Source organism: Demequina silvatica (genome assembly GCF_000971215.1).
Lineage (GTDB): Bacteria > Actinomycetota > Actinomycetes > Actinomycetales > Demequinaceae > Demequina > Demequina silvatica.
This window is the reverse complement of record NZ_BBMA01000006.1, coordinates 171,018-226,346: the sequence shown is the minus strand read 5'-3', so window position 1 is coordinate 226,346 and position 55,329 is coordinate 171,018. Positions and strand designations below refer to the sequence as shown.

At 72.5% G+C, this 55,329-nt stretch carries 53 protein-coding genes and 1 tRNA gene; 38 read left to right on the top strand and 16 right to left on the bottom strand.

From position 1 onward, the window contains the following. Positions 1-6 precede the first annotated feature (6 nt). Both AOM05_RS10215 and AOM05_RS10210 read right to left on the bottom strand, forming a co-directional pair. Complete coding sequence (locus tag AOM05_RS10215; protein ID WP_062521877.1) at positions 7-978, bottom strand: NUDIX hydrolase; 972 nt, start codon at positions 976-978, stop codon at positions 7-9. Continuing rightward, positions 975-3,215 (bottom strand): RNA degradosome polyphosphate kinase, encoded by a 2,241-nt coding sequence (locus AOM05_RS10210; RefSeq protein ID WP_062521875.1) that lies wholly within the window; start codon positions 3,213-3,215, stop codon positions 975-977. The genes AOM05_RS10215 and AOM05_RS10210 overlap by 4 nt, the downstream gene beginning before the upstream one ends. A 100-nt stretch (positions 3,216-3,315) precedes the next feature. Between AOM05_RS10210 and AOM05_RS10205 the strand changes: the two genes are divergently transcribed. Genes AOM05_RS10205 through AOM05_RS10195 form a run of 3 tightly spaced genes read left to right on the top strand, consistent with a single transcriptional unit; the run spans position 3,316 to position 6,340 of the window. Beyond that, a complete protein-coding gene (locus AOM05_RS10205) occupies positions 3,316-3,774 on the top strand; it encodes a GbsR/MarR family transcriptional regulator (RefSeq protein WP_228373271.1) in 459 nt (152 codons plus the stop codon). Continuing rightward, positions 3,771-4,685 carry an ABC transporter ATP-binding protein gene (locus tag AOM05_RS10200; RefSeq protein WP_062521871.1) on the top strand — a complete coding sequence of 305 codons (915 nt, stop codon included), beginning with the start codon at positions 3,771-3,773 and terminating at the stop codon, positions 4,683-4,685. Before AOM05_RS10205 ends, AOM05_RS10200 begins: the two co-directional genes overlap by 4 nt. Further along, a complete protein-coding gene (locus tag AOM05_RS10195) occupies positions 4,685-6,340 on the top strand; it encodes an efflux permease Rv1217c-related protein (protein ID WP_062521869.1) in 1,656 nt (551 codons plus the stop codon). The genes AOM05_RS10200 and AOM05_RS10195 overlap by 1 nt, the downstream gene beginning before the upstream one ends. Positions 6,341-6,485: 145 nt before the next feature. On the opposite strand, the gene AOM05_RS10190 is transcribed toward AOM05_RS10195, so the two are convergent. Continuing rightward, the gene (locus tag AOM05_RS10190; protein ID WP_062521867.1) at positions 6,486-6,944 is read right to left on the bottom strand and encodes a GNAT family N-acetyltransferase; all 459 of its coding nucleotides are present in this window, start codon (positions 6,942-6,944) and stop codon (positions 6,486-6,488) included. A 52-nt stretch (positions 6,945-6,996) separates the two neighbouring features. On the opposite strand from AOM05_RS10190, the gene AOM05_RS10185 reads away from it, so the two are divergent. From AOM05_RS10185 to AOM05_RS10165, 5 genes are all read left to right on the top strand, one after another. Then, the gene (locus AOM05_RS10185) at positions 6,997-7,737 is read left to right on the top strand and encodes a phosphatase PAP2 family protein (protein WP_062521865.1); all 741 of its coding nucleotides are present in this window, start codon (positions 6,997-6,999) and stop codon (positions 7,735-7,737) included. Positions 7,738-8,265: 528 nt separating this feature from the next. Then, the gene (locus tag AOM05_RS10180) at positions 8,266-9,930 is read left to right on the top strand and encodes an ABC transporter substrate-binding protein (protein ID WP_062521863.1); all 1,665 of its coding nucleotides are present in this window, start codon (positions 8,266-8,268) and stop codon (positions 9,928-9,930) included. 86 nt (positions 9,931-10,016) lie between these two features. Further along, positions 10,017-11,105: an ABC transporter permease gene (locus AOM05_RS10175; protein ID WP_062521861.1), complete on the top strand. Its 1,089-nt coding sequence runs from the start codon at positions 10,017-10,019 to the stop codon at positions 11,103-11,105. Positions 11,106-11,107: 2 nt separating this feature from the next. Next, positions 11,108-12,124 (top strand): ABC transporter permease, encoded by a 1,017-nt coding sequence (locus AOM05_RS10170; protein WP_062521859.1) that lies wholly within the window; start codon positions 11,108-11,110, stop codon positions 12,122-12,124. Continuing rightward, entirely contained in the window at positions 12,121-13,827 is a 1,707-nt protein-coding gene (locus tag AOM05_RS10165; protein WP_062521858.1) for a dipeptide ABC transporter ATP-binding protein, read from the top strand. Before AOM05_RS10170 ends, AOM05_RS10165 begins: the two co-directional genes overlap by 4 nt. A gap of 210 nt (positions 13,828-14,037) precedes the next feature. On the opposite strand, the gene AOM05_RS10160 is transcribed toward AOM05_RS10165, so the two are convergent. Then, positions 14,038-14,436 carry a cupredoxin domain-containing protein gene (locus tag AOM05_RS10160; RefSeq protein WP_062521855.1) on the bottom strand — a complete coding sequence of 133 codons (399 nt, stop codon included), beginning with the start codon at positions 14,434-14,436 and terminating at the stop codon, positions 14,038-14,040. 109 nt (positions 14,437-14,545) lie between these two features. After that, entirely contained in the window at positions 14,546-16,534 is a 1,989-nt protein-coding gene (acs, locus tag AOM05_RS10155; protein WP_062521853.1) for an acetate--CoA ligase, read from the bottom strand. Between the two features lie 140 nt (positions 16,535-16,674). Between acs and AOM05_RS10150 the strand changes: the two genes are divergently transcribed. Further along, positions 16,675-16,947, top strand: a complete 273-nt coding sequence (locus AOM05_RS10150) for a hypothetical protein (RefSeq protein ID WP_062521851.1) — start codon at positions 16,675-16,677, stop codon at positions 16,945-16,947. A gap of 11 nt (positions 16,948-16,958) precedes the next feature. Here the strand turns inward: AOM05_RS10150 and AOM05_RS10145 are convergent, their stop codons facing one another. From AOM05_RS10145 to AOM05_RS10140, 3 genes are all read right to left on the bottom strand, one after another. Next, the gene (locus AOM05_RS10145; RefSeq protein ID WP_062521848.1) at positions 16,959-17,918 is read right to left on the bottom strand and encodes a hypothetical protein; all 960 of its coding nucleotides are present in this window, start codon (positions 17,916-17,918) and stop codon (positions 16,959-16,961) included. 151 nt (positions 17,919-18,069) lie between these two features. Further along, entirely contained in the window at positions 18,070-18,222 is a 153-nt protein-coding gene (locus AOM05_RS14280; protein WP_156165151.1) for a hypothetical protein, read from the bottom strand. An 81-nt stretch (positions 18,223-18,303) separates the two neighbouring features. Next, positions 18,304-19,113 carry an HAD family hydrolase gene (locus tag AOM05_RS10140; protein WP_062521846.1) on the bottom strand — a complete coding sequence of 270 codons (810 nt, stop codon included), beginning with the start codon at positions 19,111-19,113 and terminating at the stop codon, positions 18,304-18,306. 142 nt (positions 19,114-19,255) lie between these two features. On the opposite strand from AOM05_RS10140, the gene AOM05_RS10135 reads away from it, so the two are divergent. Both AOM05_RS10135 and AOM05_RS10130 read left to right on the top strand, forming a co-directional pair. Beyond that, positions 19,256-20,254 carry a TadA family conjugal transfer-associated ATPase gene (locus AOM05_RS10135; RefSeq protein WP_062521844.1) on the top strand — a complete coding sequence of 333 codons (999 nt, stop codon included), beginning with the start codon at positions 19,256-19,258 and terminating at the stop codon, positions 20,252-20,254. Next, entirely contained in the window at positions 20,251-21,111 is an 861-nt protein-coding gene (locus AOM05_RS10130; protein ID WP_062521842.1) for a hypothetical protein, read from the top strand. Before AOM05_RS10135 ends, AOM05_RS10130 begins: the two co-directional genes overlap by 4 nt. Positions 21,112-21,115: 4 nt before the next feature. On the opposite strand, the gene AOM05_RS10125 is transcribed toward AOM05_RS10130, so the two are convergent. Further along, positions 21,116-22,420 carry an ion channel protein gene (locus tag AOM05_RS10125; RefSeq protein WP_082097442.1) on the bottom strand — a complete coding sequence of 435 codons (1,305 nt, stop codon included), beginning with the start codon at positions 22,418-22,420 and terminating at the stop codon, positions 21,116-21,118. A gap of 180 nt (positions 22,421-22,600) precedes the next feature. On the opposite strand from AOM05_RS10125, the gene AOM05_RS14620 reads away from it, so the two are divergent. Genes AOM05_RS14620 through AOM05_RS10115 form a run of 3 tightly spaced genes read left to right on the top strand, consistent with a single transcriptional unit; the run spans position 22,601 to position 23,504 of the window. Further along, positions 22,601-22,762: a DUF4244 domain-containing protein gene (locus tag AOM05_RS14620; protein ID WP_228373260.1), complete on the top strand. Its 162-nt coding sequence runs from the start codon at positions 22,601-22,603 to the stop codon at positions 22,760-22,762. Between the two features lie 23 nt (positions 22,763-22,785). Continuing rightward, positions 22,786-23,085, top strand: a complete 300-nt coding sequence (locus AOM05_RS10120; protein ID WP_062521840.1) for a hypothetical protein — start codon at positions 22,786-22,788, stop codon at positions 23,083-23,085. Positions 23,086-23,087: 2 nt separating this feature from the next. Continuing rightward, positions 23,088-23,504: a TadE-like protein gene (locus tag AOM05_RS10115; protein ID WP_156165150.1), complete on the top strand. Its 417-nt coding sequence runs from the start codon at positions 23,088-23,090 to the stop codon at positions 23,502-23,504. 168 nt (positions 23,505-23,672) lie between these two features. Here AOM05_RS10115 and AOM05_RS14275 read toward each other — a convergent pair whose 3' ends face one another. After that, entirely contained in the window at positions 23,673-25,514 is a 1,842-nt protein-coding gene (locus AOM05_RS14275; RefSeq protein WP_062521836.1) for a hypothetical protein, read from the bottom strand. Position 25,515: 1 nt separating this feature from the next. Next, positions 25,516-26,064: a sigma-70 family RNA polymerase sigma factor gene (locus AOM05_RS10105; RefSeq protein WP_062521833.1), complete on the bottom strand. Its 549-nt coding sequence runs from the start codon at positions 26,062-26,064 to the stop codon at positions 25,516-25,518. 155 nt (positions 26,065-26,219) lie between these two features. Here AOM05_RS10105 and AOM05_RS10100 point away from each other — a divergent pair, with 155 nt between their 5' ends. From AOM05_RS10100 to AOM05_RS10080, 5 genes are all read left to right on the top strand, one after another. Beyond that, positions 26,220-28,598, top strand: a complete 2,379-nt coding sequence (locus tag AOM05_RS10100; protein WP_082097440.1) for a sodium-translocating pyrophosphatase — start codon at positions 26,220-26,222, stop codon at positions 28,596-28,598. Between the two features lie 234 nt (positions 28,599-28,832). Further along, on the top strand, positions 28,833-29,252 hold the full coding sequence (locus tag AOM05_RS10095) for a hypothetical protein (RefSeq protein WP_062521831.1): 420 nt from the start codon (positions 28,833-28,835) through the stop codon (positions 29,250-29,252). A gap of 73 nt (positions 29,253-29,325) precedes the next feature. Then, on the top strand, positions 29,326-30,792 hold the full coding sequence (locus AOM05_RS10090; RefSeq protein ID WP_062521829.1) for an MFS transporter: 1,467 nt from the start codon (positions 29,326-29,328) through the stop codon (positions 30,790-30,792). Further along, on the top strand, positions 30,789-32,147 hold the full coding sequence (locus tag AOM05_RS10085) for a M20/M25/M40 family metallo-hydrolase (RefSeq protein ID WP_062521826.1): 1,359 nt from the start codon (positions 30,789-30,791) through the stop codon (positions 32,145-32,147). The genes AOM05_RS10090 and AOM05_RS10085 overlap by 4 nt, the downstream gene beginning before the upstream one ends. Further along, positions 32,147-32,674, top strand: a complete 528-nt coding sequence (locus AOM05_RS10080) for a GNAT family N-acetyltransferase (protein ID WP_062521825.1) — start codon at positions 32,147-32,149, stop codon at positions 32,672-32,674. The genes AOM05_RS10085 and AOM05_RS10080 overlap by 1 nt, the downstream gene beginning before the upstream one ends. 13 nt (positions 32,675-32,687) lie before the next feature. Here AOM05_RS10080 and AOM05_RS10075 read toward each other — a convergent pair whose 3' ends face one another. Next, positions 32,688-33,149 (bottom strand): hypothetical protein, encoded by a 462-nt coding sequence (locus AOM05_RS10075; RefSeq protein ID WP_062521823.1) that lies wholly within the window; start codon positions 33,147-33,149, stop codon positions 32,688-32,690. A 61-nt stretch (positions 33,150-33,210) separates the two neighbouring features. On the opposite strand from AOM05_RS10075, the gene AOM05_RS10070 reads away from it, so the two are divergent. Beyond that, positions 33,211-34,728 carry a DUF7059 domain-containing protein gene (locus AOM05_RS10070; RefSeq protein WP_062521821.1) on the top strand — a complete coding sequence of 506 codons (1,518 nt, stop codon included), beginning with the start codon at positions 33,211-33,213 and terminating at the stop codon, positions 34,726-34,728. Positions 34,729-35,282: 554 nt separating this feature from the next. Next, positions 35,283-36,008, top strand: coding sequence for an anaerobic ribonucleoside-triphosphate reductase activating protein (locus AOM05_RS10065; RefSeq protein WP_062521819.1), 726 nt, complete (start codon positions 35,283-35,285; stop codon positions 36,006-36,008). Between the two features lie 249 nt (positions 36,009-36,257). Here AOM05_RS10065 and AOM05_RS10060 read toward each other — a convergent pair whose 3' ends face one another. After that, a complete protein-coding gene (locus AOM05_RS10060) occupies positions 36,258-37,112 on the bottom strand; it encodes an inositol monophosphatase family protein (RefSeq protein ID WP_062521817.1) in 855 nt (284 codons plus the stop codon). Positions 37,113-37,290: 178 nt separating this feature from the next. Here AOM05_RS10060 and topA point away from each other — a divergent pair, with 178 nt between their 5' ends. The 8 genes from topA (at position 37,291) to AOM05_RS10020 (ending at position 44,620) form a co-directional block, all read left to right on the top strand. Then, positions 37,291-39,939, top strand: a complete 2,649-nt coding sequence (gene topA, locus AOM05_RS10055; protein ID WP_062521815.1) for a type I DNA topoisomerase — start codon at positions 37,291-37,293, stop codon at positions 39,937-39,939. 3 nt (positions 39,940-39,942) lie between these two features. Continuing rightward, complete coding sequence (locus AOM05_RS10050) at positions 39,943-40,161, top strand: hypothetical protein (protein ID WP_062521813.1); 219 nt, start codon at positions 39,943-39,945, stop codon at positions 40,159-40,161. A 66-nt stretch (positions 40,162-40,227) separates the two neighbouring features. Beyond that, positions 40,228-40,692 carry a sigma-70 region 4 domain-containing protein gene (locus AOM05_RS10045; RefSeq protein ID WP_062521811.1) on the top strand — a complete coding sequence of 155 codons (465 nt, stop codon included), beginning with the start codon at positions 40,228-40,230 and terminating at the stop codon, positions 40,690-40,692. Between the two features lie 164 nt (positions 40,693-40,856). Continuing rightward, the gene (locus tag AOM05_RS10040) at positions 40,857-41,519 is read left to right on the top strand and encodes an ankyrin repeat domain-containing protein (protein ID WP_062521809.1); all 663 of its coding nucleotides are present in this window, start codon (positions 40,857-40,859) and stop codon (positions 41,517-41,519) included. Between the two features lie 39 nt (positions 41,520-41,558). After that, entirely contained in the window at positions 41,559-42,095 is a 537-nt protein-coding gene (locus AOM05_RS10035; protein ID WP_062521807.1) for an RNA polymerase sigma factor, read from the top strand. After that, on the top strand, positions 42,095-42,895 hold the full coding sequence (locus AOM05_RS10030; RefSeq protein WP_062521805.1) for an ankyrin repeat domain-containing protein: 801 nt from the start codon (positions 42,095-42,097) through the stop codon (positions 42,893-42,895). Before AOM05_RS10035 ends, AOM05_RS10030 begins: the two co-directional genes overlap by 1 nt. Next, positions 42,892-43,590, top strand: a complete 699-nt coding sequence (locus tag AOM05_RS10025; RefSeq protein ID WP_082097438.1) for an ankyrin repeat domain-containing protein — start codon at positions 42,892-42,894, stop codon at positions 43,588-43,590. Before AOM05_RS10030 ends, AOM05_RS10025 begins: the two co-directional genes overlap by 4 nt. 34 nt (positions 43,591-43,624) lie before the next feature. Next, on the top strand, positions 43,625-44,620 hold the full coding sequence (locus AOM05_RS10020; RefSeq protein ID WP_062521802.1) for a Gfo/Idh/MocA family protein: 996 nt from the start codon (positions 43,625-43,627) through the stop codon (positions 44,618-44,620). Positions 44,621-44,689: 69 nt separating this feature from the next. Here AOM05_RS10020 and AOM05_RS10015 read toward each other — a convergent pair whose 3' ends face one another. Then, positions 44,690-45,247: a hypothetical protein gene (locus AOM05_RS10015; RefSeq protein ID WP_156165148.1), complete on the bottom strand. Its 558-nt coding sequence runs from the start codon at positions 45,245-45,247 to the stop codon at positions 44,690-44,692. On the opposite strand from AOM05_RS10015, the gene AOM05_RS14270 reads away from it, so the two are divergent. The 7 genes from AOM05_RS14270 to AOM05_RS09985 all read left to right on the top strand — a co-directional run bounded on the left by AOM05_RS14270 (position 45,240) and on the right by AOM05_RS09985 (position 50,624). After that, positions 45,240-45,617 carry a hypothetical protein gene (locus tag AOM05_RS14270; protein WP_156165147.1) on the top strand — a complete coding sequence of 126 codons (378 nt, stop codon included), beginning with the start codon at positions 45,240-45,242 and terminating at the stop codon, positions 45,615-45,617. The two genes, AOM05_RS10015 and AOM05_RS14270, sit on opposite strands and share 8 nt — an antisense overlap. A gap of 72 nt (positions 45,618-45,689) precedes the next feature. Next, positions 45,690-46,343 carry a dTMP kinase gene (gene tmk, locus AOM05_RS10010; RefSeq protein ID WP_062521800.1) on the top strand — a complete coding sequence of 218 codons (654 nt, stop codon included), beginning with the start codon at positions 45,690-45,692 and terminating at the stop codon, positions 46,341-46,343. Then, positions 46,340-47,488, top strand: coding sequence for a DNA polymerase III subunit delta' (locus tag AOM05_RS10005; RefSeq protein WP_062522028.1), 1,149 nt, complete (start codon positions 46,340-46,342; stop codon positions 47,486-47,488). Before tmk ends, AOM05_RS10005 begins: the two co-directional genes overlap by 4 nt. 9 nt (positions 47,489-47,497) lie before the next feature. Continuing rightward, the gene (locus AOM05_RS10000; protein WP_062521798.1) at positions 47,498-49,033 is read left to right on the top strand and encodes an alpha/beta hydrolase; all 1,536 of its coding nucleotides are present in this window, start codon (positions 47,498-47,500) and stop codon (positions 49,031-49,033) included. A 70-nt stretch (positions 49,034-49,103) separates the two neighbouring features. Further along, positions 49,104-49,176 (top strand) — tRNA-Thr (locus tag AOM05_RS09995). A gap of 180 nt (positions 49,177-49,356) precedes the next feature. Then, complete coding sequence (locus AOM05_RS09990) at positions 49,357-49,923, top strand: manganese efflux pump MntP (protein ID WP_062521796.1); 567 nt, start codon at positions 49,357-49,359, stop codon at positions 49,921-49,923. Between the two features lie 215 nt (positions 49,924-50,138). Further along, positions 50,139-50,624: a hypothetical protein gene (locus AOM05_RS09985; RefSeq protein WP_062521794.1), complete on the top strand. Its 486-nt coding sequence runs from the start codon at positions 50,139-50,141 to the stop codon at positions 50,622-50,624. 116 nt (positions 50,625-50,740) lie between these two features. Here the strand turns inward: AOM05_RS09985 and AOM05_RS09980 are convergent, their stop codons facing one another. Continuing rightward, on the bottom strand, positions 50,741-51,556 hold the full coding sequence (locus tag AOM05_RS09980; protein ID WP_062521792.1) for a M15 family metallopeptidase: 816 nt from the start codon (positions 51,554-51,556) through the stop codon (positions 50,741-50,743). 298 nt (positions 51,557-51,854) lie between these two features. On the opposite strand from AOM05_RS09980, the gene AOM05_RS09975 reads away from it, so the two are divergent. Together AOM05_RS09975 and AOM05_RS09970 are read left to right on the top strand one after the other, a co-directional pair. Next, entirely contained in the window at positions 51,855-52,406 is a 552-nt protein-coding gene (locus tag AOM05_RS09975; protein ID WP_062521789.1) for a PadR family transcriptional regulator, read from the top strand. 38 nt (positions 52,407-52,444) lie between these two features. Continuing rightward, complete coding sequence (locus AOM05_RS09970) at positions 52,445-54,127, top strand: ABC1 kinase family protein (protein WP_062521786.1); 1,683 nt, start codon at positions 52,445-52,447, stop codon at positions 54,125-54,127. Positions 54,128-54,136: 9 nt separating this feature from the next. Here the strand turns inward: AOM05_RS09970 and AOM05_RS09965 are convergent, their stop codons facing one another. Beyond that, complete coding sequence (locus AOM05_RS09965) at positions 54,137-55,222, bottom strand: LacI family DNA-binding transcriptional regulator (protein WP_062521785.1); 1,086 nt, start codon at positions 55,220-55,222, stop codon at positions 54,137-54,139. Between the last annotated feature and the right edge of the window lie 107 nt (positions 55,223-55,329).

Genomic DNA, 55,329 nt, shown 5'->3' with positions numbered 1-55,329 from the left:
TACGGGCTACACGTGCACGCGCAGCAGGTGGGTCTCCACCGCGACCACCACCGGGCCCGACTCCCAGTCCGCGACGTGCGCGACCAGCACGCCGCCCGCGGGCAGGTACGGGTTGGAGCGGGGCAGCGCGCCGCGCGTGTAGGGCCGCACGGCCGCGCGCAGCATCTCGATGATGGTCGGCAGCGTGGGCCGGTGGACGCACACGGCCCGCGGCGACCGCTTGCGCAGCAGAGCGGTGAAGGTCTTGGCCGTGTCGAGCGGCTTCGCGGCATGCCCGGGCTCCGTGAGGGGCTCGTGGGTGCGCACCTCGACGCCGATCGCCTCCGCGTACGGCGCCACCGTGTCGAGGCAGCGTCGTGCCGGTGAGGACTCCACTTTGGTGATCCCGAAGCAGGCGATCAGCGGCACCAGGTCGCGCGCCCGTGCGCGCCCGTTCGTGGTGAGCGGGCGCTGCTGGTCCGACCGGTGCCACGCGGCCCTCCGCCGCGCCCGTGCGTGCCGGACCACCATGAACGGCCGCGAGTCCAGCCGGTCGGCGGCATACGCGTCGACGAGCGCGTCGAGCGGGCGGAGGTCGTCCGGGAAGGTGATCATCTTGTGCGCCTCGGCCACGGACAGCCAGCGCAGGCGGTCGATCTCGTTCTTCGACGCCGGCTTGTAGGTGGGCCGCGCCTGCAGCGCGTGCGAGCCGGCGGACGCGACCTGCGCCGCCCAGTACTTCACCACCTTCTGCTTCTCCCCGATGGGGTAGCGGATGGTGGGCAGCGGCTGGCCCAGCACCACCTGCTTGCCGGTCTCCTCGGCCACCTCGCGCACCGCGCACTCGGGCAGGGACTCGCCCGGGTCGAGCTTGCCCTTGGGCCACGACCAGTCGTTGTACCGGGGGCGATGCACGGCGAGCACCTGGAGCTCGCCGTCCCGGACGCGCCACACCAGCGCACCGGCGGCAACGACGGTGCCCTCCGGGTGGTGGCTCACTTGCCCTTGGCCCTCCGCTTGGGCTGGCGGCGGATGTACGTCTCCTGCAGGTCGCGCAGCCGCGCGCCCTCGCCGTCGGTGACGCCGTGGCTCCACGTTCCGTCCTCGTGCAGCTCCCAGCCGGCCACGCGGTCGCTCATCGCCATGTCGATGTTCTCGACCAGCAGCGCCGCCTGCGTCGGGTCAGTCACCGTGATGAGCGCCTCGATGCGGCGGTCCAGGTTGCGGTGCATGAGGTCCGCGGAGCCGATGAACACCTCCGGGTCGCCGTCGTTCGCGAACGCGTAGATGCGGGAGTGCTCGAGGAACCGGCCCAGGATGGACCGCACCCGGATGGTCTCCGAGAACCCGGGCACGCCCGGCCGCAGCGCGCAGATGCCGCGCACGTTGACGTCGACCTTGACGCCGGCGCGCGACGCCTCGTACAGCGCGTCGATGGTCTTCTCGTCGACGATCGAGTTGACCTTGATCTTGACCCACGCCTCCTTGCCCGCCGCGGCGTTGCGCGCCTCGTTGCGGATGCGCTCGATCAGGCCCGCGCGCACCCCGACGGGCGCGACCAGCAGGCGGCGGAACTTCGACTTGGGCGCGTAGCCCGACAGCTGGTTGAACAGCTTGGTGAGGTCGGCGCCCACGTCGGGGTTCTTGGTCAGCAGGCCGTAGTCCTCGTACAGGCGCGCGGTCTTGGGGTGGTAGTTGCCGGTGCCGATGTGGCTGTAGCGCTGCAGGCCGTCGTCCTCCTGGCGCACCACCAGCGACAGCTTGCAGTGCGTCTTGAGTCCTACGAGGCCGTACACCACGTGCACGCCGGCCTGCTCGAGCTTGCGCGCCCAGGAGATGTTCCGCTTCTCGTCGAAGCGCGCCTTGATCTCCACCAGCGCGAGCACCTGCTTGCCCGCGTGCGCCGCCTCGATGAGCGAGTCGACGATGGGCGAGTCGCCCGATGTCCGGTACAGCGTCTGCTTGATCGCGAGCACCTTGGGGTCCGCCGCGGCCTGCGCGAGGAACGCCTGCACGGACGTCGAGAAGGAGTCGTACGGGTGGTGCAGCAGCACGTCGGCCCGCGTGATCGCCTCGAACACGTTCTGCTCGTCGGCCGTCTCGACCGGCGCGAGCTTGTGGTGCGTGGTGGGTCGGAACGGCGCGAACTGCAGCGACGGCCGGTCCAGGTCCGCGATCACGTTGAGGCCCGTGAGGTCCAGCGGCGCGGGCAGGTGGAACACGTCGTTGTCCGTGATGCCGAGCTCGCGCACCAGCAGCTCGCGGATCTTGGTGGGGAGGTCGTCGGCGACCTCGAGCCGCACCGCGGGTCCGAACCGGCGGCGCAGCAGCTCCTTCTCCATCGCCTTGAGGAGGTTCTCCGCGTCGTCCTCCTCGACCTCGACGTCCTCGTTGCGCGTGACGCGGAAGGTGTAGTGGTCCACCACCTCCATGCCGGGGAACAGGTAGTCCAGGTGGGCGCCGATCACGTCCTCGAGCGGCACGAACGAGCGCGGCTCGTCCGAGAGGGACGATGCGTCGGTCACCTGCCCCACGTGGCCCGCCGCGTCGACGGACAGGAAGCGGGGGAGCGTCTCGGGCACCTTGACGCGGGCGAAGTAGTCCTTGCCGGTGTCGGGGTCGCGGATCTCGATCGCGAGGTTGAGCGAGAGGCCCGAGATGTAGGGGAACGGGTGGGCGGGGTCGACGGCGAGCGGCGTGAGCACCGGGAAGATGTCGGAGCGGAACAGCTTGCGCAGCCGCTCCTGCTCGGGGTCCTCGAGGTCGTCGTAGCGCACCAGCTGGATGCCCTCGAGCGCGAGGGCGGGCCGCACCTGGTCCTCGAAGCACTCGGCGTGGCGGTCCATGAGCTCGTGAGCGCGCTCGATGATCGCCTCGATCTGGCGGGTCGCGCTCATGCCCGTCGCGGACGGCACCGCGAAGCCGGCGGCGATGCGGCGCTTGAGGCCGGCCACGCGCACCATGAAGAACTCGTCGAGGTTGGACGCGAAGATCGCGAGGAAGCGGGCGCGCTCGAGCAGCGGCGTCTGCGGGTCCTCCGCGAGCTCGAGCACACGCTCGTTGAACGCGAGCCAGGACAGCTCACGGTCGAGGAACCGGTCGTCGGGAAGCGGCGACGGCGCCTCGTCGTCCTCCTCGAACTCGACGGTCGGGACGGGGTACGTCTCCTCCGAATCCGCAGGTGCGGGCGCGGACGGCGGGGCGGGTGCGTCGTTGATGTCGAGGCTCTCGGGCATGGGGCCATGCTTCCACGCGCGCCGGGCGCTCGCTACCCCCGCGCCGCCCCGCCCCCGCTTGCCCGCTTCAGTGAGTTCAGGTGATACTGAAATCGTGTCGATGAACGATGCGCAGCACCAGTACGTGGACAAGGTCGCCACGTTCTTCACCATGTTCGGGTCGGCGCGCGCATGGGCGGAGATCCTGGGCTGGCTGATGATCTGCGAGCCCGCGGAGCGCACCCAGGCGCAGATCGCCGAGGACCTGGGGCTGAGCGCCGGCACCGTGTCCACCCAGCTGCGCGCGCACGTCCAGCTGGGCATGGTCGAGCAGGTCCGGGTCCGCGGGGACCGCACGCAGCGCTACCGCCTACGCCCGGGTGCGTGGTTCGAGGTGATGTCCTCCGAGCTCGGGCGCATCCACGCGATGGGCGACATCGCGCGCGCCGCCGGACCGGTGCTCCCCCGGGACCGCCCCGAGCGCGTCACGGAGCTCGCCGACCTGGCCGACTTCTTCGCGCGCGAGTGGCCGCCGCTGCTCGAGCGCATGCAAGCGAACCTCACGAAGGGACCGTCATGACCGCCACCCCCGCCATCGAGACCGTCGCGCTCACCAAGAGGTTCGGCGACCTCGCCGCCGTGCAGGACGTGTCGCTCACCATCGAGCGCGGCGAGATCTTCGGCTTCCTCGGCCCCAACGGGGCCGGGAAGTCCACCACCATCCGGTGCCTCCTCGATCTCATCCGTCCCTCGGAAGGCGAGTGCCGCATCGTCGGGCTGGACTCGCGGCGCGACGCCGTGGAGATCCGCCGCCACCTGGGCTTCCTGCCCTCGGACCTGGCGCTGTACCCGAACCTCACCGGTCGCGAGACGCTGCAGTTCCTCGCGAACCTGCGCGGCGGCGTCGACTGGGCGTGGGTGGACACCCTCGCGGACCGCTTCGACGCGGACCTGTCCAAGAAGGTCGGCGAGCTGTCGAGCGGCAACCGCCAGAAGGTGGGGCTGATCCAGGCGTTCATGAACCGTCCCGAGGTGGTCATCCTCGACGAGCCGATCACCGGCCTCGACCCGCTGGTCCAGCTCGAGTTCCACACGCTCATGCGGGAGCACGTGGCGGAGGGCAGCACGGTGTTCCTCTCCAGCCACACCCTGTCCGAGGTCGAGCGCGTCGCGGACCGCGTGGGCTTCATCCGCCGCGGCCACCTCATCGCGGTCGAGCGGATGAGCGAGCTCATGGACAAGGCGCTGCGCCGGGTCACGCTCGAGTTCGCCTCGCCCGTCCCCGCGGGCGCGTTCGACGGCGTCGAGGGCGTCCACGGGGTCGTGGCGGAGGGCGCCCGCGTCACCGCGCAGTACGAGGGCTCGATGGGCCCGCTGCTACGCGTGGCCACCGCGCACGACGTGCTCTCGCTCGAGTCCTCCTCGGTCGACCTCGACGAGATCTTCCTCGAGTTCTACCGCGACGAGGTCGCGGAGGCGGAGGTGGTGTGATGCTCCGGACGCTCTACCTCAAGACCATCCGCGACCGCGCGGTCGGGGCGCTCATAGGCGTCTCCTCGCTGTGGTTCGTCGCGGTGTTCGGCATGTGGGCCTACGCGGGCCTGGGCGACGACGCGGTGTCCTTCTTCGACGAGATGCCGGCCTTCTACACGGACCTCGTGGGCATCACCGGCGACGCCGGCACCGCGGGCCTCATGCTCAGCATGATGTTCAACTTCATCGGCCCGTTCGTGGTCGCCGGCATCGCGATCTCGATGGGCGCCGCCGCGCTCGCGGGCGAGGAGGGCGACGGCACCATGAACGTCCTCACCACCGCGCCCCGCTCGCGCACCCGCCTGCTCGCCTCGAAGGGGCTCGCCGCTCTCACCATCGCGGTCGCCGTCAACCTGGCCGCCTGGGCGGGCTACGCGCTGTCGATCGTCGCGTTCGGGGAGTCCACCGAGGCGGTCAACATCGGCGCCGCCACCCTCCACGTCACCGCGGTCGCCGTGCTCTACGGCGCCGTCGCCTTCGCGCTCGGCGCCGCGACGGGGCACCAGCGCATCGCCTCGGGCGCGGCCACCGGCTTCCTGGTGGTGTCCTTCTTCGCGTCGGGGCTGCTGCCCATGATCGAGGGCTGGGAGGACTGGGCGAAGATCTTCCCCTGGTACTACATCAAGGGCGCCGCGCCGCTGGCGAACGGCACCGACTGGGCGCAGGTGGGCGTGCTCACCGCGATCTCCGCAGCGCTCGTCCTGGTCGGCTGGGTCCTCTACCTGCGCCGCGACCTGCTCGCGGGGGAGAGGTCCATCGCGCTGGTCGCCCGCCTCACCGAGGACGCGCGCGTCGCCAAGGCGCTCGAGCTGCTGCGCGGGACCTCCAGCACGCGCGGGATCGTGGGCAAGGCGCTCAGCGAGAGCCGCGCCATCCTCACCATCGCGGGCGGCGGCATCTTCGTCATGACGGTGATCATGGGGCCGCTGTTCACGCTGATGTCCGACTTCATCGGCGAGTTCGCCGGCGCGTTCCCCGACAAGGTCATGGCCATGGTGGGCTTCGCCGACTACTCCCGGCCCGAGGGCTGGTACCACGGCGAGATGCTGTCCATCACGGTGCCCATCGCGGTCGCGGTCGCTGCCATCTCCGCCGGCGGCGCGCTCGCGGGCGAGGAGCGCCGCCGCACCATCGCGGTGCTGCTGGGCTCGCCGCTGTCGCGCGCGCAGGTGGCGTGGCGACGCGCGATCGCGACCCTCGTGGTCGCGCTGGTGATCGCGGTCGCCGTGACGGCGGGCATCGCGCTCGGCAACTGGATCGCCGGGCTCGGGATGAGCTACGCGAACATCGCGGCGACCGGCGTGCTGGTGTGGGGCCTCGGCGCCGTCCTGGGCGGTGCGGCGTTCCTGGCCGGCGGGCTCACCGGCGTGCCGCGCATCGCGACGGGTGCGGGCACCGGGGTCGCGGTGATCGGGTGGGCGCTGACCGCCTTCGCCGCGGTGAACGATGCGCTGGTCCCCCTCGCGCACCTCTCGCCCTTCTACTACTACACGTGGGAGTTCCCGCTCGACAACGGCCTGTACTGGTACCAGCCCGTGGTGCTCTTCGGCGCGGCGGCGGCTCTGTTCGCGGCAGGGGTCGCGGGTTACGTGAGGCGCGACCTCAAGGGGTGAGCACGCGCGGCCTGCCAGCGCGTCGACTGCCGATGACAGATGTGACGCGATGGTCCTCGTGTGAAGGATGTGAACGCCTCACGAGTCGATCTCCGACACTCCTGTCACAAACGTCATTGGAAGTCATCGCGCTGCTGGGCTGGGGTCACACCACGCGCGTGTAGAACCGCGAGAACGGGTCGAGCGTGTAGCTCCCGAACGGGCCGCACTCCGTGAACCCGGCGCGCTCGTAGAGACGGTGCGCGGCGGAGAAGTACTCGCCCGTCCCCGTCTCGAGGCTCACGCGCGCGACCCCGCGCTGCCGCGCGACGCCGAGCAGCTCCTCCACCACCGCGGCGGCGACGCCCCGGCCGCGCGCCGCGGTCGCGGTGCGCATCGACTTGAGCTCCGCGTGACCCTCGCCCAGATCGGCCAGCGCGCCCACGCCCAGCAGGACCCCTGCATCGTCCCTCGCGGCCACGAACGTCACGTGCGGCGCCCGCAGCCGCTCGACGTCGAGCGCGTGCACCGAGCACGCGGGCGACGTGGCGTGCATGTCCGCCAGGTGCTCGGTGAGGAGCTCGACCACGTCGGGGGTGGCGGGGTCGGTTGCGGAGATGTGCATGGCGTCATCGTGCCATCCCGGGATCCGGCCCGGACATGCCTAGGGTGGCCTGATGACTCAGCGGATGCGTGCGCGGGACGTCGCCTCGGCCGTGTGGCCGGGCCTGATCCTGGTGGTGCTCGGCGTCGCCGGGTTCGTCGGGCTGCTCGACTGGGTGGTCGAGCAGGAGGACCTGTACCTGGTCGACCAGCCGCTGCTCGAGTGGCTGGCCGCCAACCGCAGCCCCGGTCTCACCACGTTCTTCACCGCGGTCACCAACTTGTTCGGGCCGTTCCTGCTGCCCCTGGTGGTGACCGTGATCGCGCTGCTGTGGTGGCGCCTGTCCGGCCGCTGGTGGGAGCCGGCGGTGCTGGTGGGCGCGATGGTGCTGTCGACGGGGCTGTCCGTGGTCCTCAAGGCGACCGTGGGCCGCTCGCGCCCCGGCCAGGAGTTCATGTCGATCCCGGGCGGCGAGACGTCGGGCTCGTTCCCGTCGGGCCACACCATCGGCGCCGCGACGCTGGTGCTGGTGGTCGGCTACCTGCTGTGGCACGAGGACGCGGAGGCCTCCTGGGCGCTGGCCGGCTGGACGGTGCTGGCGTTCGGCATCATCGGGCTCGTGGGAGCGAGCCGCATGTATCTGGGCTACCACTTCCTCACGGACGTGCTCGCGGGCGTGTGCGCCGCGGTGGTGGTGCTGGGCCTGGTGGTCGCGGTCGAGCGCTGGCACGACCTCTGGCTCGAGCGCCGCGACCCGCCCGAGCGGCCGCGGCCGCTGTCCGAGGAGGACGATGCGCCGGTCGACTGGGCCTGAGGGCTCGGGGGCCGCGCGTCGCAGGTGACGCGCCTCCCGCGTGAGAGGGGCCCGAAGACGAAGGTGCCCCGGGGGGTCGGCTGCGCTGGGGGGCACCGCGGCCGTCCCGCCCCGGGGACGTCTTCGGCGATCCGGGCGGTGATCCGGCCCGTCGCCGTTGAACAGCATAGGGCTCCCCGAGGTACGCGTCCATCACTTCCGGCGCCGTTTTTCGCCACGTTGGCCACTTTTTCGCCAATTGGGAGAGGGGCCCTCACTTCACAGGGATGACGACGTTTGGGAGCGGTCCCAGACGGGGCGAATCGGACATCTGATCCACCCGTTCCTGTCGGTCGTCTCACCATTCGGACCTCGGCGTCCACCTTCGTAACGATTCGGTCACGCTAGACGGGACGGAAGCGGCGAAATGTTGCAGGGCTGTAAATAAACCCGGCACGCCCGCTCGGATTGAGGCACGTGGTGCTAGGAATTCATCCCACGGCCGCAGCGATACCTCGCAGGCCGTTGGACCTCAGGAAGGAAGTACCGATGCCGTACCCGTCCAACCTCCGTCGCGCGGCCTTCATGGCCGGCATCGCAGCATCCGCGCTCACCCTCGCGGCCTGCTCCGGCGGCGACTCCGAGTCCGACTCCAGCGCCCCCGCGGGCGAGGTCGAGACCGCCGAGTCGATCATCGTCGGCACCACCGACAAGATCACCACCATCGACCCCGCCGGCTCGTACGACAACGGCTCGTTCGCGGTGATGAACCAGGTGTACCCGTTCCTGCTCAACACGCCGTACGGCAGCCCCGACGTCGAGCCCGACATCGCGGAGTCCGCCGAGTTCACCGGCCCCACCGAGTACACCGTGGTCCTCAAGCCGGGCCTCACGTTCGCGAACGGCCACGACCTCACGTCCTCCGACGTGAAGTTCACCTTCGACCGCATGCTCTCGATCTTCGCGTCGGGCGCGGACGACGGCAACGGCCCCGGCTCGCTGCTGTACAACCTCGACTCGGTCGAGGCCGTGGACGACGTCACGGTCGTGTTCCACCTGAAGTCCGAGAACGACCAGGTGTTCCCGCAGATCCTGTCCTCGCCCGCCGGGCCGATCGTCGACGAGGAGGTCTTCGCCGCCGACGCGCTGACCCCGGACGCCGACATCGTCGCGGGCAACGCGTTCGCCGGTCAGTACGTCATCACCGACTACGACCAGAACAACCTCCTCAGCTACGAGGTCAACGCGGACTACCAGGGCCTCCTGGGCGCCGCGATCACGCCGATCGTGGACGTGAAGTACTACGCCGAGGAGTCGAACCTAAAGCTCGACATCCAGCAGGGCAACATCGACGTCGCGTTCCGCTCGCTGTCCGCGACCGACGTCGCCGACCTGCGCGAGGACGAGAACGTCAACGTCGTCGACGGCCCCGGCGGCGAGATCCGCTACATCGTCTTCAACTTCGACACCATGCCGTACGGCGCCACCACGGCCGAGGCCGACGAGGCGAAGTCGCTGGCCGTGCGCCAGGCGGTGGCGGACATCGTGGACCGTCAGGAGATCGCGGACCAGGTCTACCAGGGCACCTTCACCCCGCTGTACTCCTACGTCCCGGCGGGCCTCACCGGCGCCACCGAGTCGCTCAAGGAGCTCTACGGCGACGGCGCGGGCGCGCCCGACCTCGACAAGGCCGCGGCCACGCTCGAGGAGGCCGGCGTGGAGACCCCCGTCGCGCTCAGCCTGCAGTACAACCCGGACCACTACGGCTCGGGCTCGGCCGACGAGTACGCGCTGGTCAAGGACCAGCTCGAGGCCAGCGGCCTGTTCACCGTCGACCTCCAGTCGACCGAGTGGGTCCAGTACTCGAAGGACCGCACCTCGGACGTGTACCCGGCCTACCAGCTCGGCTGGTTCCCGGACTACTCGGACGCGGATAACTACCTCACGCCGTTCTTCCTCACGGAGAACTTCCTGGGCAACCACTACTCGAACCCCACCGTGGACGAGCTGATCCTCGCCCAGGCCACCACCGCCGACCCGGCGGAGCGCGCCGGGATCATCGAGGAGATCCAGGACACCGTGGCCGCGGACCTGTCCACCCTGCCGCTGCTGCAGGGCGCCCAGGTCGCGGTGACCGGCACCACGGTCACCGGCGCCGAGGACACCCTCGACGCTTCGTTCAAGTTCCGCTACGCGGCCCTCGCCAAGGGCTGAACCTCTCGGGCGTGGGGAGGGCCGTCCGGCCCTCCCCACGCCCCTGGGCGTTCCCTCGGGCCGCTCGCGGCCAGTCTGGACCTCGCATGACCACCACCTCGGACGCTCCCGCGGCCAGGGCGGGCGCACCCCGCGCCTGGGCGAAGAAGCCCGGCGGGTCGCTCGGACGCTACATCGCCGTCCGCGCCCTGCTCATCGTCCCCACCGTCTTCATCCTCGTCACCACCGTCTTCGTGCTGATGCGCCTCACGGGCGACCCGATCACCGCCGCTCAGGGCGGCCGGCTCCCCGCCGACCAGCTCGCCGAACGGATCCATGAGGCGGGCTACGACCGCCCCATCCTGGTGCAGTACCTCGACTACCTCGGCGGCGTGTTCAGCGGCGACTTCGGCACCACGCTGTCCGACCGGCGCGAGGTCACCGAGGTGATCGCCACGTTCGGCGCCGCGACGCTCGAGCTCGCGTTCTACGCGCTGATCGTCGCGTTCCTGGTGGGCATCCCGCTCGGCCGCCTCGCCGCGTTCCACCGCGACCGCTGGCCCGACGCGATCTTCCGCGTGGGCGGCATCCTCGCCTACGCGACGCCGGTGTTCTTCGCGGGACTGCTCCTCAAGCTGATCTTCTCCGTGTGGCTCGACGTCCTGCCCGTCGCGGGACGCGCGGACACCCGCACCGAGCTCACGCTGTCCCGCGGGGACGGCGCGACCGGCATCTACCTCATCGACGCCATCAGGACCGGCGACCCCGCGGTGCTCGGCAACGTCCTCCAGCACGCGATCCTGCCCGCCGTCACGCTCGGCCTGCTCACCGCCGGCGTGTTCCTGCGGGTGGTGCGCACCAACGTGATCTCGACGTTCGGTGCAGGCTACGTCGACGCGGCCCGCTCGCGCGGCGTCTCCGAGCGCCGCCTGCTGCGCAAGCACGCCTACCGGCCCGCGCTCATCCCCATCGTCACCGTGGTGGGCCTCCAGATCGCGCTGCTGCTCGGCGGCGCGGTCCTCACGGAGACCACCTTCGAGTGGAAGGGCCTGGGCTTCCAGCTGTCGCAGTACCTGCAGGCCCGCGACTTCGTGGCGGTCCAGGGCATCGTGGTGGTGCTCGCCGTGATCGTCGCCGTGACCAACTTCATCGTCGACATCATCGCGGCGCTCCTCGACCCGAGGGTGAGGTACTGACCATGACCACCCCCGCCACCGCATCGTCCCGCCGCCCGCTGTGGGCGCGCGTGCCCGTGGTCTCCCACCTGCGCCAGTCCGTGGGTCTGCAGCGCGGCATGCTGGTCGTGGGCCTCGTGCTCACGGGCCTGTTCCTGCTCACCGCGCTGCTCGCGCCCGTCCTCGCGCCCTACGGCTTCGCGCAGCTGCGCGGGCCCGACGGCGCGTTCGGCGCGACCCAGCCGCCGTCCGCCGAGCACCTGCTCGGCACCACCCAGGGCGGCTTCGACGTCCTGTCCCGCCTCATCTGGGGCTCCCGCACCGCGCTGCTCGTGATCGTGGTCGCGGTGGTCGCGTCGATCCTCATCGGCGTCGCGCTGGGCCTGGTCGCCGGGTACTTCGGCGGCTGGCTCGACCGGGTCCTCGTGGTGATCGCCGACGCGATCTACGCGTTCCCGTCGCTGCTGCTCGCGATCGTCCTCGCGATCGTCATCAGCGGCGGGCAGTCCTCGATGTGGGGCGGCATCCTCGCCGCGGCGCTGTCGATCACTGTGATCTTCATCCCGCAGTACCTGCGCGTCACGCGCGCCGAGGTGATCCGCGTCAAGTCCGAGGCGTTCGTCGAGTCCGCCCGCGTGGTGGGCGCGAGCCACGTCCGCATCATGACGCGCCACGTGCTGCGCAACTCGACCCGCACGCTGCCGCTCATCCTCACGCTCAACGCGTCCGAGGCGATCCTCACGCTCGCGGGCCTGGGCTTCCTGGGCTTCGGCATCGAGCCCACCGCCGCCGCCGAGTGGGGCTACGACCTCAACAAGGCCGTCGCCGACGTCTCCAGCGGCGTGTGGTGGACGGCCGTGTTCCCCGGCACCGCGATCGTGCTGGTGGTACTGGGCCTCACGCTCGTGGGCGAGAGCCTCAACGACCTGTCCGACCCGCGCCTGCGCAAGCGCGCCGCGGGAGAGGAGCCCGCGGAGGAGCTGCTCGACCCCGGCGTCGATCCCGCGCCCGCCGTCGTCTCGAAGGAGACCGTCGCATGACCGAGATCGTCGACATCCGCGACCTCGCGGTGACCTTCGCCACCGACCACGGCCCCGTCCGCGCCGTCGACGGCGTCTCGCTCGCCGTCCATCCGGGCGAGGTGCTCGCCGTGGTCGGCGAGTCCGGCTCCGGCAAGACCGTCACCGCGAAGTCCATCCTGGGCCTCCTGCCCGAGACCGCGACGGTCCGCGGCGCCGTGGTGGTCCGCGGGAGGGACGATGCGGCGGCCGGGGGCGGCGCGTCCGCCGGGGGCGGCGACGTGGTCCCCATGTCCGCGTCCCGGCTCCGTCAGCTGCGCGGCCGCGACGCCGCGATGGTGTTCCAGGAGCCCTCGACGTCGCTCAACCCCGTCTTCACCGTCGGGTGGCAGATCGCCGAGGGCCTGCGCGCGCACGGCAGGCTGTCCAAGCAGGAGGCGCGCGACAAGGCGATCGACATCATGCGCCGCGTCGGGATCCCCGACCCCGAGACGCGCGTCGACCACTACCCGCACCAGTTCTCGGGAGGCCAGAAGCAGCGCATCGTGATCGCGCAGGCGCTGGCGCTCGACCCCGGCGTGATCGTCGCCGACGAGCCGACCACCGCGCTCGACGTCACCGTGCAGGCCGAGATCCTCGACCTGCTGCGCCGCTGCCGCGACGAGTTCGGCGCCGCGATCGTCCTCATCACCCACAACATGGGCGTGGTCGCGGACCTGGCCGACCGCGTCGCGGTGATGTACCAGGGCAAGCTGGTCGAGCAGGCGCCGGTCCGCGAGCTGTTCGCGAACCCGCAGGAGCCGTACACGCGGCAGCTGCTCGCGGCGGTGCCGCGGATCGGCGAGGGCCTCGCCCGCGCCGAGGAGCGCGCCTCCCGTCGCCCGGCCGGCTGGGAGGACCAGGCGCCGGTGGTCGCGGCCCGCGACCTGCGCATCGTCTATCCGGGGCGCTTCCGACAGCCCGACTTCGTGGCCGTCGACGGGGTGTCCTTCGCGATCCGGCCCGGGGAGGTGCTGGGCCTGGTGGGCGAGTCCGGCTCGGGCAAGACCACGATCGGGCGCGCGATGGCGGGCCTCACGCGGGTCTCCGGCGGATCCTTCGAGGTGCTCGGCGTGGAGATGGCGGGCGCGCGCGAGCGCGACATCCGCCCCATCCGGCCGCGCATCGGGTTCGTGTTCCAGGACCCGGCGACCAGCTTCAACCCGCTGCTCACCATCGCGCAGTGCGTGGCGGAGCCGCTGGTGGTGAACGGGCGCTTCGGGTCCGCGGAGGACGCCCGGGCGCGCGTCGACGAGCTGCTCGAGGCGGTCCAGCTGCCCGCCTCGTACGGCGACCGCTACCCGCATGAGCTGTCGGGCGGCCAGCGTCAGCGCGCCTCGCTCGCGCGGGCGCTCGCGCTCGACCCCGAGCTGCTCATCGCCGACGAGCCGACCTCCGCGCTCGACGTCTCCGTCCAGGCGCGCGTGCTCGACCTGTTCGACGAGCTCCACCGCGAGCTGGGCTTCGCGGCGCTGTTCATCAGCCACGACCTCGCGGTGGTGGACATGCTCGCGGACCGGATCGCGGTGCTGCACCGCGGGCGGCTGGTGGAGGAGGGGACGGGTGCTGAGGTGCTCGGGGCGCCTTCGGATGCGTATACGCAGCGGCTGCTCGCGTCCCTGCCGGTGCCGGACCCGGTGGAGCAGGCGGAGCGGCGGGCGCAGTGGGAGGCGTTGAGGGGCTGAGGTGCGGGGCGGGGTGCAGGATCGCGCCGTGCAGCCCTCGCGCCACCGTCGCGCCACCCTCGCGCTGCGGGACACTCACCGTGCTTTCTTGTCGGGCTGTGCTTCGGGCGGGACATGCGGCCCGGGGCGGCTGTCCCGCAGCGCGCATCGAAGCCCGAGAAAGCGCGGTGGCCGTCCCGCGGGGCGCGCGGGCCACCACGGCGCCCGCGGTCAGGTAACCGTGATCGTCAGCACCATCCCGAGCGCGCGGTGGTTGCCCACCGAGCAGTAAAGCGTGTAGCTCCCCGGCTCGAGGTCGACCGTGAAGCGGTCCGTCTCGCCGGGCCCGATCACCGCGGTTGCGCCGCCGGGATCGCCGTCGAGCACCAGGTCGTGGGACATCTCGCCGTCGTTGGTGAGCTCGAACGTGATCGAGCCCGCGTCGATCTCCGTCGCGGAGGCGGTGTAGCCGTACTCGACCGCGCTCACCTCGACCACGGTCGCGTCCGCCGGTTGGGGCGACGTGACCGACGGGGCGTCGGTGTCCGAGCCGCCGCAGCCCGCGAGGGCGAGCGCGACCGCCGCCACCACCGCCGCGCCCCGGAGCGCCCGGGTCGTCGCACCGCGCATGAGGACCTCCCCTCATGTCACGTTACGCCGGGCGCCCCGCCCGCGCAGGGGCGGGCAGCGGAGGAGTGGGCAGCGCAGGGGCGGGCGGCGCAGGGGGCGCGGGCCGGGATCAGTCCGCGCGCCCGGCCTCCAGCCCGCCGCGGATCGCCTCCATGACCGTCGGGTCCGCGAGCGTGGTGACGTCGCCGGTCGGACGGTTCTCCGCGACGTCGCGCAGCAGGCGGCGCATGATCTTGCCGGACCGCGTCTTGGGCACCTCCGACACCACCAGGATGGTGCGCGGCTTCGCGAGCGAACCGATCTGCCGGCGCACGTGCTCGCGCAGCGCGGCGGCCACCTCGGACCCCTCGGACGGGACCCCATGGGCATCCTCGCGCACGATCACGAACGCGACCACCGCCTGCCCGGTCACCTCGTCCGAGGCGCCCACCACGGCCGCCTCCGCGACCCACGGGTGCGACACCAGCGAGTGCTCGATCTCGGTGGTGGTGAGGCGGTGGCCGGACACGTTCATGACGTCGTCGACGCGGCCGAGCAGCCACAGGTCGCCGTCGACGTCCTTCTTGGCACCGTCGCCCGCGAAGTACATCCCGTCGAAGTGGTTCCAGTAGGTGGAGACGTACCGGTGGCGGTTGCCCCAGATGCCCCGCAGCATCGAGGGCCAGGGTTCCGTGATGACCAGGTACCCGCCCTCGCCGTTCGCGACCGGACGCCCCGCATCGTCCACCACGTCGATCGACACACCCGGCATCGGGGTCATCGCGGACCCCGGCTTGGTGGCCGTGACGCCCGGCAGCGGGGAGATCATGATCGACCCGGTCTCGGTCTGCCACCACGTGTCCACGATCGGGCAGCGGTCCCCGCCGATCACCCGGCGGTACCACATCCATGCCTCCGGGTTGATGGGTTCGCCCACCGAGCCGAGCAGCCGCAGCGAGCTGAGGTCGTACTGGTGGGGGATCGCCTCGCCCCACTTCATGAAGGTGCGGATCGCGGTGGGTGCCGTGTACAGGATGGTGACCTTGTACTCCTCGACGATCTCCCACCAGCGCCCCTCGTGCGGGGTGTTGGGGGTGCCCTCGTAGAGCACCTGCGTCGCGCCGTTGATCATCGGCCCGTACACGATGTACGAGTGCCCGGTGATCCAGCCCACGTCCGCGGTGCACCAGTAGACGTCGGTCTCGGGCTTGAGGTCGAACACCAGCCGGTGCGACTGCGCCGCGCCGGTGAGGTAGCCGCCGGTCGAGTGCCACAGGCCCTTCGGGGTGCCCGTGGTGCCGGACGTGTAGAGGATGAACAGCGGATGCTCGGCCTCGACCCAGACCGGTTCGTGCGAGGCCGGCTGCGGGTCGACCACGTCATGCCACCAGACGTCACGGCCCTCGGTCCACGCGGTCTCCTGCCCGGTGCGCCTCACCACGAGGACGTGCTCCACCGAGGCCGCCGGTCCCTGCTCGGGGTGCCCGGCCAGCGCATCGTCCACCAGAGGCTTGAGCGCAAGGTGCGCGCCGCGGCGGTTGCCGCCGTCGGCCGTGATGACCAGCTTGGCCTCCGCGTCGTCGATCCGCTGGCGCAGGCTGTCCGCGCTGAAGCCGCCGAACACCACCGAGTGGATCGCGCCCACGCGTGCGCACGCGAGCATCGCGACTACGGCCTCGGGGATCTGCGGGAGGTAGATCGCGACGCGGTCGCCCTTGCCGACGCCCAGGCTCGCAAGGCCGTTCGCGGCCTGCTGGACGCGCGCGTGGATGTCGGCGTAGGTGAGGGTCTGGGTGTCGCCGGGCTCGCCGACGAAGTGGAAGGCGATCCGGTCCCCGCGGCCCTCGCGGACGTGCCGGTCGACGGCGTTGTCGCACGCGTTGAGCGTGCCGTCGTGGAACCAGCGCGCGACGGGCGCGTCGGACCAGTCGAGGATCTCGGTGAAGGGGACCTTCCAGGCGAGCCGCTGGGCGGCCTCGCGCCAGTACTCCAGCCGGTCGACGCCGGCCTTCTTGTACTCGTACGCGGTCGCGTTCGCGTGCGCGGCGAAGCTCGCGAGGGGCCGGAAGGACCGGGTCTCGGTGTGCAGGTTCTCGAGGGTATGGGCGACGTTGTCCATGCGCGCCACCCTAGGACCAAGGTCCCAGGGCTGGGAAGGCTTTGTTAGACGGCCTGGTATTCGATCGGTTGCGCGTGTCGCAAGGGACGATGCGCCGGTTTCCCCGCGCGCTCGCGTCCAGTCCGTGCGAGCCTGGGGCGATGAGCGCAGAAGGCTTCGACTACCGGACCCGCACCAACGGCGAGGTGCACATCTTCCACCACGGGAAGCTCGCGAAGATGCTCAAGGACGAGCCCGCGCAGTCCTTCCTGTCCTCCGTCAAGGACGGCGACGCACAAGCGGTCATGGCCGCCGCGGTGGGCAACGACGGGCAGGGCGGCGGGGTCCACGGATCCGCGCAGGGACCGGGTGCGCACCTGCACGGCAACGGCTCCGCGCACTCGCCTCAGCAGTTCCGCCGCAAGTCCGGCTGAGGCGGGCGCCGCTACTCGACCGTGAACTCGGCAGCGAGGGAGAACGCCACCGCCGGCGGCACGTCCGCGATGTACTCGACCGGGACGTCGCGCTCGAGCACCTCGGCGAGCACGTCCTCGGGGACATCGCAGCTGCGCTGGAGCAGGTTGCCGTCCGCGTCGACCTGGTCGGTGCAGTGCTCCTGCACGCGCGGGTCGTCGTAGAGGTCGGTGTAGCCGGCGTTGTACTGGAGGCCCGAGAGCCCGGTGATGCCCTCCTCGGCGAGCACGCGCGCGCTCGCGGCGGGCGCGCCCAGGATGATCGGCGACCACTGGTACACGCGGTAGGTCCCCGCGGGCAGCGACTCGTGGGCGGCGTAGAACTCGGCCGCCTCGGCCTGCTTCGCGGCGATCTGCTCCTCGGTCGCGGTGGACCAGTCGAAGCCCTGCCAGATGGCGTTGAGCTCGTCCGAGACGTCGCACAGCAGCGCCGCTGTGATCGACAGGTTGTTCTGCGTGAGCGTGGTCTCGCCCGGCGTCGCGACAAAGTACTCCGGGACGAACTCGCCGCCCCAGTCCGGGGTGACCACCACATCGTCCCTGGTCACGATCACGTTGCCCTCGGACGCGAGGAAGCCCAGGCCGGCCGTCTCGGTGGTGTAGCCGGGGATGACGGTGACGGTGTCGACGCCGTCGACCTCGCTCAGCGACGCGTCGACCACGGGCAGCACGCCGTTCGCGTCGGCGCCGTCGGGCGTCCACGTCTCGCCGCACGCGGGCGGGTCGAACAGGTCGTTGCCGGACGCGACCACCTCGGACAGGCGGAACGTCAGCGGCACCGTCTCCCCGCTGGCCGTCTCGGACGTGACCGGGTTCGGCAGCGGGGTGCCCGCGACCTGCGACGCCTTCCACGCCTTCACGCCGAACCATCCGGCGGCGGCGGAGCCCACCGCGATGATCAGCGCGGCGAGGGCGAGAAGGATCTTGCGCAAGTGACGTCCTCGAGAAGGGTGTGCTCAGCCCACCGGCGACGCGAGGGGGCTGTGGCGAGGATACGTCATCGAAGGGACGATTCGGACTCGCCTCGCCCGCGTGCGCGGGCCCGATTCGGCCTCGTGTGACGTACTGCACACGAGGCGGGTTTCAGGACGATGCGGCGGTCGCCGTCGCGGTCGGCGTGGGGCTGTCCGCAGGGTCGCCGTCGCCGTCGCGGGCGTTGTCCCACAGGTAGCCGGCGCCGAAGCCTAGTGCGAGCCCGAGCACGCCCACGAGCGCCGCGACCAGAGCCTTGTTCATCGTTGTCTTCCCCCCGCCGTGACACGACCTCCGCGCCTCGGCGAGAACACACTAACGCAGTCACGGGCGCCCGAAATCGGGTCAGATGTCCTGGTCCGAGCCCTGTCCGCGGCGCGCGGCGAGCGAGATGATCCACACGGCCGCGACGGCGGCCAGCGCGATCGAGGCGACGATCGCCGGGCGTGTGCCGGCGGGGGAACGCAGCCCCACGGGCTTGCGGAACACCAGGACGCCCCAGCCGTGACGGCGCGCGGCACGGCGCATCGCGCGGTCGGGGTTGACCGCGAAGCCGTGGCCCACCTCGTCGAGCATGGGGGCGTCGGTGATGGAGTCCGAGTAGGCGTAGCTGGTGGGGAGGTCGTAGCCCAGCCGGTCGGCGAGCTCGCGGATCGCCTCCGCCTTCGCGGGACCGTACGCGTAGAACGAGATCTCCCCGGTGAAGCGGCCGTCCTCGACCTCCATGCGCGACGCGACCACGGCGTCCGCGCCCAGCAGCCGCGCGATCGGCTCGACCACCTGCAGCGCGGACGCGCTCACGATCACCACGTCGCGCCCGTTGGCCTGGTGGCGCCGGATGAGGTCGAGCGCCTCCTGGTAGACGATCGGGTCGATGTGCTCGTGCAGCGTCTCCGCCACGATCTCGTCGACCTGGGCGACGTCCCAGCCCGCGATGAGCTCGCTGAGCGCGTCGCGCAGGCGTGACGTCTGACGCTCGTCCGCGCCGCCCACCTCGAACAGGAACTGCGCGAACGCGGTGCGCAGCGCCTTGGAGCGCGTGAGCAGCCCGCCCTCGAAGAACGAGCGCGAGAACGCCATGGACGAGGACCTCGCGATGATGGTCTTGTCCAGGTCGAAGAACGCCGCGCTCTGCCGCGGACCCGCTGCCGCCATGACGTCAGCGTAGCCGCCGCCCCCGACATCCCCGCCCGGCCCCGCGCGGTGCCGATGTCCCCGGGACCGGGCGACCCGCGCATCGTCCACAGGCGCGCCGCCGGGCCTGGCGCGCGGCCCCGGTCGCGGCGACGCTCGTGGGGTGACCGACCTCCCTGCGGGACCCCTCGCGCCCCTGCTCGCGCTGCCCGGCGTGACGGACGTCATGATGCAGGCGCCCGGCGTCGCCTGGGTGGACCGCGGGCGCGGGATCGAGCGCCATGCCGTCGACCTCGCGACGGCGGAGGACGTGCGCGCGCTCGCGGTCGCCCTGGCTGCCTCGGCTGGCAGGCGGTTGGACGATGCCGCGCCCACCGTCGACGCCCGGCTCGCCGACGGCACGCGGCTCCATGCGGTCCTGCCCCCGATCGCGGACGGGTGCGCCGCGATCTCCCTGCGGCGGATCCGCGCGACGCCGTTCGCGCTCGAGGACCTGGTCGCGGGCGGGATGCTGTCGCACGATCTGGCAGAGATGCTCGCCGCCCTGGTGCGCGCCCGCGTGCCGCTGCTGGTGTCCGGCGGGACGGGCGCGGGCAAGACCACGCTGCTCGCCTCTCTGCTGACGGCCGCGGATCCGGGCGAGAGGATCGTGCTGGTGGAGGAGGCGGGCGAGCTCGCGCTCGGGCACCCGCACGTGGTGCGGCTGGTCGAGCGGCGTCCCAACGTCGAGGGCGCGGGCGGCGTGCCGCTCGAGCGGCTGGTGCGGGAGGCGCTGCGGATGCGGCCCGACCGGATCGTGCTCGGGGAGTGCCGCGGCGCGGAGCTGCGGGAGGTCCTCGCGGCCGCCAACACGGGTCATCGCGGCGCGCTCACCACCGTGCACGCGAACTCGGCGCGCGACGTGCCCGCGCGGCTGGAGGCGCTCGCGGTGCTCGCCGGGATGTCGCCGGCCCAGCTGGCGGCGCAGGCCGCGGCGGCGTTCGCGGTGGTGGTGCACGTCGAGCGTGCGGCGGCGGGACGGCGGGTGCGGGAGGTCGCACGGCTCAGGGCCGACTCTGGCAGCCTCGCGACGGTCACCGCGATCGAGCGCGACGACGCCGGCGAGCGGTACGGGCCCGCGTGGCCCGGGCTGCGCGCGCTCGCGGAGGGGGTGGCGGCGTGAGCGAGGGGTGGGACCAGTCGCTCCCGCGGGTGGTGGGGCTGCTGCGCGCGGGCCTGCCCGCCGGCGAGGCATGGGCGCGCGCCGGGGTTCAGGTGCCCGCGCGGCCGGCGGGCACGCTGGAGCGGGCCGTCGCGGCCGCGGACGCCCTCGCGCTGCGCACCGGGGCGCCGCTGGCCTCGATGCTGCTTGCCATCGCGGAGGCCGCCGCCGACGCGCGCGAGGCGGACGCGCTGCGCCGCGCGGCCCTCGCCGGACCCCGGCTGAGCGCGCGGGTGCTGATGTGGCTGCCGCTCGCCGGCCTCGCGCTCGGCGCGCTCGTCGACCCGCGCACCATCCGCGTCCTCGCGTTGACGCCGCTCGGATGGGCGCTGCTCGCGATCGGGGGCTCGCTCACGTGGGCCGGCCGCGCATGGACCGTGCGGATCGTGACGCGCGCCGGCGCCGCCGGAGGGGAGGCCGATGCGGTGGTCGCCGGAGCGGCCCTGGTCGCCGCGGCCTTGGAGGCGGGGGCGTCAGTGCCGGGCGCTCTCCGGGCGGTCGGGGAGGCGCTCGAGGAGCCGGGCCTCGCGGCGCTCGCGGACGGGATGGAGGGCGCGGACCCGCCGTGGGACGGCGTCGCGCGCGCCGTGCTGCCGGCGGTGAGCGCCGGGGCGAGCCCGGCGGCGTCGCTCGAGGCGGTGTCCCGGGCGGCCGCGCGACGGGCGCGCACCGAGGCCGCCGTCGCGGCCGGGGAGCTGGGCGTCCGGGTCGCGTTGCCGCTCGCGCTGTGCCTGCTGCCGGCGTTCCTCGCGGTGGGGCTCGCGCCGCTGCTGGTCGCCGTCGTGGGCGGCAGCGTGCTGGCGGGCGGAGCGCCCTGAGCGGTCAGCCGGCCGCCGGCGGGGCGGGGGGCGCGGGGGGCGCGGCGGATCCCGCGGCCGCGTGCGCCGGCTCCTCGTGGACCAGCATGTGCGGCGCGCGCGTGAGCACCAGCCACACGGGCAGCACCGCGATGGACAGGACGGGCAGCACGGTGATCGAGCCGGAGATGAGCACGCCGGCGAACAGCGCGAGCCAGCCGTCGCGGCCCACCGCGAACACCACGCCGAGCACGCCGGCCGCGACCGCGAGGGTGATCGGCACGTCGGGCACCAGCGCGTGGGCGAACAGGCCGAGCGCCACGCCCGTGAACATGGCGGGGAAGATGCGGCCGCCGCGGAAGCCCGCGGCGCCGGAGACCACGATCGCGACCAGCTTCACCAGCACGATGAGCGCGAGGCCGGCGACCGAGTAGTCCTGCCAGGTCGCGAGGATCTCGGCCGTCTGGTCGGCGCCCTTGCCGGTGGTGATCTGACCGCCGATCAGCACCAGCACCGCGAGGAGCGCGCCGCCCGCGGTGACGTACAGCATCGGGTGACCCAGGCGGCGGAACATGCGGTGCGCGGGCGTGAACGCTGCGGCGGCGGCCGCGCCCAGTGCCGCGCCGGCCACGCCGATGACGGAGGCGGAGAGCAGGTCGATCCACTGCACCGAGTAGTCGGGCAGGCCCATGTCCCACGACGCGCCGCCGAGCAGGTGGTAGACCGCCGCGCCCGCGCCGGCCGCGACCAGCGGGGCGAACAGCCTGTCCCACAGCTGGCCCGGCGCGGACCCGCCGAGCACGCCGGTGAGCACCAGCGCCGCCGCGACCGGGGTGCCGAGCATCGCGCCCAGCATCGCCGCCGTCGAGATCATGAGGATGAGCGGCACCGGCACCTGCGGGAGGAACCTCCGGTAGGCGATCACGGTGAGGCCTGTCGCGATCATGATGATCGGCCCCTCCGGGCCCAGGCTGACGCCGCCCGCGAGTCCCAGGATGAGCGCGACCGCGACGCCGGGGAGCGTGCGTAGCGGCAGGGGCGGCGAGACCAGCTCGACCGTCGCGGTGTCGTGGCCGCCGTGTCCCGGAGCCTTCCACAGCGTGAGGCCCACGAGCGCGCCCGTGAGGATGAGGATGAGCGCGGCCCACCAGCGTGCCTCGCCGTCGACGCCGAGCGCGTCGGGCAGCCACTCCCACCACACGTGGTGCAGCTGGTGCGCGATCGCGTCGACGCCGAACAGCACCAGCGCGGACCCGACGCCCACGATCGCCGCGGGGACGGCGGACTTCGCCAGCAGCGCGGGGCTGGGGCTCTGCGCGACGTCGTTCATGGTCCCCCTCGAAGCGTGTGCCAGGGCGTTGACCGCCCTCCGCACACTCTAGGCCGCGCGGGTGCGCGGCCGATGTCCACGGGCCCTCGCGTCCCCGTCCCTCCCCACAGATCCGGGGGGCGGCCTGGCCGCCGCGCCCGGTTCTGCGGAGCGTGGAGAGCACCGGAGAAGGGAGTGGGAATGAAGAGGGATCTGCACAACGACGAGGGGATGGCCACGGTCGAGTACGCGCTCGTGACGGTGGCCGCGGCGGGCTTCGCCGGCCTCCTCGTGGTGATCCTCAAGTCGGACGAGGTGCGCGGGCTGCTCATGGGCATCCTGCGCGGGGCGCTCGGCACATGAGGGCGCGCGGCGATCGCGGGTCCGTGACGGTCGAGCTCGCGCTCGCCCTCCCGGCCGCGGTCGCCGTGCTCGCCGCGACGCTCTCCGCCGTCCAAGCGGCGGCGGTCGGGGTCGCGGTGCCCGCCGCCGCGGTGGCCGGGGCGCGGGAGGCGGTGATCGCGGGTGACGAGGCCGGGATCGCGGCGGCGACCCGCGCCGCCGGCTCCGGCGCAGCGGTGGGCGTCGGGCGGGCGGACGGCTGGGTCGAGGTGACGGTGACGGTGGATCGGGGGTGGCCATGGGGCGCGACGTCCGCGAGCGCGGCCCTGCCCGCGCAGGGGTGACGATGCGCGGGCCGGGTGGCGACACCGGCGCGGGCTCGGTGGTGGCGATCGGGGTCGCGCTGGCGGCGTTGGTCGCGGTGCTCGCGCTCGCGGTGGCGGCCGGCGCGGTGGCGTCTCACGCCCGGGCTCAGGCGGCCGCGGACGTCGCGGCGCTCGCCGGCGCCGTCGAGGCGCGCGGGGCGCTGGCACGCGCGTCGCCCGTCGACGTCGCTGCGGCGTGCACGGTGGCGCGAGTCGCGGCGGTCCGGGCCGGGGGTGCGCTCGTCGCGTGCGGCGCGGACGCGCGCGGCGACGTGACGGTGACCGTGGAGGTCGAGGGGAGGAGCGCCTCCGCGAGAGCCGGGAGGGAGGTGCCGGCGGCGGCCCGAGCTGAGGGGGGTCGGACCGCCGCCGACTTTTTCCTGAGAGCGGACGGCTGAGGGATCGTGCCGCTGTCAGGAAATCTATCCGCGACCGCCGGTGGCGAACGCGTAAGCCGATTCAATACGTCTTATCGGCATGATTTCCATAACAGCGTGGCGCGTGTTGGGGTGCTTGTGCGTGATTTGTGACAAAGCCCACATCGTTTACCTGCGCTGTCGGGCGGGTCAGCGGACGGTGATGGTCCCCAGCGAGGTCCACACCTGGAAGTCGACCATGTCGTAGGCGCCGTCCGCAGGCGGCATCGCGGCGTCGCTGCCGCCTGCGGTGGCCTCGCCGAGCTCGCCCTCGCGCGAGGTTCCGCCGCCGAGCGTGCCCGTCTCGGGCGCCACCAGCGAGGGGCCGTCGGTCGCGTCGTCGAGCGTGCCGCGCAGGTCGCCCAGGGAGCCCGAGGAACCCTCGGTGCCCTCCGCGCCGTCGCCGGTCCACATGACGTCGCCGCCCACGGTGAGGTAGTGCATGGCGAGCAGCGTGTAGGTGCCCGGCTCGACCTCGGCCTGGCCCGCGTTGTCCCAGCAGCCGTTCACGTCCCGCCACAGAAGCTCCGTGGAGACCGTCGCGCCCCGCTCGAGCCCGCCCTCCGGGTAGGGGTACGGCGCGATGGTCATCTCGGCGGCGCCGGCAGCGCCCTCCGCGGCCTTGTCCTCGGCGATCGCGGGCTCCGCCACGCCGCCGTAGGCCACCACGCCCTGCAGGTGCGGATCCACGGGGTACGCCTCCGCGACCACGCGGCCGTCGCGCACCAGCGCGAGCTGCAGGCTGCCTGCGTCCCAGAACTCGTCGAGGTCCCACGCGGACGCGTTGGTGACGCGGCTCGACACCGCGGGGTTGCCGTCGACCACCCAGCCGTAGCTCACGTCGATCGAGGCGGGGGCGTCGACCGCGACGTCCATCAGCCCCATCGCGGAGGACCGCGACGGGAACGCGCCGTCTCCCTCCCACGCGCACCCGAACCATCCCGAGCGGAGGTCGCCCGTCGAGTCGCCGGACACCAGCCACCGCTGCGTCCCCGCCGCCATGTCCCATGCCCCGGCCAGGCCGTCACGGTAGAGGTCCCGCGCGGTGTCGGTGTCGAGCGCAGCCGGATTCACGGTGGGCTTCGCGTCGGACGGCGTGCCGTCGGGCTTGGGCTCGACTGGCTCGTCGGGCTCGATGGTCGGGTCCGTGGGCGGGTCCGTGGTCCCCAGGTACGCGCCGAACGGGTCGTCGACGGCGTCGCCGGTCACGGTGAACGCCGCGGGCTCGGACACGGCCCGCGCGCCCGCGCTCGACGCGACAGCGGAGCCGTCCTCCGCGACCTCGGGCGCCTGCCACAGCTCGACGGAGGAGACCACCGAGTACTCCCCGGCGGGCAGCGGCTCGCCGTCCCAGCAGTTCACCACCGGCACGGACACGGCGGTGGCGGGCTGCTCGCCCTCGACCAGGTCGATCGCGACCGGACCCTCGGAGCTCACGGCACCGCCGGGCAGGCCGTCGGCGCTGCCGACCCCCACCACGATCCCGTCCCACAGCACCACCACGTCGGTGGAGAAGCCCTCGTAGGCGCCCGGGACCAGCACCGTCGCGGTCACGGTGCCGGTGAGCTCGGCGGGAGCGTCCGCCCCCGCGACCACGGACTCGTCGAGCGCGGTCGCGAGCGACACGGGCGCCCGCACGTCGCTCAGGTCCGGCAGGGTGTCGCCGCACAGGCCCCACGCGATCGAGGAGGCAGCCGCGCCGCCCCCGGCGGCCATCTCGCCGTCGCCCCGCGCGTCCCCGGCCGAATCCTCGGCGACGGCCGCGGACTCCTCAGCCCCCGCATCGTCCGCCGAGGAGAAGGTGCCGGCGCCCGTGACGCCCGACACGCCGAACCCGACCACCACCACCATCCCGCCCGCGAGCACGCCGGTCGCGCCGGTGCGCAGGCCGCGCTGCGTCGCGGCGCGGCGCGCGGCCCGACCCGTGTCCACCGCGAGCCCGTCGAGGGGTGCACGGTCGGCGGCGCCCCGCAGGGCATCCGAGAGCTTCATGTCAGTCGCCTTCCATCCGTCGGCGGGTGGGCACGTCGTGCCGGTCCTCCGCCGTGTCGTCGTCGAGGGGGCCCAGCAGCAGCTCGAGCCGCCCCAGGCCGTCGTGCAGGTACCGCTTCACGGACCCGGGCGCGAGGCCCAGGTGGCGCGCGATGTCCGGCACCGTGAGGTCGTCGAAGAAGCGCAGCACCACGCACGCCCGCTCCCGCGGCGCGAGCGTCGCGAGGGCCTCGAGCACGTCCGCGCCCGCCTCGACCCCGGCGAGCGGATCCACCGCCGCCGGCGCGGGCCGGAACAGGTGCTCGACGCGGCGCCAGCGCTGGTCGCGCCGGTAGCCGTCGATGTACACGGACGTGATCGCGCGGCGCACGTAGGCCTCCGCCTTCACCGCCGTGAGGCCTGGCCGGGGACGCGAGAACGTCCGCACCAGCGCGTCCTGCACCAGGTCCTGCGCCATCGCGCCGTCGCCGCACACCACGTACGCGTACCCGAGCAGCGCGCGCTCGCGGTCGCGCACCAGCTGCGCCATGATCTCCCGCCACTCGCTCATCGCCCCACCTCACCGTCGATGCAATGGTGACGAGCACCGTCGCAGAAACGTTGGGGCAGGTCTCGACGGCTCGCCGACCTTGTCCCCTAGAGTGGCCTGGTACCCCTTGCGGGCGTGACAACGGAGTCGCGTCGGGGAGACGTCGAGGAGGACGTATGCGTGCCGCAGTCACCGCCGTGGAGGTGAGCTCCGGAAGCGCGGCCATCGTGGTCGTGATCGGGGTCATCGCCGGCGTATCCCTGGTCGCCGCCTGGTTCCTGCGCCGCAACGTGCTGCAGGCGCCCGCGGGCACGGACGCCATGAACGACATCGCGACCGCCGTCCAGGAGGGCGCCTCCGCGTACCTCAGCCGGCAGCTGCGCACGCTCGCGCTGTTCGCGGCGCTCGTGTTCGCGCTGCTGTTCCTGCTGCCGGGCGATGCCGGGGTGCGGGTGGGCCGGTCGCTGTTCTTCCTGCTGGGCGCGGGCTGCTCGGCGACCATCGGCTACATGGGCATGTGGCTCGCGGTGCGCGCCAACGTGCGTGTCGCGTCCGCGTCGACGCGCTCGGGCGGTCGCGCCGAGGGCGCCCGCATCGCGTTCCGCACCGGCGGCGCGGTGGGCATGTCCGTGGTCGGCATGGGCCTGGGCGGCGCGGCGGCCGTGGTGTTCCTGTATCGGGACGATGCGGCGGCCGTGCTGGAGGGCTTCGGCTTCGGGGCCGCGCTGCTCGCCATGTTCATGCGGGTCGGCGGCGGCATCTTCACCAAGGCCGCGGACGTAGGCGCCGACCTCGTCGGCAAGGTCGAGAAGCACATCCCGGAGGACGACCCCCGCAACGCGGCCACCATCGCCGACAACGTCGGCGACAACGTGGGCGACTGCGCCGGCATGGCCGCGGACCTGTTCGAGTCCTACGCCGTGACCCTGGTCGCCGCGCTGATCCTGGGCAAGGCGGCGTTCGGCGAGCAGGGGCTTGTGTTCCCCCTCATCGTCACCGCGATCGGCGCGCTGGTCGCGGCGCTCGGCGTGGCGATCACCAAGATCCGCGGCTCGGAGCCGGGGCTCAAGGCCATCAACCGCGGCTTCTACACCTCGGCCGCCGTCGGCGCCGTGCTCGCGGCGATCGCCGCCTTCGTCTACCTGCCCTCGTCGTTCTCCGACCTCAACGGCGCGTCCCTGGCCGACGAGACCGGCGACCCGCGCATCGTCTCCACCGTCGCGGTGTTCGTCGGGATCGGGCTCGCGGGGCTCATCCTGTGGATCACCGGCTACTTCACCGACACCGCGAAGCGGCCCACGCGTCGGGTCGCCCGCACCTCCCTCACGGGCGCCGCGACCGTGGTGCTCGCGGGAATCGGCGTGGGCCTCGAGTCCGCCGTCTACACGGCGACCGTCATCGCGGGCGCCGTGGTGGTGCTGTTCGCCGTCGCGGGCGGGTCCGTGACGCTCTCGCTGTTCCTGGTGGCGCTCGCGGGCTGCGGACTGCTCACCACGGTGGGTGTGATCGTGGCGATGGACACGTTCGGGCCGGTGTCCGACAACGCGCAGGGCATCGCCGAGATGTCGGGCGAGGTCGACGACGAGGCCGCGAAGACCCTCACCGACCTGGACGCGGTGGGCAACACCACGAAGGCCATCACCAAGGGCATCGCGATCGCGACGGCGGTGCTGGCCGCGACCGCGCTGTTCGGCAGCTACTCCGACGCCGTCGCGAAGGCGCTCGGCGATGCGGCGGCGACCGCCGCATCGTTCTCCTACGAGATCATCCACCCGCTCACCCTGGTCGGCGTGATCATCGGCGGCGCGACGGTGTTCCTGTTCTCCGGGCTCGCGATCGACGCGGTGACCCGCGCCGCCGGCGCGATCGTGTTCGAGGTGCGTCGCCAGTTCCGCGAGATGCCCGGCATCATGAACGGCACCCAGCGGCCCGAGTACGGGCGGGTGGTGGACATCTGCACCCGGGACTCGCTGCGCGAGCTCGCGACGCCGGGACTGCTGGCCGCGATGGCGCCCATCTTCGTGGGCTTCGCGCTCGGCGTCGGGGCGCTCGCGGGCTTCCTCGCCGGCGCGATCGGCACCGGCGTGCTCATGGCCGTGTTCCTCGCGAACTCGGGCGGCTCGTGGGACAACGCGAAGAAGATCGTCGAGGACGGCTACTGGGGCGGCAAGAACTCGCCCGCGCACGAGGCGACCGTGATCGGCGACACCATCGGCGACCCGTTCAAGGACACGGCCGGCCCGGCGATCAACCCGCTCATCAAGGTGATGAACCTGGTGGCGCTGCTGATCGCTCCCGCGGTGGTGCTGCTCACCTACGGCGAGTCGGCGAACCCGTGGATGCGGGCGCTGATCGCCGGCATCGCGGGCGTGGTCGCCGTGGTCGCAGTCGGGCTGGCCTCGCGCCGGGCCCACGCGGGCGGGATCGCCAGCGAGGCGGACTCCGCCGCCGAGGACGAGGGGCACGGTCCGGGTGCCGACTCCGAGTCCACCTCCGTTCCCACCGACACCCACGAGACCCCCGCGGCCACGCCCGCGGGCGGGGAGCAGCGCTAAGGGTCAAGCGCGCCCCCGAGCAGCGCGGCGCCTGTCGTTTGCCCCCCGGCTGACAGGCGCCGCGCTTGGCTCTGTGCGGTCCCCGGGGCGGCGCGCAGGCGCGCGCACGGCCCGTGCGCTCCCACCTCTCGCTGATACGTTGGTGCAGGATTTGAGCCGGAAACCAGCACGGGCGTATCAAGGGAGCGGAGCGCGATGGGACGGCAGGTCGAAGCCCACCGTGATGCGGGCGGTGTGAGCAAGCGCGGACGCGAGATCGCGACTGGCATCGCGGCGTACGCGCTCGCGATAGCCGGGCTTGTGGCGCTGGTCCAGTTGGGCTCCCCCTGGTGGGTCGTGCTCCCGATCGCATTCCTGGCATGGACCGCGACGGACATCTTCGCCCGCCCGCTGATCCTCCCCGAGAGGACCCCCGATCCGCCCGCGCGCGACGCCGGCGATCTCATGGTGACGGTCACCGACTGGGGTCCGCGCCGGATCGACGTGCTCAAGGCCGTGCGCGCGGAGGACGGCGGGGCGCGCGAGCTGAGCGTGCTGTCCGACGTCATGCACCGCGGCGACGCGCTGATCGTTCGCACCGGCCTGTCGGAGGCGGCGGCGCACGATGTCGTGGCTCTGCTCGAACGCCAAGGCGCGACGGTGACCGTCCGGTAGCGACGGTCCACGCGCGCCCCGCGGGGCGGCGCGCCGCAACACCGGCGACACACACCTCTGGAACCATTCCCGCATGGCACGCACGAGCACCATGAGCACCAGGCTGGCCGGGGGAGTGGTGGGCGCCCTGGTCGTGGTCGAGGGCACCTCCGGGGTCCTCCAGGGCTACTACACCCCGCTCCTCACCGACATCGCCCGGCACCTGGGTATCCACGATGCGGACGTCAACTGGTTCGAGGCCGCGCAGCTCCTGTTGAGCGCCATCGTGGTGCCGGTGCTCGCGCGCCTGGGCGACATGATCGGCCACCGCAAGGTCCTCATCGGCTCGCTCGTGGTCACCGCGGTGGCGTCCTGGGCCCTCGCGTTCGCGCCGAGCTTCCCGCTGTTCGTGCTGGCGTGGGCCATCCAGGGCTTCTATGTGGTCTGGCTGCCTCTCAACGTCGCGATCATCCACTCGCGCGCACGTGACCGCGAGGACGGTGCCGCGCTGACCCGCCGGGGCGCCGGCATCATCGTCGCCGCGCTGCAGGCGGGCGCCATCATCGGCGCGCTCGCGGCCGGCCAACTGGGCGGCATCCTCCCGCTGTGGGCAGCGCTGTGCGTCCCCGCCGCGCTCGTCACCGTCGCGCTCGCGGTGGTCATCCTCAAGGTCCCCGACACCGGCGTCCGCGCGGGCGGCACCATCGACACCAAGGGCACGGTGGTCCTCACGCTGGGCCTGCTCGCCCTCACCGGCGGCCTCTCGCTGGTCCGCCTGGACGGCTTCACGCCGTGGGTGGCGGCCATGGTGCTCGCGGGCCTCGCGCTCATGTGGGTGTTCGTCCGCGTCGAGCGCGGCACCGACCAGCCCCTGGTCGACATCGCGCTCCTCACGCGCCCCACGGTGTGGCCCGTCATCCTCACCGCGACGCTGTTCGGTGTCAGCGTCCTGGGCGCGCAGGGTCCGCTGTCGACGTTCGCCCGCACCGACCCCGACGAGGTGGGCTACGGCCTGGGCCTCACCTCCGCCACCGTCTCCTACCTGATCGGCGCGTACGTGGTCTCGCTGCTGGTGGGCGCGCTGCTGTTCGCCCGGCTCAGCGCCCGCTTCAGCCCGCGCGCGGTCCTGATCGCCGCATCGTTCCTGGTCGCGGGCGGCTACCTGGCCCTCATCCCGTTCCACGGCAGCGTCGCCACCGTGGTCACCTGCATGGTGGTCGCGGGGCTCGGGTCGGGCGCGCTCGTGGCGGCGCTGCCCGCCGCGGCCGCCTCCGCCGCGCCGCCGCACCAGACCGCGATGGCGACCGGGCTCACCAACACCACCAAGACCATCGGAGGCGCGTTCGCGTCGACGGCCTTCGCGATCGCGCTGGTGAGCGGCGCGTCCACGGCCGCCACGGCGGGAGAGTCCACCGCCGGCACCCTGTCCGGCTACATGACCGTGTGGGCCATCTGCGGCGGCACCGCGCTGGTCGCGGGCGCGTGCTTGTTCGCCGTCCCCAAGGTCGCGTTCCAGCACAACGTCGACGTGGTCGAGGCCGAGACCGGCGCGGCCCGATGACGCTGCCCGACCCCACCAAGGTCGCAGAGCGCCTCGCCGCGCTCATCCGCATTCCCACCGTCACCCCGCGCGACGCGGGCCCGCACGACGAGGCGACCGCCGCATCGTTCACCGCGCTGCACGCTGCGCTGCGCACCTTCTATCCCCGCACCTTCGGTCACGCGGTGGAGACGGTGGGGCGGGCGGGCCTGCTGATCCGCATCCCCGGCAACGACGCCGAGCACACGGTGGTGCTCATGGCGCACCAGGACGTGGTCCCCGTCCCGCGCGACTGGGCCGCCGAGGGCTGGGAGCACGAGCCGTTCGCCGGCGTGATCGCCGACGGCTGGGTCCACGGCCGCGGCGCGCTGGACGACAAGGGCGCGCTGGTGGTGATGCTCGAGGCCGTCGAGTCGCTGCTCGCGGAGGGCTGGACCCCGGCCAGCGACCTCTACCTCCTCATGGGCGCCGACGAGGAGTCCTATGGCGACTGCGCCATCACCGCCGCGTCCCTCCTGGCAGAGCGTGGGGTCACCCCGTGGATGGTGCTCGACGAGGGCGGCGCGGTCGCGACCGGCGCGTTCCCCGGGCTCGACGGCGAGGCGGCGGTGATCGGCGTCTCGGAGAAGGGGATCGTGGACCTGCGGCTCACGGTCGAGGGCCTGGGCGGCCACGCCTCGACCCCGCCGCGCGAGTCCGCGCCCGGCATCCTCGCCCGGGCGCTCGCCCGCATCGAGGCGCACCCCCACCCCGCCGCCGTCAACGACGTCTCGGTCGAGATGCTCTTGCTGGTAGGTGGCCGGATGAAGGGGCCGCTCGGCGCCCTGCTGCGCCGCGCACAGTCCCTCCGCGGCGTGCTCGCGCGCGTGATGCCGCGCCTGTCGCCCGAGCTGGCCGCGATGGTCCGCACCACCGTCGCGATCACGCAGCTCGAGGGCAGCCCCGCGCACAACGTCCTCGCGACGCGCGCCACCGCGGTGCTCAACCTGCGGGTCGCGATCGGGTCGAGCGTGTCGGAGGCGGTCGCGCACGTGCGGCGCGCGGTGGACGATGCGCGGGTCACCATCGCCGTCGAGGTTCCGTCCGAGCCGTCCCCGGTCTCCCCGCGGGGGGACGATGCGCGGTGGGCTTCGCTGGTGGAGGCGGTCGCGGTCTCGTATCCGGACGCCGTCACCATCCCGTACGTGATGCTGGCCGCCTCCGACTCGCGCCACCTCGCGCCGGCGGCGGGGGCGACCTACCGGTTCGCGCCGCTGCGGATGTCGAAGGCGCAGCGCGAGGCGGTGCATGGGCCCAACGAGAAGGTCGAGGTCGAGTCGCTCGGTCGGGGCGTCGCGTTCTACCGCGCGCTGCTGACGTCGGAGAGGCTGGCGTGATGGCGGTCTCGATCCGACGCGTCCGCCACGAGGACTGGGCGCGCGCCCGCGACCTGCGGCTCGAGGCGCTCGCCGACCCGGCCGCGTCGGTCGCGTTCCTCGAGACCCTCGCGGTCGCGAGCGAGCAGCCCGACGCGTTCTGGATCGAGCGCGCCGCCGCGGCGTCGGCCGGCGACCGGGTGTCGCAGTGGCTCGGCGAGGATGGCGGCGCCCTGGTGGGCTCCGTGGTGGTGCTCGCCCAGGAGGCGGGCGAGCGGGACTACTTCGACACCGTCATCCCCGAGCGTCGCGCGGTGCTGGTGGGGGTCTACGTCGCTCCCGCAGCACGCGGTGCGGGGACGCTCGACGCGCTGGTCGACGCCGCGTGCGGGTGGGCGCGCTCGCTGGGCTTCGCGCGGCTCGAGCTCGACGTCCACGCCGACAACGCACGGGCGCGGGCGGCGTACGCGCGGCTCGGCTTCGCCCCGACCGGCCACGTGTTCGCGACCACCATGGGCCGCGAGCTCCAGATGGCGCGGGCGCTGTGAAGGGGTCGGTGCGCTAGACCGCACCCGTGCGGGGTCGGCGCCGTCGCACCGCGGCGAGCACCCCCACGGCGGCCACCGCCAGCGCGGCAACGCCGAGCCACGGGCCCCACTGCGTGAGCGCGGGCTCCCACGGGTCGTAGCCGGGATCCCCGGCCATCGCGATCACCTCGGACAGGGGCCTTGCGACGCCGTCGCCGACGGTAAGCGGCTCCGCCGTCTCACCGACGATCACGAACCACCCCGCCTGACCGCCGTCGAGCAGTCGGCCGTCGGGCACCGGGTCGGAGGCCCACTCGACCTCGATCATCGAGAACACGAACTCGCCCTCGACCGCGTCGACGCAGTCCAGGCTCGAGGTGTTCACCGAGCACCGGATGTCCGCGTCGATCAGCTCGCCGTCGCGCACCGAGAAGACGTCGCGAGGTGCGGAATCGGTGACGTCGACGTCGGTGGCGAAACCCCAGGCAGAGGGCATGGCGACAGCATCGTCCCCGTCGCGTGCGCGGTCAAGCACCGTGCGCACTAGCCTCAGACACGTGAGCCTCGACGTACCCGCGCTGCCCGACGCCTCCGCCGCCGAGGCCCTCCGCGCCGACCTCTCCACCTGGACCGTCGACGCAGTCGAGGCGGTGGTCGGGGACCGGGCCATGAGGGCCCTCGCCCGCGAGCAGGTGCTGCCGGCGCGGGTGGCGAGCCGCGCATCGTCCACCGTGGAGGCGACCCTCACCCGGCTGTTCCTCCTCGGAGACGCCGTGCCCGCCCGCGACGTGGACCGCGCGCTGCCGTCCGTGGGCGCGGACGGCGCCGCGGGGCTGGGCCTCATCGAGCTGTCCGGCGGCGAGGCGCGCGGCCGGGTGGACCTGCGGCCGTATGCGGCCACCCACGAGGGAGGCGAGGCGCAGTGGTGGGTCGCGTCCGACCAGGGCGAGGCCGTCACCGGCGCGCGCCTGCGCGACGACCACGTGCTCGGGATCGGCGGGGCGTCCCTCACGCTCGCGGGGATGACCATGCGCGCGCCGGTGGGTCGCGTGCTCGACCTGGGCACGGGCTGCGGGATCCAGGCGCTCCACGCCTCGCTGCACGCGCGCGAGGTGGTGGCCACGGACGTCTCGCGCCGCGCGCTCGCCTACACCCGCTTCAACCAGGTCCTCAACGGGATCGCGGACTGGGACCTGCGCGAGGGGTCGATGCTCGAGCCGGTCGCGGGCGAGGAGTTCGACCTGGTGGTCTCGAACCCGCCGTTCGTCATCACGCCGGAGGGCGCGCCGCAGTTCGAGTACCGGGCGTCGGGGGTCCCGGGCGACGGGATCGTGTCGACGCTGGTCTCCTCGGTCGGGACGGTGCTCGCGCCGGGCGGCGTCGCGCAGATGCTGGGCAACTGGGAGATCCACGGCGGATCGTCGTGGCAGGAGGGGCTGGAAGCGTGGCTCGCCGCGTCGCCCGTGCCGCTCGACGCGTGGGTGATCGAGCGCGACGAGCTCGACGCCGCCGAGTACGCCGAGACCTGGCTGCGCGATGCCGGCGTCACGCCCGAGCGCGGCCGCGCCGAGTTCGAGGCCGCCTACCAGGCCTATCTCACCGACTTCGACGCGCGCGGGGTCTCGGCAGTGGGGTTCGGGATGGTGCTGCTGCGGCGCCCCGTGTCCGGGTCGCCGACGCTCCGGCGCCTCGAGCAGCACGAGGGCCCGCTGCAGGAGCCGTTCGGCGGCTACCTGGTCGCGGCCCTCGCGGCCCACGACAGGGTCGCCGCGATGACGGACGATGCGCTGCTCGCCACGGCCTGGACGGCCGCCTCGGACGTCACGCGGGAGAGCTACGGGCCGGTGCTGCAGGCGGATCCGTCCTATCTGCTGCTGCGGCAGGGCGCCGGGCTCGGGCGGTCGGTGTCGATGGACACCGCGCTCGCCGGGTTCGTGGGCGCGTGCGACGGGGAGCTCACCGCGGGCCAGATCGCGCATGCGCTGGCGGCGCTGCTCGACGTCGACGCGGCCCGCATGGTGGCCGGGCTGGTGCCGGCGGTCCGCGAGCTGGTGGCGGACGGGTTCCTGGAGTAGGGGCCGGCCCCCGGGGCGCCCGGGTCCCGGTCCCGCCCGGCGCGGAGGTCCCGGTCCCGGGGTGTCCGAATTGGTATCCCATGGTCGGTTCGGGCGGATCCGCGCGCCGCAGCGGTATCTGACGGTCGCCCGAACCCGAGAGTTTCCTGGGAATTCACCCGCGCGCCCGACTTGCCGTGGCTTGACACAACCGGCCCGGGACTTTACTTGCCATTGGTCCCGGAATGGGCTCCGCCACACCAGATACGGGACCCTGGTCCGAGGTGGTCACCGGGCGGCAAAACTACCCTTGAGGGGTGACATCGACGTTCGCGGCGGGACCGGAGGCTCAGGCGCCTCGCACGGCCTCGTCGGACCCGGAGACGGGTAAGAATGGAGATGCCGAGGCGGCGCAGATGGGACCCCATCGCCCCCTCGTCAACGAATCCCATGACAACGGTGTGTCGGCGCGTCGAACCGCGTCTCGTCGGCGCACCCTGATGACGTCCGGACAGGACGTCGGAGAGTTGCTCCGCGGAGATCCCGCGGGGCTGCCGACCCAGGAGGCACGCCCCATGTCCACCACCGAGCTCGACACCTCCGCCATCGCGATCCCGACCGCGCACGGTCTGGTCATCGCGGACTTCCTCTCCTCGTGCACGCACGCGTGGCCCGGCCGCATCGCCGCCACCGTGACGCTGCAGGGTTGCCCGTGGCTCTGCGCCTACTGCGGCACCCCCGAGAGCCACGACCCGACCGGCGAGGGCCGCGTCAGCTGGAGCCGCGTCCTCGAGCAGCTCGAGTCGCACCGCGGCATGGTCGACGCGGTGGTGTTCGGCGGCGGCGAGCCGACCGCCCAGGACGGCCTCCTCCCCGCGATCCGCGAGGTCCGCGCGATGGGCTACTCCGTGGGCCTGCACACCATGGGCGCCCACCCGGGCCGCCTCGCCTCCGTGCTCCCCGACGTCGACTGGGTGGGCTTCGACCTCAAGGGCACCCCGGCCATGTACGAGCACATCACCGGCTCCGACACCGCCGGCACCCAGGCGTGGGCCTCCCTCGAGGCCATCCACGAGTCCGGCGTCGACTACGAGGTGCAGTTCACCGTCGACCCGACCGTCCACACCCGCGAGGACATCCTCGCGACCGTGCGCGCGATCATCCACCGCGGCTTCCACGCCCCCGTGCTGCAGCAGCCGCGCCGCATGACCGCCTCCGCCGGCTACCGTCGCGCGCTGCGCGGCCGCGGCCTCTACGACGTCATCACCCACGAGGACCTCCCGGACCTCGCGCGCCGCTGACCCTGCGTCCCTCCGCCGCGGCGCCTCCCGCGCCCCTTCGCGCCATGGGGAAGTCACCGACGGAATCCAGAGGTCTCGGATTGCTGTGAGGAACTCAGCGACGCTCGCCCGAAGCGAGTCAGTGACCGTCGCTCAGCTCCCCACAGCGCGCCGGGATCGCGCGGAACCGACGCTCAGCACCCCATAGCGCGCGCCGGGTGGGGGTGCGCCGGGTGGGGGCGCGCCGGGTGGGCGCAGCGGCACAGACCGCTACAACCCCAGGTTCCTCGCGAGCACCTCGCGGATCGACTCCCACCGGTCCGTGCGGGCGGCCAGCAGCGGCGCGCCCACCTCGACCGCAGGACGGTATCCCGACCCGTCGAGCCGGCCCACGGTGAACCCGGCCTCCGCCGCGATCGCCGCGCCAGGCACGTGGTCCCACGGCTTGGCACGCGTGTAGACCAGGAATCCCACCTGCTGCGTGACCAGGTCCGCGTAGTCGAAGCCGGCGCACATGCGCAGGTCCTCGTAGCCGCCCAGCTCGGGCTCCGCCGCGAGCAGCCCCTCGCGCACGCCGTCCGCCGCGTACCTCACCGACACCGCGCCGCGCGGCTCCTTGCCCTCCCAGGCCGCCCGAGCATCGTCCCCGCGCGAGCGTTCGACGCCCGCGGCGAGCGACCGCCCGTCCAGGAACGCTCCCACGCCCTGCAGCGCCTCGAACATGCGCCCGAACTCGGGCTGCAGGATCCAGCCGCCCACGGGCACGCCGCCCTCGACCAGGCCCACCATCACGGCGTACGTGTCCGAGCCCTCCACGAAGTTGGCGGTGCCGTCCACCGGGTCCACGGTCCACGCGGTGCCCTCGGTCGCGAGCACGTCCACCACGGACGGGTCCGCCGCGGTCGCCTCCTCACCCACCACGGGCACGTCGAGGATCTCGCGCAGCAGCGGCGTGAGCGCACGCTCGGCCTCGAGGTCCGCCTCGGTGACGTAGTCGCCTGGCCCCTTGAGGTGGACGTGGTGGTCGGCGAGCGCCCGGAATCGCGGGCGGATCTCGGCGTCCGCGACGCGGCGCATGGCCTCGCCGACGGCCGCCCGAGCGGCGGCATCGAGGATGGGCTCCATGCGTCCATCGAACCACGGCGGTCCGACAGCATTGCGCAGGGACGATGCGCCGCTACCGGACGTTCACCCCGTCCCGTTCTCCCCAGGTCCCGGTGGGCGTGTCTGAGCCCATATGTATATTGAGTGCGTCTCAGGCAGGCGGAAGCCGCCGGGACGCGAATCCCAGAGAGAAGGTTCCATGGCCCGCAAGCTCGTGATCGTCGAGTCGCCCACCAAGTCGCGCACCATCGGCGGCTACCTGGGTGCCGACTATGACGTGGTGTCGTCGGTGGGTCACATCCGGGACCTCGCCGAGCGGTCGGACCTGCCGGCGGAGCTCAAGAAGTCGGACATCGGCAAGTTCGCGATCGACATCGACGGCGGCTTCCAGCCGTACTACGTGGTGAACTCCGACAAGAAGAAGATCGTCGCGGACATCAAGAAGCGCCTCAAGGAGGCGGACGAGCTCTACCTGGCGACTGATGAGGACCGCGAGGGTGAGGCCATCGCCTGGCACCTGCTCGACGTCCTCAAGCCCAAGGTGCCGGTCAAGCGGCTCGCGTTCCACGAGATCACCCGCGAGGGCATCTCGAGGGCGCTCGAGAACCCGCGCGAGGTGGACATGGAGCTGGTGGAGGCGCAGGAGGCGCGCCGCCTGCTCGACCGCCTGTACGGCTACGAGGTCTCGCCGGTGCTGTGGCGCAAGATCCAGTCGGGCCTGTCCGCCGGCCGCGTCCAGTCGGTGACGCTGCGCCTGGTGGTGGACCGCGAGCGGGAGCGCATGGCGTTCCAGTCCGCCGAGTACTGGGACCTCAAGGGCACGTTCACCGCGACCGAGGGCAAGGACGCGGGCCGCAGCTTCGACGCCCGCCTCACCACGGTCGACGGCAAGCGCGTCGCGACCGGCAAGGACTTCGACGACCGCGGCACCCGCACCAACAGCAAGGCCGTGCACGTCCACGCCGCGCTCGCCGGCGCCCTCGCCGCGGGCCTCGCGGAAGCATCGTTCTCCGTGGTCGGGGTGGACTCCCGTCCGTACAAGCGCCGCCCCGCGGCGCCCTTCATCACCTCGACCCTGATCCAGGAGTCGAGCCGCAAGCTGCGACTGGGTGCGCGGCAGGCGATGGGCGTGGCGCAGGCGCTGTACCAGAAGGGTTACATCACCTACATGCGTTCCGACTCGCCGGGCCTGTCCGGCGAGGCGATCCGCGCGGCCCGCAAGCAGGCGACCGCGCTGTACGGCGCGGACGCCGTCGCGGCCAGCCCGCGCGTCTACGCGTCCGCCGACTCGAACGCGCAGGAGGCTCACGAGGCGATCCGTCCGGCGGGCGACAGCTTCCGCACCCCCGACTCGCTCCGCGCGGAGCTCACGGGCGACGAGTTCCGCATGTACGAGATGATCTGGAAGCGCACGCTCGCCTCGCAGATGGCCGATGCCGTGGGCACCACGTCCACCGTGCGCATCGGCGCGACCACGGCCGCGCACCACGCGGTCGAGTTCTCCGCCTCCGGCACCATCCTCACCGCGCCCGGCTTCATGGCGCTGTACGAGGAGTCGCGCGACAAGGCGCGCTACGAGGAGGACGAGACCAAGGTCGAGAAGGAGTCCCGCCTCCCCGTCCTCGAGCAGGGCCAGAAGGTGGGCGCCGAGGGCATCGAGCCGCTCACCCACGCGACCACCCCGCCGCCGCGCTTCACGCAGGGCTCCATGATCAAGGAGCTCGAGGACCGCAAGCTGGGCCGCCCGTCCACGTACGCCGCCATGGTGGACGTCATCATCGACAAGGGCTACGTCCGCGTCGAGAAGCAGGCGCTGGTGCCCACGTGGCTCGCCTTCGCGATGATCCGCCTGCTCGAGGAGCACTTCGCTTGGCTCATCGACTACGACTTCACGGCGGACATGGAGGAGGACCTCGACAAGATCGCCGGCGGCCACCTGTCCCGCATCGACTGGCTGAGCGAGTTCTACTTCGGGTCCGGCGAGGACGAGGACGGCCGCGGCCAGGGCCTCAAGCGCCTGGTCGAGGACCTGGGCGACATCGACGCCCGCGCGAACTCGACGTTCGAGATCGGGGACGGCATCGCGCTGCGCGTCGGCAAGTACGGCCCCTACCTGGAGCGCGAAGTCGACGGCGAGAAGCAGACGGCCTCCGTGCCCGACGAGCTCGCCCCCGACGAGCTCACGGTCGCCAAGGCCGAGGAGCTGCTCCAGAACCAGGGCGGCGACGAGCGCGTGCTCGGCACCCACCCGGAGTCCGGCCTCGAGATCGTGGCGAAGGCCGGCCGGTTCGGCCCGTACGTCACCGAGGTGCTGCCCGAGGACGCCAAGGGCCGCCCCAAGACCGCGAGCCTGTTCAAGTCGATGGCGCTCGAGACGGTCACGCTCGACCAGGCGCTGCGCCTCATGTCGCTGCCGCGCGTGGTGGGCGTGGACCCCGCCACCAACGAGGAGATCACCGCGCAGAACGGCCGCTTCGGGCCCTACCTGAAGAAGGGCACGGACTCGCGCACCATCGAGTCCGAGCAGCAGCTGCTCGACATCACGCTCGAGGAGGCGCTCGCGATCTACGCGCAGCCCAAGCGCGGCCGCGGGCGCGCCGCGACGCCCCCGCTCAAGGAGTTCGGCGAGGACCCGACCTCGGGCAAGCCGATCGTCGCGAAGTCGGGCCGGTTCGGCGACTACATCACCGACGGCGTCACCAACGTCACCATCCCCAAGACGGAGACGGTCGAGTCGGTGACCCCCGAGCGCGCGATCGAGCTGCTCGCGGAGAAGCGCGCCAAGGGCCCGGCCAAGAAGCCGGCCCGCCGCACCGCCGCCAAGAAGCCCACCACCCGGAAGAAGTAGCCCATGGCGCAGCAGCCGGAGCCGGAGCGCTCGGTCAACGTGAGGTGGCTGGGCTACCTCGGCCTGGTGGTCGGCGTCGGTGCCGTGGTGCTCACGGTCGACTCGGGATCGGTCTCGGTGCTCGGCTTCTCCTTCGACGTGAGCGTCCCGATCATCGCCGCGCTCGCATTCCTGGGCGGGATCCTCGGCGGGCGGTACGGGCCCAAGCAGGGGGATCTCTAAGGCCCCGTCGCCCCGTTTGCGCGCGCGCTCCGAGAGCGAGACTCTTGAATCTCGGAGGGGGTCTCCATGAGCGGCACCGTCGCGCAGCTCTCTGATGACGCCATCGCGCGCCTCGGGGCGGACGCGTACCTGCTCGAAGGCTCCCGCGCAGCCGCCGAGCGCCTGCTCCGCGAGGCCGCCGCACGCGCCGCGCGCCTGCACCCGCGCGACGGAGCGGTCGAATCGGAGATCCGTGCCGCGCTCGCGCAACGCCACCTCCACCATCACCACCGGCACCACGGGCTCGGCGCCCCGACCAGCACCATCGCGAGGCTCGGCACCCTGACGCCGCGGCAGCGCACCGTGCTGGTGCTGCGCCACGTCGACGGGCTCGGCGGCAGCGAGATCGGCATCGCGCTCGGCCTGCCGGCACGCGCCGTGGACGCCGCGCTCGGCGACGCGCTGGTCGCGCTCGGCGGCCGCGCGGAGGACGCTGTCGACGAGGTCGACATCGTGATCCGCCCCCGGCGCCCGCGAGGGGGGACCTCCTAGCCGGGCGCGCGATGGCCGGCCGTCCCCCCGAGCCAGAGAGCACGCTCGCGAGCGTGGGGGAGAGGCTCACGCTCGCGGCAGCGGCGGCACAGCGGACGATGCGCGGGCGAGCCTCCCGTGCCCTCGCCGGGACGCAGGGTCGGGCCAGGGCGCGGTGGCGGGTCGTGCAGTTCGCCACGGCGGGGTTCGTGGTGCTGCTCGTGCTCGTCGGGGCGGCCGCCGTCGTCCGGCTGGTCGACCCTCCGGAGCCGCCCGAGCAGCGCCTCGCGGCCGCGATCATCGCGGGCGACCACGAGGCGGTCGCGGCCCTGATCGGGGACGGCGCTCTCACGGCGCTCGAGGCCGGCAGACCCACGGAGGCGGTGCGGCTCGCGATCGACGGCTGCGACGTGGACATGTTCCGCCGCCTCACCGACGCCGGCGCGCGCCGCAGCGCCGACGCCGGCCGCGCGGCACAGGACGTGGCCCTCACCACCGCGATCCGCCGCTGCCCGCCGCCGGTGGTCCGCGAGGTGTGGCGGGACACCCGCACCGCGACGCCGCCCCTCCACCTCATGGTCTTCGCGGCGGTCGAGGGCGGGCCTGGCGCGGTGCGCACCCTCGCGCACCTGGGCCTTCCGGTCGAGTCGCCGATCGACGAGCCCGGCGGCGTCAGCCCGCTCGAGGCCGCCATCCTCGCCGGACGCGCGGACGTGGCGCGGTCGCTCATCGCCCTCGGCGCGGACCCGGAGCGTCGCACCGCCGACGGCACCCGCCTGTCGCACCTGCTCGAGGCCCTCGCGGGCACCGCCGCCGGTGGCGGCACCGGGCAGGGGACGCAACCCTAGGCGCAGGGGTCGGCGTTCTAGGGGTGGAGGGGGGACGACATGGGCGACACCACCCGCGTGGTCGAGGAGCTGTACCGCACCGCGATCCCGCGCCTGTGCGCGTACGGCTTCCTGCTCACCGGGTCCGAATCCGAGGGCGAGGAGGTGGTGCAGGCGGCGATCGTGAAGACGTTCGGCAGGCATCGCCGGCTCGAGGACGCGGCCTCTGCCGAGGCGTACGTCCGCGCCGCGATGCGCACGCTCGTCATCGATGCGGGACGTCGCGCCACGCGTTGGCGCCGGGTGATGCCGTCCCAGGTCTCGCTGGGCGCGGTGCGTCTCGAGGACGATGTGGTCGGTGAGGACGAGGTGGCGCGTGCGCTGCGGGAGCTGCCGCCCCGCGTGAGGGTCGCGGTCGCGCTGCGCTACTCCGACGACCTGACGACGGCCGAGGTCGCCGCCCGGATGGGGGTCACCGAAGGAGCCGTCAAGAAGTACCTCCACACCGCGCGGGAACGGTTGGGCACCTGGCTGCGCCCCGACGAGACGGATACCGCGGGCGTCGCCGTCCGCGTGGCGAAGGGACGGACGCGATGATGGACGATCTCGCCGCAGCCGCCGCCGAGCACGGTGTGCGGATGGCCGCCAGGGTCGAGGCCGCCGGGCCCGCACCCGCGCTGGCCGGGATCGCGCGCGCACGTCGCCGTCGGGCGGCGGCCGGCGTAGCGATCCTGATCCCCGCGCTCGCTCTGGGCGCCTGGGCGGTGACCGCCGTCCGGGGCGCCGACGCCGTCGAGCCCGCGCAGACGGAGACGCCGGTCCGGATCACCGAGGATCCGCTCGACGTGCAGCTGAGCGGAGCGATCGGCCGCCGGGACTACGCGATGATGCACGCGCTCATCGACCTGGGGGTCTACCTGGACCATCAGGGCGTCCGTCCGTTCACCTCGACCGCCATGGAGAACTGCGACGTGACCGCCTTCGAGATCCTCGAGGATGCGGGGGCTCCGCGCACCGTCCACGCGGTGTGGCGCTACGACGACGAGGCGCTGCGGGTGGCGATCGGGCGGTGCGACGCCGACGTGATCGCGCGGATCGTCGACCCGGCGACGGCGCCGCGTCTGAGCGACACGACGATGCTGCAGGCCGTCGACAAGGCGGACGATGCGGCGCTCACCGTGCTCGTCACGGCCGGCGCTCCGCTCGAGGGTGCCGGGGACTGGAGCACTGTCGCGTACGCGGCCCTGCACGGCCTCGACGACCGTGTCGAGCTGCTGCTCGATCTGGGCGCCGATCCCGACGTCACCATCGATGAGGGGCCGCTCATCGACTACGTGCGCGAGGTCGGCAGCGCACGCGCGATCGCGGCTGTCGAGGCCGCACGGGAGGCGTCATGAGGCTCAGGATGATGGCGGCCGCGCTCGCGGCGCTGGTACTGGCGGGATGCACCGGAGGTTCGGAGGCGAGCGACGGCGCGAGCGCCGCGCCGTCGATCGCGGCGGCCGACACCGCGACGCTCACCCCCGACCAGCGGCTGATGGCCGCCGCGGTGACGGGCGACGTCGCATCCGCCCAGGGGGCGATCGCGGAAGGCGCCAGCGCGGGCGCCATCATGGGGTGGGCCTCCCCGCTCCACGCCGCCGCCCATCACGGGCATGCGGACGTGGTCCAGCTGCTCCTCGACGCGGGCGCGAGCGTCGACCAGACCGTCGCGGGCGACACCCCGCTGCACCTGGCGGCGCTCTCGGACGACGCCGCGACAGTCGCGGCGCTCGTCCGCGCGGGCGCCGACGTGGAGGCCGGCGGCGGCCAGGACGCCGACATGACCCCGCTCATGATCGCGATGGCCTCGGGCTCGACCGAGGCGGCGGGGGCGCTGCTCGAGGCCGGAGCCTCGTGGACCATCGGCAACACGTGGGGTGTGGACCCCCTCCAGTGGGCCGTGTTCTTCGGCGAGGAGGACGCGATCGCGTGGGCCCTCGCGCACGGAGCGGATGTCGCCTCGATCGAGGAGGACGGGACGCTGCGCTCGGAGGTCGCCGAGGAGTGGGAATGGCCGGAACTCGCGAACTACCTGCGGACCGTCGAGTAGCCAACCAGCGCATCGTCCCCCATATGCTGGCTGCATGAGTGCACCGCTGCCCATGTCCGCGCCCGCCGTCCGTTGGGGAATCCTCGGCGCCGGGGGCATCGCCCGCAAGCTCGCCGACGCCGTCACGCATTACACCGCGTCGACGGTGATCGCCGTGGGCTCGCGCGACCAGGCGAGGGCCCAGGCCTTCGCCGACGAGGCCGGGATCCCGACCGCGTACGGCTCCTACGAGGAGCTTCTCGCTGACCCGGACATCGACGTGGTCTACGTCGCGACGCCGCACAGCCACCACCACGAGCATGCGCTCATGGCCATCGCGGCCGGCAAGAACGTGCTGTGCGAGAAGGCGTTCACGCAGAACGCCAACCAGGCGCGCGAGGTGGTCGCAGCGGCCCGCGCGAAGGGCGTGTTCCTCATGGAGGCCATGTGGACCCGCCACCTGCCGCACGTGTACGCGCTGCGGGAGGCGATCGCGCGCGGCGAGATCGGCGACGTGGTGTCCGTGCAGGCCGACCACGGCCAGCTCCTCACCCACGTCGAGCGCATGTGGAACCCCGCGCTCGCGGGCGGCGCGCTCCTGGACCTGGGCGTCTACCCGGTCGCCTTCGCGCACGACCTCCTGGGCGTCCCCGACAAGATCACCGCGACCGGCCGCCTCCGCGAGACCGGCGTCGACGGCCAGGTGTCGATGATCTTCGACTACGCGACCGCGCAGGCCAGCCTCACCACCACCATGGAGGCGAAGACGCCGTGCATGGCGCTGATCGGCGGCACCGAGGGCCGCATCGAGGTGCAGGACACCTTCTACGCGCCCACGTCCTTCACGGTGAAGCGCCTCGACGGCACCTCCTGGACCTACGACGGCGACGTGCCCAACGGCTTCCAGTTCGAGGCCGCCGAGGTCGCGCGCCGCATCCACGCCGGCGACAAGGAGAGCGCGCTGCTCACGCTCGACCAGTCCATCGAGATCATGGAGATCCTCGACGAGGTCCGCATGCAGGTGGGCCTGCGCTACCCCAACGAGCTGTAACCCACCCGCGGCCTCACCAGGGACGATGCGCCGGTCGGGTGACCGGCGCATCGTCGCGTGGTCGAGGGTTCAGCCGGTGTAGCCGGGCGTCGCTGCCGCGGGCGCGGCCGCTCCGGCGGCGACGGCGGTCTCCTCGATGACGTCCTCGATGACGTCGTCGACGTCGGGGCCCTCGGACCCGGAGCCCCAGGCGATGTCCTCGATCAGGGTGTCGCCGTACGTGAGCGACAGCACCGACGTGCCGCCGATGATCTCGCTCGCCGTGGGCAGGCCGGTGGAGTCGAGTCCGAACCAGGCGGGGTCGCCCCATCCCGCGTCGAAACCGAACTGCCAGTCCGCGTTGAACTCCTGGAAGAAGTCGACGCCGCCGAAGAGCCCGTCGCTCACCATCGTGACGTCCTCCACCACCGGCCCGTTGAGGAAGAACACCATGACGCCCGCGAGGCTCACGGCGCAGCCGTCTCCCGCGCCCGTCACGGTGACGAGGCCGGCGGCGTGGTCGACGTCGATCGTCAGCTCACCGCACATGTCCCCGCCCAGGATGTCGGCGAAGTCGGGGTCGATGTCCGCCGCGGTGAGCTCCGGACCATCGCCCACGATCACGTCGTCGACGAAGTACATGGACATCGCCATCTCCGGCGCGGGCGAGGCGAGCATCGCCATGACCATCGCGTGGATCTCGGGCGCGGGCTCCGGGTCGGGCGTCACCGACGGCTCCGGCGAGACGCTGGGCTCGGGCGAGACGCTCGGCGCGGGGGACGCCGAGGGCGAGACGGACACGGACGGCGACGGCGACGGCGAGGCGTCCTCGGCTGCCGCGGCGCTCGCGGTGGCGAGCAGGGCGGCGGTGACGACGGCCGCACCGGCCGCCGCGCTGATGCGCTGGTTCACGCGATCTCCCCTCAGAGATGACAAGAGCCCGAGAACACCTGCTCAGATGGGGTGCCGGGCGAAGGCAATGTACCGCGCCGCGGACCCGACCACCAGCACCGGGTGACGCAAATCTCACCGGCGACCGGCGCATCGTCCCGTGGGCGGCGTTGTCGGGGGCTCCCGGTAGATTCTTCCCATGGCTTATCCGGGGTTCTGGGTGGTGTTCGAGGGCGCGGACGGCGTGGGCAAGACCACGCAGGTCGAGCTGCTCGCCGCGCACCTGCGCTCCGCCGCGGGCGGGTCGCGCGAGGTGCTCACCACGCGCGAGCCGGGCGGCACCCCGCTCGGGGTCGAGCTGCGCCAGGCGATCATGCACGGCGACCACGTCGCGCCCCGCGCGGAGGCGCTCCTCTACGCCGCGGATCGCGCCCATCACATCGCCACGCTCGTGCGGCCGGCGCTCGAGGCGGGCGCGGTGGTGCTGCAGGACCGCTACCTCGACTCGTCGGTGGTCTACCAGGGCGGGGCCCGCGGGCTCGGTGACGAGGTCGAGCGGATCTCGCGTTGGGCCACCGAGGGCCTGCTGCCGGACGTGACCGTGGTGCTCGACATGGAGCCCGACGCGTCGCGCATGAGCCGCGACCTGGACCGTGTGGAGCGCGAGACCATCGCCAAGGCCGCCCAGATGCGCGCCGCGTTCCTCGAGCGCGCCGCGCTGGCGCCGGGCCGCTACGCCGTGGTCGACGCGGCGCGACCCGTCGAGGCCGTCCACGCCTCGGTGGTCGAGGCCGTGGAGCGCGCGATGGGTCGCCGCGACGGGCTGCCGGTCGAGCCGTGGGGGACGCCGTGACCGTGTGGGAGTCGGTCGTCGGGCAGGGGCACGCGATCGGGCCGCTGCGCGCCGCGATCGACGACCCGGGCTCGATGACCCACGCGTGGCTGATCACGGGGCCGCCGGGATCCGGCCGCTCGTACGCCGCGCGGGCCTTCGCCGCGGCCCTGCAGTGCGAGAGGGGCGGGTGCGGCGAGTGCCGCGCCTGCACCACCGCGATCGCGGGCACGCACGCGGACGTCACCCTGATCGCGACGGAGAAGGTCACCATCTCGATCGACGAGGTCCGCGACCTCATCGGCCTCGCGGCCACGTCGCCCAGCCAGGGACGCTGGCGCGTGATCGTGGTCGAGGACGCGGATCGCATGACCGAGCGCACCTCCAACGTGCTCCTCAAGTCCATCGAGGAGCCGCCCCCACGCACCGTGTGGGTGCTGTGCGCGCCCAGCCCGCAGGACGTCGCGGTCACCATCCGTAGCCGCTGCCGGATAGTCGGCCTGCGCACCCCCGACCCCGACGACGTCGCCGCGCTGCTGGTCTCGCGCGACGGGATCGAGCCGGGGCTCGCGCTCGAGTGCGCGCTCGCCGCCCAGAGCCACATCGGCGTCGCGCGCCGCCTCGCCCGCAACCCCGAGGCGCGCGCCCGTCGCGACCAGGTGCTCGCGCTCGCCACGGACATCCGCGGCGTCGGGGACGCGATCTTCGCCGCCGCGGACCTGGTCGAGGTCGCGGACACGGACGCGAAGGCCGCCACCGAGGAGCGCGACGCGGAGGAGCGTGCGGAGCTCATGACCACGCTCGGCGTCGAGGACGGCGGCCGCATCCCGCCCGCGCTGCGCGCCCAGCTGCGTCAGCTCGAGGAGGACCAGAAGCGGCGCGCCACCCGGCACAAGCGTGACGTGCTCGACCGCGCGATCACGGACCTCATGTCGCTCTACCGCGACGTCGCCGTCGCCCAGACCGGCGCCTCGGTGCGCATGGTCAACCTCGCCCACGAGGGGCACGTGCGCGACCTCGCGGCCCGCACCACGCTCGCGGACACCATGCGCTGCCTCGACGCGCTCGCCACCGCGCGCGAGCGGCTCGCCGGCAACGTGGCGCCGCTGCTCGCGCTCGAAGCGATGGCGCTGGACCTGCGCCCGCCCACCGCCGGCCGTCGTTAGGGTGGCGACATGAGACGCCCCCTCACCGCAGTGATCGCCCTGGCCGCCGCATCGTCCCTGCTGGTGGGCTGCACCGCCACGGAGGACGATGCCCCGATCACCCCCGCGCCCACGTCCGGTTCGACCTCGGGCACCGGGGAGGCAGGGGAGCCGGCCGTGTACTCGCAGGAGGTGTCCTGGGAGGAGTGCGGCGAACTCGAGTGCGCGACCATCCAGGTGCCGCTCGACTGGGAGGACCCCGACGGCGAGACCGTCGACCTCGCGATCAACCGCGCGCGCGCCACCGATCAGGACGCGCGCATCGGCAGCCTCGTGATCAACCCCGGCGGGCCGGGCGGGAGCGGGCTGGATCTCACCGAGTCGTTCGTCGCGATGGCGGGCGAGGACCTGCTGGCCGCCTACGACGTGGTGGGCTTCGACCCGCGCGGCGTGGGGGAGTCGAGCCCCCTCGCGTGCGGCGACGCGGACGTGATCGACGCGTACTACCTCACGGACCTCACCCTGGACACGGACGCCGCCATCGCGGACGCCCGTCAGGCGAACGTCGACTTCGCGGAGGGCTGCCGCGAGCAGAGCGGGCCGCTCGTGGAGAACGTCGACACGTCCTCCGCGGCGCGCGACATGGACGTGATCCGCGCGCTCATGGGCGACAGCGAGCTGCACTACCTGGGGTACTCGTACGGCACCCAGCTGGGCGCGACGTACGCGGAGCTGTACCCGGAGAACGTGGGCCGCATGGTGCTCGACGGCGCCGTCGACTTCACGCTGCCCATGGAGGAGCAGGCCGCGGGCCAGGCGCGCGGCTTCGAGGGCTCGCTCATGAACTTCATCGACTGGTGCCAGGAGCAGGCCGACTGCCCGCTCACGGGCGACCGCGAGGCCGCGCGTCAGCAGGTCGAGGACATCACGCTGCAGGCCCGCGACCAGGGCTACGAGTCGCTCGACGGCGACCCCGTCAACGGCAACATCATGGTCTACGGCATGGTGATCACCATGTACGACGAGGGATCCTGGCCGTACCTCCAGGCCGGCCTCGACGAGGTCATCAACCGCGGCACCGCGGACATCTTCTACCAGCTGGCCGGCTTCTACCTGGACAAGGACCCGAGCACCGGCGAGTACCTGTCGAACTCGCAGTGGGCCTTCACCGCGATCGGCTGCCTCGACGGCGGGACGGTCGAGCCGTTCACCGTGGACTCGCTGGACGCCTTCCGGACGCAGATGGAGGAGGCCTCGCCCACGTTCGGCTGGTGGTTCGCGTCCTCGCTGGGCTGCGACGGCTGGCCGTGGCAGGGCTCGGAGCGGGTCACCTCGCTGGACGCCGCCGACGGCGCCGCGCCCATCCTGGTCATCGGCACCACGCAGGACCCCGCCACGCCCTACGCGTGGGCGGAATCGCTCAGCGAGCAGCTCGCCGGATCCACCCTCCTCACGTACGAGGGCGAGGGCCACACCGCGTACGGACGCTCCAACTCGTGCGTGATCGACGCGGTCGACGGGTACCTGGTGGACGGCGAGATGCCGGTTTCAGGATTGCGCTGCTGAGGCGCTATCATGTCTTTCCGTGCCCTCCGGGGCGTGGATGCGTTCGCGCGGGATTCTCGCAGGGGCGCACGCCGCCTTAGCTCAGTCGGCAGAGCGATTCACTCGTAATGAATAGGTCGTGGGTTCGATTCCCACAGGCGGCTCGTTGTGAGAGGCCCGGTCCCCCGTGCGGGGGCCGGGTCTTTTCGCGTTCCGGGACCACCGCATCGTCCCGCGGCCATCCAGGTAAAGTAGGCGCGCGGTCCCGGCGAGATCCTGGGGCCGGCGTTCCGGTGTCGACGTCGCCCCTGGTCGCGATCGCACCGTGAGGAGACGCCCCGCCCATGACCACCCTGACCATGCTCGCGCTCGCCGTCGGCGTGTCCGCGGACGCGTTCGCGGTGGCGCTCGGCAAGGGTCTTCAGCTGCGCGCACACGTGGTGCGGGGCGCGCTGATCCTGGGTCTCGCGTTCGGGTTCGCGCAGGCGGTCATGCCCGTGATCGGGTGGGCGCTCGGCAGCGCCTTCGCCGATGCGATCGCCGCGTACGACCACTGGGTCGCGTTCGGGCTGCTCGCCCTGGTGGGCGGCAAGATGCTGTGGGAGGCGCTCACGCCCGATGATCCGGAGGCGCCCGAGCCGGAGGACGCGTTCTCCGCGCACGAGGTGGTGGTCCTCGCGGTCGCCACGAGCATCGACGCTCTTGCGGTGGGCGTGAGCTTCGCGTTCATCGATGTCTCGCTGTGGATCGCGGTCCTCGCGATCGGCGTGGTGACGTTCGCGCTGTCGTTCGTCGCGGTGCTGGTGGGTCACCGCATCGGGACGCGGTTCCGCCGGCCCGCGGAGATCCTGGGCGGGGTGGTGCTGATCGTGATCGGCGTGCAGATCCTGATCGAGCACCTCAGCGCGTGATCTGCTGACGTGGCGGCCGACACCGTGAGCCGCGGCGCGCTCCGCCGAGCCCGAATGACCGGTTTGTCCCGCCTTCTCCGCCGCCAATGTGGCCAGCGTGTTAAATCTCACGAACAAGTGAGCAATATGTGCGCCATCCGGTCGAGTGACCCCTGGAAACCGTGGCATCCTTGCTCTGCATCACGTGCCAACGTGCAATCTTTCTGGGAGGAATGATGAAGACCAAGCTGGGGATGAAGCTGGCCGCCGTTGGCGCCGCCGTTCTCATGACCATCGCCATCGCGCCCGCGTCGCAGGCCGCGCCGGGCTCAGCGACGTGGAAGCAGATCGACAAGGTCTCGAGCGTCTCGATGTCCAACGTCACGCGCTCGTACGCCACCTCGGTGGACCCGCGTCCGCGCCACGTCGCGATCAGCCGCGTGGGCACCGGCAAGACCCTCTCGCTCTCGATCACCGTGCCCAAGGGCTGCGTCGCCATCAAGTGGGCGGACGTGAACTACTCGGGCATCAAGAGCTCGAGCATCTACTGGGGCATGTCGACCAAGTCCGGCAACCAGGCCACCAAGTTCGCGAAGGTCAGCGGCACCAAGCAGGTCTGGGCCAAGCCGGGCACCAAGATCACGTTCTCGGCGAACAAGGCGAAGCCGAACAAGAAGGCCGGCACGGTGACCTTCACCAACCTCAGCCTCAAGTGCAAGTAAGCACTGACCGCAAGGTTTCTCGCGGCTGATCCGCCTGGCAGGGCGATCACGGCTGTGGCGAGCGGCCCCTCCTTCTGGAGGGGCCGCTTTCGCGTTCCCAGGGGCGGGGGTGCCGCCTACTTCTTCCCGGTCTCGACGTTCACCGTCACCTCGATGTCGTCGAGCGCCTTCTTGATGATCTTCTCGATCGCGGTGGTGTCCACCTCGACGCCCTCGGCCTTGAGCTTGTCGACCACGGCCTTGGACGCGGTCGCGATCGCCTGGCTCCGCTGAGCGCTCTTCTGCGCCTGGAACGCCGCCGAGGCCGCGCGTACGGACGCGATCCCTCCGCGACGCTGCAGGTAGCCCGAGGACACGGACTTCCAGTCGAGGTCGAGCACACTGCGCTCGAAGTCGGTGAGCTCGTACTCGGCGCTCCACACGGCGCCGGGCACCTCCTCGCGGATCAGCGCGCGCAGCGCCGCCAGGTCCTCCTTGGTGAGAGGCATGTCGTCCTCCTCATGCGCGTCGGCCGTCGCCGAGTACTCGTAGTGCCAGGGCTCGAGCGTCGACGCGCTCTTCGCCCAGGCGGGGTTGATCCATCCGAACGTGGGGTGCGCCGCCATCCACACCCGCGACTGCTCGCCCAGGTCGAGCGCGAGCCCGTCCTCGTGCAGCGACGTGCCCGGCACCGCCACTGAGACGGTGGGCCCGCCGGACCTCTTCGCGACCCGGCGCCAGTGCGGCACGCCGTTCCAGGTCCGCTGATCGAACTTCGCGGACGCCCCGAAATCCGAGGTGTAGCTGTCCTCGAACAGCTCGCGCTGGATCTCGGGATCCCGCCAAGACGAGTTCACGTCGCGCGGACACCCCGCCGCGACCGCGCGCGTGAACGCGCCGAGCGAGCGCGCCTCGAGCGTGATGTTCAGCTCCGATGAACGGACGATCGCCATCGCTGCGCCTCCGGGCGGAGGGACTGTCGCGAACACCGTCCTGCGTAGCGACGATGCGGGGGCCGGGGACCGGTCGTGACGCCGGGGTGGGCGGCGGCTGGGTTGCCGTGGGGCCGGTCCGGACGGGACGCGCCTTGCGCGGGAACGGATGCGATCCAGCGTACGCCCGGTCCGGGTGGCACGCCCGCGCTCGCCCCCACCCCTTGCGCATCCGCGGCTTCCGAGCGACACTGAACGATGTATCGCTCACAGTCGTTCGCCCGTCACCGGCCGGACGGCGAAGCAGAGGAGGCACGCCATGACCGGCACCAGCGGCAAGAGCTTCACCCCGCCCACCGCGGGCGAGGCGATGGACGCCATGTGGGACGCGTTCGACCAGCTGCGCTCGGGCTTCGAGAAGAAGGTGGGCTCGCGCATGGGCCGCGGCGACGTCCGCGCCGCCGTGCTCGCCCTGCTGGCCGAGGAGCCCATGCACGGCTACCAGATCATCCGCCAGATCGAGGAGCGCACCGGCGGCCGGTGGAAGCCCAGCGCCGGGTCCGTCTACCCGACGCTCCAGCTCCTCGCGGACGAGGGCCTGGTCACCGCGGAGATGGCCAACGACCGCAAGGTGTACTCGCTCACCGAGGCAGCCAAGGACGAGGCCGCGGCCGCGGCCAAGGACGCGCCCTGGGCCCCGACCGAGCCCAAGGAGGGCGGCCGCGTGGGCCCGCTCTCGAAGGCGGGCTTCGACCTCGCGCAGGCCGTCGCGCAGGTGGGCCGCTCCGGCTCGCCGGCCCAGCAGGAGCAGGCGGTCGAGGTGCTCGACCAGGCGCGACGTAAGATCTACTCGATCCTCGCCGAGGGCTGACCGGACGCCGTCAGGCCGTCGGGGATCGAGGAGAGCTGATGCCCGACGTCCTGCACGGCCGCGCGCGCTACCGCCGCATCTTGCGCTTCGCCGCGCGCCACCTCATCGCGATCTGGTGGTTCGAGCTGATCATCCCGAGGGTCGGCTTCCGCCGGGTCACGGAGCGCACCCGCGCGGCCCGGATGCACCGCTTCGCGAGCCGCTTCCGCGTGCTCGCGGTGGACCTGGGCGGTCTCATGATCAAGCTGGGCCAGTTCATGTCGACGCGCCTCGACGTGCTCCCGCCGGAGATCACCAAGGAGCTCGAGGACCTGCAGGACGAGGTCCCCGCCGTCCCGTTCGCGCAGATCCAGGCCCTCGCGGAGGCCGAGCTGGGCGTTCCCCTCGCCCAGGTCTACGCGAGCTTCGACCCCACCCCCGTCGCCGCCGCCTCCTTGGGCCAGGCGCATCGGGCGACCCTCGCATCGTCCCTCGCCACCGACGTGGGCTTCGCCCAGGTGGTGGTGAAGGTGCAGCGGCCCGGCATCGCGGACATCGTGGCCGTGGACCTGTCCGCGCTGCGGCGCGTGGGCGCGTGGCTCAGCCGCCTGCGGGTGGTGTCGCACCGGGTCGACATGCCGGGCCTGATCGAGGAGTTCGCCGCGACCAGCCTCGAGGAGATCGACTACCTCCACGAGGCGCAGAACGCGGAGGCCTTCGCGGCGTCCTTCGCGGAGGATCCGCGCGTGCGCGTCCCCGCGATCGTGTGGGAGCGCACCACGCGACGCGTGCTCACGCTCGAGGACGTCACCGCGATCAAGATCACCGACGTCGACGCGATCCGCGCCGCGGGCATCGAGCCGCGCACGGTCGCGAAGGTGTTCGCGGAGGTGATGCTGGACCAGCTGTTCGTGCACGGGTTCTTCCACGCGGACCCGCACCCGGGCAACATCTTCGTCACGCCGCGGGCGGGCGGCGACGGGGACGCCCCCGCATGGACGCTCACGTTCGTCGACTTCGGGATGATGGGCGACGTCCCCGACCGTCTGCGTGCGAGCCTGCGCAAGCTCATCATCGCGGCGGCCGCGCGCGACGGCCGCGGCATGGTGGTCGCGATGCACGATGCGGGCGTCCTGCTGCCCTCCGCGGACACCAAGGAGCTGGAGCGCGTCCTCACGCAGGTGTTCGCGCGGTTCGGCGGGATGGGCTTCGCGGAGCTGCGCGAGCTGGACCCGCGCGAGTTCCGCGACTTCGCGCTCGAGTTCAGCGACGTCATGCTCACGCTGCCGTTCCAGCTGCCCGAGAACTTCCTGCTCATCATCCGCGCGCTGTCGCTCACGTCGGGGCTGTCGACGTCGCTCGACCCGCGCTACAACGTGTGGGACTCGGTCGAGCCGTACGCGACGCAGCTGCTGCGCAGCGAGGCGGGCAACGTGCTGGGCGACCTGGGCGGCCAGCTGCGGGAGAACGCGCAGGTCGCGTGGCACCTGCCCAAGCGGCTCGACGGCGTGCTCACCACCATCGAGGACGGCAAGCTGTCGATCAACGCGCCCAAGCTCGAGGACACGTTCGGGCGCCTCGAGCACACGGCGCGACGCCTGGTGTCCGCGCTGATCTTCGCCGCGATGCTGATCGCGGGCGCCCGCCTGCACGCCGACGACCCGGGCACGGGCATCGCGCTCATGGTCGCCTCGGTGGTGCCGCTGCTGCACGTGATCTTCGGGCGCCGGCACGATCGCTGAGCGGGTCGATCAGCGCGGAGCGGGTCCCGTCGAGCGGCGCACGATCAGCTCGGACTGCACGGCGCGCGGGTCGTGCGCTTCCGATCCATCGATCCGGCTGATCAGCTCGCGTACGGCATCACGTCCGCTCCCGTTGAGATCCATACGCAATGTTGTCAGGGGAGGGCAGAAGAAGGCTGCGTCTGGGATGTCGTCGATGCCGGTCACGCTGACATCGCCAGGGACTGACAGTCCGCGCTCACCCAGTGCGAGCATGGCGCCGAGCGCCATCTGATCGTTGGCGGACACGATCGCGGTCGCGTCGAGATCAGCGAGGACCTTGATCGCCGCATACCCCGACGCGGCCGACCAGTCGCCCTCGATGGTGCGGACAATGGTGAGACCATCCTCGGCGGTAGCGCTCGCAAGCGCCCGAGTACGGTTGCGCGCCGCGGACCACTGCGACGGCCCCGCAAGGTGGAGGATCGTACGATGCCCCAGCGAGGAGAGATGGCGGACCAGTGCGGGCATCCCCACGGTCGCAAGCTGCGACTCGACCCGCACGGGTTCGTCGAGCTCGGTGGCGATCAGCGCGGGCACGCGGAAGTCGATCCGCTCGAAGGCGCTGGTCATCTCGTCGGTCGATGACAGCGCGAGGATGCCTTCTACATCATGTTCGGCGATCATGGCGAGCGCTTGAGTGATCGAAGCTGTGTCACCTGTGTCGAGCGTGACGATATCGAGCACGTAGCCAGCGTCACGTGCCGCTGCCGAAGCTGCGCCGAGGAGCTTGCTCGGGCCGTACTTGTCGATGTCGTGCGTGAGTGCACCGATGCGACGCGAGCGCCCCGTCGTGAGGGAACGGGCGGTGAGGTTGGGGCGGTACTCGAGATCGGCGAGCGCTCTCTCGACCTTGGCTCGGGTCTCGGGGCGGATCCCCTCGAAGCCCTTGAGATACCTGCTCACCGTCTGGTGCGACACGCCGGCCGCGGCCGCGACGTCGTAGATGGTCGCCGGCCTGCTCGCGCCCGAGGTTGCTCCTCGGTGCTTGCGCGCGCGGATGGGGCCTGCATCCCGCTCCGCGGTCCCCGATGTCGGGATCGCCTGCTCAGCCATGGCTTTCGGTCCTCCATCGCACGTCGCCTGCCTGAACGCTACTCCCTGAAGGTCACGGAACCGTGACATTCGCGAGGGTTGCGCTCCTTGATATTACCGGTAACATC

What these genes read in the sequence shown, in the direction of transcription:
- AOM05_RS10210 (WP_062521875.1), bottom strand. Translation starts at nt 3,215, where the DNA reads ATGCCCGAGAGCCTCGACATCAACGACGCACCCGCCCCGCCGTCCGCG.
- AOM05_RS10205 (WP_228373271.1), top strand. Translation starts at nt 3,316, where the DNA reads ATGAACGATGCGCAGCACCAGTACGTGGACAAGGTCGCCACGTTCTTC.
- AOM05_RS10200 (WP_062521871.1), top strand. Translation starts at nt 3,771, where the DNA reads ATGACCGCCACCCCCGCCATCGAGACCGTCGCGCTCACCAAGAGGTTC.
- AOM05_RS10195 (WP_062521869.1), top strand. Translation starts at nt 4,685, where the DNA reads ATGCTCCGGACGCTCTACCTCAAGACCATCCGCGACCGCGCGGTCGGG.
- AOM05_RS10190 (WP_062521867.1), bottom strand. Translation starts at nt 6,944, where the DNA reads ATGCACATCTCCGCAACCGACCCCGCCACCCCCGACGTGGTCGAGCTC.
- AOM05_RS10185 (WP_062521865.1), top strand. Translation starts at nt 6,997, where the DNA reads ATGACTCAGCGGATGCGTGCGCGGGACGTCGCCTCGGCCGTGTGGCCG.
- AOM05_RS10180 (WP_062521863.1), top strand. Translation starts at nt 8,266, where the DNA reads ATGCCGTACCCGTCCAACCTCCGTCGCGCGGCCTTCATGGCCGGCATC.
- AOM05_RS10175 (WP_062521861.1), top strand. Translation starts at nt 10,017, where the DNA reads ATGACCACCACCTCGGACGCTCCCGCGGCCAGGGCGGGCGCACCCCGC.
- AOM05_RS10170 (WP_062521859.1), top strand. Translation starts at nt 11,108, where the DNA reads ATGACCACCCCCGCCACCGCATCGTCCCGCCGCCCGCTGTGGGCGCGC.
- AOM05_RS10165 (WP_062521858.1), top strand. Translation starts at nt 12,121, where the DNA reads ATGACCGAGATCGTCGACATCCGCGACCTCGCGGTGACCTTCGCCACC.
- AOM05_RS10160 (WP_062521855.1), bottom strand. Translation starts at nt 14,436, where the DNA reads ATGCGCGGTGCGACGACCCGGGCGCTCCGGGGCGCGGCGGTGGTGGCG.
- acs (WP_062521853.1), bottom strand. Translation starts at nt 16,534, where the DNA reads ATGGACAACGTCGCCCATACCCTCGAGAACCTGCACACCGAGACCCGG.
- AOM05_RS10150 (WP_062521851.1), top strand. Translation starts at nt 16,675, where the DNA reads ATGAGCGCAGAAGGCTTCGACTACCGGACCCGCACCAACGGCGAGGTG.
- AOM05_RS14280 (WP_156165151.1), bottom strand. Translation starts at nt 18,222, where the DNA reads ATGAACAAGGCTCTGGTCGCGGCGCTCGTGGGCGTGCTCGGGCTCGCA.
- AOM05_RS10140 (WP_062521846.1), bottom strand. Translation starts at nt 19,113, where the DNA reads ATGGCGGCAGCGGGTCCGCGGCAGAGCGCGGCGTTCTTCGACCTGGAC.
- AOM05_RS10125 (WP_082097442.1), bottom strand. Translation starts at nt 22,420, where the DNA reads ATGAACGACGTCGCGCAGAGCCCCAGCCCCGCGCTGCTGGCGAAGTCC.
- AOM05_RS14620 (WP_228373260.1), top strand. Translation starts at nt 22,601, where the DNA reads ATGAAGAGGGATCTGCACAACGACGAGGGGATGGCCACGGTCGAGTAC.
- AOM05_RS10115 (WP_156165150.1), top strand. Translation starts at nt 23,088, where the DNA reads ATGCGCGGGCCGGGTGGCGACACCGGCGCGGGCTCGGTGGTGGCGATC.
- AOM05_RS14275 (WP_062521836.1), bottom strand. Translation starts at nt 25,514, where the DNA reads ATGAAGCTCTCGGATGCCCTGCGGGGCGCCGCCGACCGTGCACCCCTC.
- AOM05_RS10105 (WP_062521833.1), bottom strand. Translation starts at nt 26,064, where the DNA reads ATGAGCGAGTGGCGGGAGATCATGGCGCAGCTGGTGCGCGACCGCGAG.
- AOM05_RS10100 (WP_082097440.1), top strand. Translation starts at nt 26,220, where the DNA reads ATGCGTGCCGCAGTCACCGCCGTGGAGGTGAGCTCCGGAAGCGCGGCC.
- AOM05_RS10090 (WP_062521829.1), top strand. Translation starts at nt 29,326, where the DNA reads ATGGCACGCACGAGCACCATGAGCACCAGGCTGGCCGGGGGAGTGGTG.
- AOM05_RS10085 (WP_062521826.1), top strand. Translation starts at nt 30,789, where the DNA reads ATGACGCTGCCCGACCCCACCAAGGTCGCAGAGCGCCTCGCCGCGCTC.
- AOM05_RS10080 (WP_062521825.1), top strand. Translation starts at nt 32,147, where the DNA reads ATGGCGGTCTCGATCCGACGCGTCCGCCACGAGGACTGGGCGCGCGCC.
- AOM05_RS10075 (WP_062521823.1), bottom strand. Translation starts at nt 33,149, where the DNA reads ATGCCCTCTGCCTGGGGTTTCGCCACCGACGTCGACGTCACCGATTCC.
- AOM05_RS10065 (WP_062521819.1), top strand. Translation starts at nt 35,283, where the DNA reads ATGTCCACCACCGAGCTCGACACCTCCGCCATCGCGATCCCGACCGCG.
- AOM05_RS10060 (WP_062521817.1), bottom strand. Translation starts at nt 37,112, where the DNA reads ATGGAGCCCATCCTCGATGCCGCCGCTCGGGCGGCCGTCGGCGAGGCC.
- topA (WP_062521815.1), top strand. Translation starts at nt 37,291, where the DNA reads ATGGCCCGCAAGCTCGTGATCGTCGAGTCGCCCACCAAGTCGCGCACC.
- AOM05_RS10050 (WP_062521813.1), top strand. Translation starts at nt 39,943, where the DNA reads ATGGCGCAGCAGCCGGAGCCGGAGCGCTCGGTCAACGTGAGGTGGCTG.
- AOM05_RS10045 (WP_062521811.1), top strand. Translation starts at nt 40,228, where the DNA reads ATGAGCGGCACCGTCGCGCAGCTCTCTGATGACGCCATCGCGCGCCTC.
- AOM05_RS10035 (WP_062521807.1), top strand. Translation starts at nt 41,559, where the DNA reads ATGGGCGACACCACCCGCGTGGTCGAGGAGCTGTACCGCACCGCGATC.
- AOM05_RS10030 (WP_062521805.1), top strand. Translation starts at nt 42,095, where the DNA reads ATGGACGATCTCGCCGCAGCCGCCGCCGAGCACGGTGTGCGGATGGCC.
- AOM05_RS10025 (WP_082097438.1), top strand. Translation starts at nt 42,892, where the DNA reads ATGAGGCTCAGGATGATGGCGGCCGCGCTCGCGGCGCTGGTACTGGCG.
- AOM05_RS10020 (WP_062521802.1), top strand. Translation starts at nt 43,625, where the DNA reads ATGAGTGCACCGCTGCCCATGTCCGCGCCCGCCGTCCGTTGGGGAATC.
- AOM05_RS14270 (WP_156165147.1), top strand. Translation starts at nt 45,240, where the DNA reads ATGGACATCGCCATCTCCGGCGCGGGCGAGGCGAGCATCGCCATGACC.
- AOM05_RS10015 (WP_156165148.1), bottom strand. Translation starts at nt 45,247, where the DNA reads ATGTCCATGTACTTCGTCGACGACGTGATCGTGGGCGATGGTCCGGAG.
- tmk (WP_062521800.1), top strand. Translation starts at nt 45,690, where the DNA reads ATGGCTTATCCGGGGTTCTGGGTGGTGTTCGAGGGCGCGGACGGCGTG.
- AOM05_RS10000 (WP_062521798.1), top strand. Translation starts at nt 47,498, where the DNA reads ATGAGACGCCCCCTCACCGCAGTGATCGCCCTGGCCGCCGCATCGTCC.
- AOM05_RS09990 (WP_062521796.1), top strand. Translation starts at nt 49,357, where the DNA reads ATGACCACCCTGACCATGCTCGCGCTCGCCGTCGGCGTGTCCGCGGAC.
- AOM05_RS09985 (WP_062521794.1), top strand. Translation starts at nt 50,139, where the DNA reads ATGAAGACCAAGCTGGGGATGAAGCTGGCCGCCGTTGGCGCCGCCGTT.
- AOM05_RS09980 (WP_062521792.1), bottom strand. Translation starts at nt 51,556, where the DNA reads ATGGCGATCGTCCGTTCATCGGAGCTGAACATCACGCTCGAGGCGCGC.
- AOM05_RS09975 (WP_062521789.1), top strand. Translation starts at nt 51,855, where the DNA reads ATGACCGGCACCAGCGGCAAGAGCTTCACCCCGCCCACCGCGGGCGAG.
- AOM05_RS09970 (WP_062521786.1), top strand. Translation starts at nt 52,445, where the DNA reads ATGCCCGACGTCCTGCACGGCCGCGCGCGCTACCGCCGCATCTTGCGC.
- AOM05_RS09965 (WP_062521785.1), bottom strand. Translation starts at nt 55,222, where the DNA reads ATGGCTGAGCAGGCGATCCCGACATCGGGGACCGCGGAGCGGGATGCA.